The organism is Microbacterium sp. BLY (genome assembly GCF_017939615.1).
In the GTDB taxonomy this organism is placed as follows: domain Bacteria; phylum Actinomycetota; class Actinomycetes; order Actinomycetales; family Microbacteriaceae; genus Microbacterium.
Window position 1 is genome coordinate 111389 of record NZ_JAGKSR010000001.1, and the last position, 56567, is coordinate 167955.

Below are 56567 nucleotides of genomic sequence, written 5' to 3' on the forward strand. Positions count from 1 at the left end.
TCGAGCGAGATGGGCTCGTCATCGACGTACAGGCGCATCACCTTGGCGTCCGGCGCGTTGACGATGGTCTGCCCGACCTCGGCGAAGCCGTAGGCCTGCTCAGCATGCCGGATGGGCCACGTCTCGTGCAGCCCGTTGATGAACGTGCCGTGCTCCTGCGCGCCGCGTCCCTCGATGTGGTTGCCCCGGAGCCCGAGATAGCCGTTGCCGACCGAGAACAGCGTCTCGCCGACGCCCTCCTCCGAATAGCGCGTCTCGATCAGACGCCACGGGTCGACGGGGAAGCGGTCGCGGTCGATCATGCGGTCTCCGGGATGTCGGTGCGGGTGGCGGGAAGCAGGACGCCGAGGTCGTCGACGACGTGGGTGGCGCCGGCGGCGCGCAGCGCATCGGCACCGGCACCGCGGTCGACGCCGATGACGACGGCGTAGCCCGCCGCGGCGGCCGAGGCGGCGCCGGACGTGGCGTCCTCGACGGCGATGCTGCGGGCCGGGTCGACCCCGAGGGCCGTGGCGCCCGCGGCGAACATGTCGGCGGCGGGCTTGGAGGCGAGGTGCTCGCGCTCCGCGACCACCCCGTCGATCACGACGCGGAAGAAGGACCGGATGCCGGCGGCCGCCAGCACCTCCTCGGCATTCTTCGAGCTGGAGACGACCCCGAGCGGGACGCCCGCGGCGTGCAGCGCCTCGACCACGGCGAGGGAGCCGGGGAACGGGGCGATGCCCTGGCTGCGGAGGGACGTGGCGAACGCGGCGTTCTTGCGGTTGCCGATCCCGCAGACGGTCTCGGCCGACGGGTCGTCGTCCACGGACCCCCAGGGCACCTCGACGTTGCGGCTGCGGAGCAGGCTCGCGACGCCGTCGTAGCGCTTCTTGCCATCGACGTAGGCGAAGTAGTCCTCGTCGGTGTACGGCGGGGTGATGTCCCAGCGCGCGAAGACGTCGTCGAAGACCGCCTTCCAGGCGCGCATGTGGACCTCGGCGGTCGGGGTGAGGACGCCGTCGAGGTCGAACAGCACGCCCTCAGCGTGGAACAGGTCGGGCAGCGCGTCTGGCACAGAGCCTCCAGGAGAAGGACGAGGGTCGGGAAAGGCACCTCTCCGTGCCACTGTGACAGCGTAATGCGGGCGGAGCGCACGGAGTAACCCCGGAACGGGATCAGAGCAGTTCGGCGGTCTGCCGGGCGATCTGCAGCTCCTCGTCCGTGGGCACGACGAGCACGGTCACGGGCGAGGCATCGGTCGAGATGACGCGGATCCCGCGTTCCCTCGCCTCGTTGCGGGCGGGGTCGATCTCGATGCCCGCGAAGCCGAGCGTCGCCATCGCCGCCGCGCGCACCGGCGCGGCGTTCTCGCCGACACCGGCGGTGAACGACACCACGTCGACCCCGCCCAGCTGCGCGATGTAGGCGCCCGCGTAGGCCCGCAGCCGATGGACGTAGACGTCGAAGGCGAGCGTGGCCGCCTCGTCTCCGGCCGCCACCCCCGCGAGGATGTCGCGCATGTCGCTGCGGCCGGCCAGACCCGCGAGCCCGCTGCGGGTGTTCAGCAGCGCATCGAGGTCGTCGATCGTGTAGCCCGCCCGCCGGGACAGGTGCACCAGGGCGGCGGGGTCGATGTCGCCGGAGCGCGTGCCCATGACGAGGCCCTCCAGCGGCGTGAGGCCCATCGAGGTCTCCACCGAGCGTCCGCCGTCGATCGCGGTGACCGAGGCCCCGTTGCCGAGGTGGAAGACGAGCTGCCGGAGCGCGCCGATGTCGCGACCGAGGAACCGTGCGGCGGCCGCGCTCACGAACTGATGACTCGTGCCGTGGAAACCGTAGCGGCGGACGCGATGCTCGGCGGCGAGCGCGGCATCGATCGCATACGTGTACGCGGCCGGCGGCAGGGTCTGATGGAACGCGGTGTCGAACACCGCGACGTGCGGGACCGCGTCGAACACGGCGCGCGCGGCCCGGATGCCGGCGAGGTTCGCCGGGTTGTGCAGCGGGGCGAGCACCGCCAGCTCGTCGATCTGCCGCTCGACGTCGGCGTCGATCAGGGTCGGCGCATAGAACCGCGCACCGCCGTGCACGACCCGATGCCCGACGGCGACCGGCGGATGCGCGTCGAGGGACGGGCCGTGCGCCGCGAACTGCGCGCGCATGACCTCGAAGGCCGCGGCGTGGTCGGGGATCGTCTGCTCGTCGCGGTACGTGGCATCCAGCATCGTCGCGGACGCCCCCTCACCCCGCTCCCCGTGCACCGTGTGGGCGACGGGGCTGGACTCCTGTCCGATGCGCTCGATGAGCCCGGTCGCGAGCTCGTCCTCGCGCGCCACGTCGATGAGGCTGTACTTCAGCGAGGACGACCCGCTGTTGATGACGAGGATCGCGCTCACGCCTCCTCCCCCGCTCGCTCGGCGCCCTGGGCCTGGATCGCCGTGATGGCCACGGTGTTGACGATGTCGTCGACGAGCGCACCGCGGGACAGGTCGTTGATCGGCTTGTTGAGGCCCTGCAGCACCGGTCCGATCGCGACGGCGCCCGCGGAGCGCTGCACCGCCTTGTAGGTGTTGTTGCCGGTGTTGAGATCGGGGAAGACGAACACCGTCGCCCGCCCGGCGACCGCCGAGTCCGGCAGCTTGGCCCTGGCGACCGCGGCATCCGCGGCGGCGTCGTACTGGATGGGCCCCTCGACGAGCAGCTCGGGCGCGCGTTCGCGGACGAGCGCCGTCGCCGCCCTCACCTTGTCGACGTCGGCCCCGGAGCCGGATTCGCCGGTGGAGTACGACAGCATCGCCACGCGCGGGTCGATGCCGAACTGCCGGGCCGTCGTGGCGGACGAGATCGCGATGTCGGCGAGCTGCTCCGCCGTCGGATCGGGGATGACGGCGCAGTCGCCGTACACGAGCACGCGGTCGGCGAGCGCCATGAGGAACACGCTGGAGACGACGTTCACGCCCGGCTTGGTCTTGATGATCTCGAACGACGGCCGGATCGTGTGCGCGGTCGTGTGCGCCGCCCCCGAGACCATTCCGTCGGCGAGACCGAGGTGCACCATCATCGTGCCGAAGTACGAGACGTCCGTGACGGTGTCGGCGGCCTGCGCGAGCGTGATCCCCTTGTGGGCCCGCAGCGTCGCGTACTCCGCGGCGAACCGCTCGACGAGGGCGGGATCGGTCGGGCTCACCACGTGCGCGTCCGCGATGTCGAGGCCGAGTTCCGCCGCCCTGGCGCGGACGACCGACTCGTCGCCGAGGATCGTCAGCTCCGCGACCTCGCGGGACAGCAGGGCGGCCGCGGCGCGGAGGATGCGGTCGTCGTCGCCCTCGGGGAGGACGATGTGGCGGCGGTCGGCCCGCGCGCGTTCCATCAGGCCGTACTGGAACATGAGCGGCGTGACGACGTGCGACTCCGCGAGACCCAGCTGCTCCGTGAGCTCGGCGACGTCGACGTGGGTCTGGAACAGGCCGAGCGCCCGGTCGTAGCGGCCGCGGGAGTCAGCGGAGATGCGGCCGCGGGTGCCCATCACGCGCACCGCCGTGTCGTAGGTGCCGAGGTCGGTTGTGATGATCGGCACCGAGGAGGAGAAGCCGTCGAGCAGCTGCAGGATCGGCTCCGGGAGCGGGAACGGGCCGTTGAGGATGATCCCGGCGATCCGCGGGAACGTGCCGGACGAGTCGGCGAGGAGCGCCGCCAGCAGCACCTCGGTGCGGTCGGCGGGGATCACGACGACGGCCTCGTCGGTGAGGCGCGGCAGGACGTTGACCATCGACATGCCGGCGACGACGATCGAGAGCGCGACGGCGGTCAGCCGGTCCTCGTCGCCCTTCAGCAGCGTGCCGTCCACGGCCGACACGATGCCGCGGATGGAGGGCGCGACGAGGGCGCGGTCCTCGGGGAGCGCCCACACCGGCGTGCCGGCGGGGAGGACGGCGCGCACCGCGTCGACGATGGGCTCCAGCCCGTCGGGATCGGCCCTGTTCACCGCCACCGCGAACAGCTCCGCCCGCTCCTCGGCGAGCTCGGGCAGCGCCAGCGCCGCGATCTGGCCGACCGCCGCCGGCATCCGGGCGGTGGTCGTGCCGAGCTGCTCCGCCTGGCGCTGCTGGTCCCGTCCGCTCAGCACGAGCAGCACGGGGGCGCCGAGGTTCGCCGCGATACGGGCGTTGAAGCCGAGCTCGGCGGGGCTCGCGACGTCGGTGTAGTCACTGCCGACGATGACGACGGCGTCGCACTGCGCCTCGACGGCCTTGAAACGGGCGACGATGGTCGACAGCGCGCCGTCCGGGTCGGCCCGCACATCGTCGTAGGTCACGCCGATGCAATCCTCGTAGTCGAGCTGCACGCCGTCATGCGCGAGGAGCAGCTCGAGGATCTCGTCGCGTTCGGCGACCGCGCGGGCGATCGGGCGGAACACGCCCACCCGCGGCGACACCCGCATCAGCGCATCGAGCACCCCGAGGGCGATCGTCGACTTCCCGGTGTGGCCTTCGGCCGAGGTGATGTAGATGCTCCGCGACACGGCTCCAGCTTAGGCGGGCGTCTCGGTGCCGTGCCCCGCCGACACCGTGACAAACGGCGGCGTCACTCGCACGGGCCGGAGAGCACGTCGACGACCGCCGCCGCATCGTCCTGGAAGCGCGCGTAGTAGTCCCGATCCGTGTTCACCTGCACCCGATGGATGGCGTGCGACGGCGCCATCGACCGCCAGTCGGGGACGCGCCCGAGGCGGTCGAAGAACAGGCGGGCCGCCGTCGCCGGATCCATCCGCTGCTCCGCGCTCCCCCACCAGTCCTGCTGCTGGAACAGCCCGATGCTCGTGGTGCGCGAGCCGTCCGGGTTGGTCCAGCCGCGCGTCTCCCAGTCCCCGTAGTCGATGTTGCGCAGACTGCTCTCGCCCATCGCCGTCATCACCCCGAGGATCTGCCCGTCCCGCGCGAAGCCGAGCTCGTCGGCGGTGCGGATGATGGTCGCGGCGTTCTCGAGCTGCTCGCCGCTCCAGCCCGCCACCCCGGCCTGCGGGAAGGTCGCCGGGCGGTCGAGGCAGACCGGCGCGGGATCCCGTGCCAGGCCCAGCGGGATGAGCACGAGCAGACCGGCGCCCACGGCCACCACGACGGCCGACACCGCGAGCCGCCGCAGGATGCGCGTGCGTCGCGCGCGCCGGGCGGCGCGACGCCGGGCCTCCCGGCGTCGCCGAGCGGCCGCCTCCCTGGTCGCCGCCGAGCGCCGAGCCGACGCGGTCCTCGGCGCCGCCGTCCCCCTCGTGCGCGGCGCCGTCATCGCCGGACGGCTCCGCGGCGGTCCGGTCGACGGCCGGCGAGGGCGGCGACCCCGCCCCCGATCGCTCCGAAGAGGTGTCCCTGCCAGGACACGCCGTCCGCGACGCCGAACACCCCGGCGAGCATCGTGCCGCCGTAGACGCCGATCACGATGACCGCGATCACCGCGTAGAGGATGCGGTGCGACACACGGCCCGGCGCGAACACCCGCATCACCACATAGCCGAAGTAGCCGAACACGAGCCCGGAAGCCCCGACCGTGAGCGTGCCGGGGGCGTTCACGAGCCAGGTCCCGAGCCCGCCGACGACCGCGACGATCCCGGTGACCGCCCAGAACCGGCGCGTGCCCTCGACCGCGACCAGACAGCCCAGCACGAGGAACGGGATCGAGTTCGCGAGCAGATGCGCCCAGCTGGCGTGCAGCAGCGGGGCGAAGACGATCCCCAGCAGCCCGGCGGGGTCCCACGAGCGGATGCCGAGGCCGCTGAACGAGCCCGGCAGCACGGCGTCCGCGAACTGCACCGCCCACATCGCGGCGAGCAGGAGCACGGGCGAGGCGAATCGCCGCAGCGGATGCTCGGGCCTGGCCGGCGGAGGAACGGTCACCGTCCGATTCTCGCAGGCGCACCTGGCGCGGGGCTGGGCGCGGGCAAAAGAAAAGACCCTCCGCGCACCCAGCAGAGCCCGGTTACCCTTGCTGCGTTTCCGCCCTGGGGGAATTGGCCTGGATGCCGCCACGCGGAGAGCCGTCGTCCACTCTACCCGACGTCGACGGGACCCGACGACCGCAGCCCGACATGGTCCCGCAGGGGCCGCGGAGCGTACGATCGATGCACGCGCATCGTTGCGCCGGACGAGAGGGAACGCATGCCAGAGAACGCCCCCCTGAGCCCGGTCGCGATCGACGCCGACGGGTTCGCCGCGCAGACCGCGGCCATCCTCGGCTCGATCAGCCAGGTGATCGACGGGAAGCCGGAGGCCGTGCGCAGCGCCCTCGTCTGCCTCCTCGCCGAGGGCCATCTGCTCATCGAAGACGTCCCGGGCGTCGGGAAGACCATGCTGGCGCGGGCGCTGGCCGCGACCGTCGACGCCACCGTCCGACGCATCCAGTTCACGCCGGACCTGCTCCCCGGCGACGTCACGGGTGTGTCCGTGTACAACCCGGTCGACCGCGAGTTCGAGTTCAAGCGCGGCGCCGTGTTCGCCCACATCGTCATCGCCGACGAGATCAACCGCTCCTCCCCCAAGACGCAGTCCGCCCTGCTGGAGGCCATGGAGGAGGGCCAGGTCACGGTCGACGGCTCCACCCACCGGCTCCCCGACCCCTTCCTCGTCGTCGCCACCCAGAATCCGCTGGAGATGGAGGGCACGTACGCGCTCCCGGAGGCGCAGCGGGACCGGTTCATGATGCGCATCTCGATGGGCTACCCCGACCCGGCCGCGGAAGCCCTCATGCTCCGGCAGCGCGACGTCGTGAACCCGCTGGCGACCGTGACGCCCGTCGCGGACGCCGCCGCGATCTCCCAGCTCATCGCGTGGGCGCGGGCCGTGCACGTGGCCCCCGCGCTGGAGGAGTACGCCGTCGCGCTCGCGCAGGCGACGCGGACCGACCCCAATCTGCACCTCGGCGCAAGCCCCCGTGCCACGCTGCAGCTCGTCCGGGCGGCGAAGGTCTGGGCGGCGCTGGACGGGCGCGACTTCGTCATCCCCGACGACATCACCGATCTCCTCATCCCCGTGCTCGCCCACCGGCTGCTCCCAGCCCGCGGCGCGCACCGCGCCGGCGCGCAGCCGGTCGAGGCCGCGCTCACCCAGATCGCCGAGCGCGTGCGCGTGCCCGTCGCGACCCGCTCCTGAGGCCGCCATGCGCCGACGTCGACTGCTCACCCCGCGCGGCACCGGGACGCTGCTCGCCGCGCTCGGGTGCGTGATCGCGGCGAACATCCTCGGCGCGCGGATCCTCCTCTTCCTCGGGGTCCTGCTGGCGGCGCTCACCTTGTTCTCCGCCCTCGCCGTCCGCCTCCCCCGGCGGTCCGGAACCGTGAGCCGGCAGATCTCCACCGACCTGCTCACGGTTGCGGAGACCTCGCGGGTCACGGTGCGCTTCACCCTCCGCGCGCTCCGGGTGCCGCACGGGCTGTGGCACGACGTCCTGCCGCCGGCGGTCACGGGCGACTCGGGCGGCGAGTACCCGGCGGACACCGCGCAGCTGCACTACCAAGTCACCGGCGTCCGCCGCGGCGTCTGGCCGCTGGGCCCGCTCCTGCTGCGGACGGTCGACCCGTTCGGCCTCGCGCAGCGCGAGCAGGCGTTCGGCGACACGCGCACCATTACGGTGGTGCCGGAGGTGTTCGCCCTGACACCGCTCGCGGTGCGCATCGGCGCGGCGGGTGGCACGGCGCACACCTCGTCCACCCGGCTGGGCCAGGGCAGCGACAACCTCTCCCCGCGGGGCTACGCACCCGGCGACTCCATGCGACGCATCCACTGGCGGGCCACGGCCCACCGCGGAGAGCTCATGGTCCGGCAGGAAGAGGAGGAGTCGAGCCCCGACGCCGTGGTCGTGCTGGATCGCACCGGTTCCCGGTGGGCCGCGGGGACGGACGACGTCGACCCGGCGTTCGAGGCGGCCGTCTCGCTCTGCGCCTCCGCCGCCGTCCATCTCGCAACCGAGGGATACAGCGTCGACGTGCTGGACAGCGCCGGCACGCTCCTCGGCGCGCTCCGCGGACACGAGGACGACAGGGACGGACTGCTCGTGGCCCTGGCGATGGTGACGCCACGGGGCGAGAGCCGCAACCTGGCCGCGCTCCTGGGCGGCACCCCGCCCGGTCCCCTCGTGTACGTGACCGGCCGCCTGGACGAGGAGGACGCCGCGCTGCTGCGCCCGTCCGGGGCCGCGGCGCCGCTGCTGTTCGCCACGGAGCCCCTCCCGGGCGCGGAGGACGCCGCACGCCGGCACGGGTGGACCGTCGCCCGCCTGGGCGGGGACGTCGCCGACGCCTGGGACGACGCGCTGGCGGCGCGGGCGGGAGCCGCCGATGTTCCGCGCTGAACGACCGCGGCCCGCCACGATCCCCGCCGACGTCCGCCTCCGCTGGCACCGCGACCGCGACGAGCCCGTCGGGGTGGTCGTCCCGGGGGCGCTCGCCGGGCTGGCCGCCCTCACCGCCCTGTGGCCGTTCACGTCCGTGATCTCCCCCGGCACGTGGTCCTTCGTCGTGGTGACCGTCATCGTCGCGGTCGTCGGCGTCGGGATGCTCGTGCGGCACCTGCTGCGCCGGCACTCGGAGGGCATCGCGGGCGCCGTCGCGCTGCCGGCCCAGGCCCTCGTGGCGATCGGCGTGCTCACCCTGCTCGTGGCCGGCGACACCGCCGTCCTGGGGGTCGTCCCCACCGCGGCGACCCTCACCCTGGTCCAGGCGCTCGGGGCGGCGGCCGCGGAGCAGATCGTCTTCGGCTCGGCGCCGCTCGACGCCTCGCCCGGTCTGGCGGCGGCGCTGGGAGCCGGTTTCGCGGTCGTCACGATCCTCCTCGACCAGCTCGTCGCCGCACGCGTCGCCGTGCTCGCGACGGTGCTGTTCGCGACGGTCGGCGCCCTCCCCATGATCATCACCCTCGGCCCGCCGAACCTCGCCTGGTTCGTGGCCGCCGCGATCGTCGCCCTGCTCCTGTTCCGCCACACCGCCCGACGCCACCCGGAGTCCCCGCGGCGCGCCTCCGCCGCCGTCGCCGTCTCGGTCGGCGCGGCGGCGATCGTCACGACCCTCGTCGTGGCGCCCCTGCTCCCGCTCGGTTCGAGCATCGCCGGGACCGGGGTGGGGGTCACCGTCGACGCGTCATTGCGGCTCGGCGACGATCTGCGGCAGCCGAGCCCGGTCGAGGTCCTGACCGTGGCGACCAAGGCCGACGCGGCCCCCTACCTCCGGCTGACCACGCTCTCCCGGTTCGACGGCCGCGTGTGGCAGCCCGACCGCGGCGACCTCCAGTCCCAGATCGACGGCTTCGGCGAACCGGAATGGGGAGAGGACATTCCGACCGCGGAATACACCACCTCGATCCGCGTGCTGCGGATGTCCAGCTCGTGGCTGCCCCTGCCGTACCCCGCGACCGAGGTGCAGGGTCTCAGCGCGGCCTGGCGGGTGTCCCCCGAGAACCGCACACTGTTCTCGCGGCGCGGGGACGCGGTCGGCAACGACTACACCGTGACCTCGCTGCGGGTGACGCCGACGCTGGAGCAGATCCGCGCGACGGAGGCCGCCCCGCCCCGCCCCCGCGAGGAGGACGTGGAGCTGCCCGCCATCATCGGGCAGCAGGCGGCCGAGGTCACGGCCGACGAGCAGACCGACTACGACCGCCTCGTCGCCCTGCAGGACTGGTTCCGCTCACAGTTCGAGTACTCCCTGGAGACGCCCGTCGAGGAGGGGTTCGACGGCACCGGAGCGGACGCCGTGGCCCGCTTCCTCGAGGAGCGCTCCGGGTACTGCGTGCACTTCGCGGGCGCTTTCGCCCTGATGGCCGAGAGCCTGGGCATGCAGGTGCGCGTCGTCGTCGGCTACCTTCCCGGGACGCTGACGAACGAGAAGCGCGGCGACGAATCGATCTTCTCCGTGTCGAGCGATCAGCTGCACTCCTGGCCCGAGGTGCTGTTCCCCGGGATCGGCTGGGTGCCGTTCGAGCCGACCGCCTCCCTCGGGGTGCCGACCGCCTTCCGCGCCGGCACCACGCAGGGCGGGACGACCGGGGGGCCGGCCGACCCGGCGCCGACCACCGCACCGCAGACCGAGGAGACGACCGCACCGGAGGTCGACCGCGGAGACGCCGACCCCGGCTCGTCCGAGGCGGGAGAGCTGCGCCGTCTCGACCCGACCCCGGTCATCCTCCTCACCCTGGGCATCGTCGTCCTCCTCCTCGTGCCCGCGGCGATCCGTCTCCTGGAGCGGCGGGTGCGGATGCGGCGCGCCGCGCAGGGGGACGCGGCGGCGGCCTGGGCGGAACTGCGCGACACCCTCCTCGACCTCCAGGTGCCGGTGTCGGATGCGGAGAGTCCGCGGATCCGGGCCGCGAGCCTGGTCAGGGACGCGGGTGCCGATGAGGCCGCGCTGCGGGTGCTGACGGCCGCCGTGGAACGCGCCAACTACGCCCGCACCGCCGAGCGCGGTGACGACCTCGCCGCACCGCTGGAGGTCGTGCTCGACAGCCTCCGCCGCCACGTCGACCGGCGGGTCAGAGTCCGGGCGCTGCTGCTGCCGCGGTCGCTCTACGCCCCGCGCGGAGCGGACGCGCGGCTGCTGATCTGACGATCGCGCCGCTCAGGCGCGCGGGGCAGGAGCGGCGGCGTGCGCCGGGCAGGCGACGGCCTCGCACTCCGCGCACACGACGAACTGCGCGCGGCACGAGGGGTCGGGGCAGTTCGCGGTGCGCTTCGTGGCGGCGCCGCACCCGGCGCACGTGCCGATCACCCGGGCATGGTCGGAGAAGTCGACGGAGCCGCGGCCGTCGAACACGTACAGCGAACCGTCCCAGAGCCCGTCGTCGCCGTAGGTCTCGCCGTACCGGACGATGCCGCCGTCCAGCTGGTAGACCTCCCCGAAACCGCGGGCGACCATGAGGCTGGAGAGCACCTCGCAACGGATCCCGCCCGTGCAGTAGGTGACGACAGGCTTGCCCTTCAGGTCGTCATAGGCGCCGGAGTCGAGCAGCCGGACGAAGTCCCTGGTGGTCTCGGTGTCGGGCACGACGGCCCCGCGGAAGCGTCCGATCTCGGCCTCCAGCGCGTTCCGGCCGTCGAAGAACACGACCTCGTCGCCGCGCTCGGCGACCAGCTGATGCAGCTGCTCCGGCGTGAGGCGGGCCCCGCCCCCGACGACGCCGTCCGCATCGACCCGCAGTTCGTCCGGGGCGCCGAACGACACGATCTCGTCCCGGACCTTGACGCTCAGCTTCGGGAAGTCGAGGCTGCGCCCGGTCGCATCGAGTCCGGTGCCATCGCTCCACTTGATGTCGGCGTCGCGGAACGGCGCGTACGACCGGAACGATCGCACCCACTTCTTCACCGCCGGGAGGTCGCCACCGAGCGTGCCGTTGATGCCGTGCGTCGACAGGAGCACCCGTCCCCGCAGGCCCAGCGCTTCGCCGAGGTCGCGCTGCCAGACCCGGATGGCCTCCGGATCGGCGAGCGGCGTGAACGCGTAGAAGAGGACGATCTTGGGGGTGGCCACCCAGGAATCCTACGTCGCCGCCCTCACCCCGAGGTCACATCGCGACGGAGGAAGAGCGCACCCCCGGCGCCGAGGGCGAGGAGGAGCCAGCCGCCGGCGATCATTCCCGCGACACCCTGCGCGAGCCCGGCACCGGGCGCGACCCCGACGGCGGTCACGTCGAACCCGAACGCCTGCAGCCCGGCGAGCAACGGGAGGAACACGGCGACCGGGCTCGCGATCGCCGCCAGCACCACCGCCACCCCCATCGACAGGGCCACGAGGAAGAGCGCCGCGAGGTGCGCCCGGATGATGATCCCGAGCCCCAGCCCCCAGAGGGCGGCCGCGGCGCCGAGCGCGAGGGTCGCGACCACGGCGGAGGGGACCACCGGGATGCCGCCCATCGCGAGGGCCAGCGCCGACCGTCCCCCGCCGACGGCGGCGAGCGCGACCACCGCTCCCCCGACGGCCGACGCAGGCACCCGCACGGCGAGCGTCGCCCACCGGGACTGCAGCATCAGACGCTGGGCGATGATGCCGTCCCGCTGGTCGATCGTGTAGCGGAAGGAGCCGTAGACGGCCGCGAGCATGCCCGCATAGGTCGCGAGCACCGCGTCGAAGGGGGCGGCGAGCTCCCGGCGCACATCCGGCGGTGCCGCGGCGAGTTCCGCCGGGACGCTCGTGGCGAGCGTCGCGGACAGCGCGACCGCCGCCACGGCCAGGCCCAGCAGCACCACGTCGCCCCTGGCGACGCGGGCCTGCGCGCGCAGGGCCCTGCCGATCACGCCCCGCTCCGGCGGCCTCGGACGGCGGCCACCGCGACGAGCGTGATCGTCCACACCAACGCGATGGCGAGAGCGGGGACGAACGCGAGCAGTCGATCCTGATAGCCGGGCACCCCCAGGGCCGCGAGCACCAGGCCGGGCGAGAACTTCGCGATCTCGGGGGCCGTGCGCAAGAGCGCGAACTCCAACGCCATCGGGATGACGAGCACGATGATCGCCGTGGCGTAGTAGTTGCGGGTGATCCAGCCGATCGCCCCGCCGATGAGGGCCCCGAGGACGACGCCGACCAGCGTCCCGGTGTACAGCCGCCAGGCCTCCGGGGCGAGCACGAGCGCGAGGCCGTTGCCGGACAGGAAGACGGCGACCCCGATGGTCCAGAGCACGAAGATCGCCAGCACGAGCCCGACGGCGACCACGACCCCGGCGAGCAGCTTGCCGCCGAACGCTCTGCGGAACCCGACCGTCGTCAGCGTCCGATCCAGCGAGCCGTAGTAGTACTCGCGGGTCACCGGATAGGCGCCGACGAAGGCCGCCGAGATGACCGTCCAGGCGAGGGGCTCCAGCAGCCGCGTCGTCGCCACTTCGGAGTCGAGACCGTCGAGGGCGAAGCGCGACCCGTCGGAGAAGAGCACGAAGGCGGGCATGAGCACCGCCACGAGATACACGGCGAAGACGGAGAGGCCGCTGACCGCGCGCAGCAGCTCGCTGCGGATCGCACCGCTCACGCCGACGCTCCCGCGACGAGGTCGAAGTACCGGCTCTCGAGCGAGTCGCCCCCTCCGGTGACGAGGTCCGCCAACCGGCCGGCGAAGAGGGCCCGCCGCTTGATGACCACGACCTCGTCGACGACCTGCTCCAGCTCGGGCAGCTGGTGGCTGGAGACCAGCACCGTCCCGCCGCGCTCGGCGAAGCCTCGGAGGAAGCGGCGGAGCCAGCGGATGCCGTCGGGGTCCAGCCCGTTCGCCGGCTCGTCGAGGATGAGCGTCCGCGGCGAGCCGATCAGCGCGGCCGCGAGCCCGAGGCGCTGCGCCATGCCGGTCGAGAACGTCTTGACGCGACGCCCCGTATCGGCGGAGAGCCCGACCTCGTCGAGCACCGCGTCGACCCGGGCGCGCGGCGCCCCGACCGCGAGCCGGCAGATCTCCAGGTGCCGTCGCGCCGTGATGCCCGCCTCGAACCCGAACCCGTCCATGTGCACGCCGACGTGGGCCGCCGGGTCGGCGAGCGCCGCGAACGGCGCCCCGTCGATGACGGCGTGCCCGCTCGTCGGTCGGACCAGGCCGACGATCGCCCGCAGCGTCGTCGACTTCCCCGCGCCGTTCGGACCGAGCAGCCCGACGATGGCTCCGCGCGGGACCGCGAACGAGAGATCCTCGACGGCCGTCCGGTCGCCGAACCTCTTGGTCAGACCCCGCACCTCGATGGCGTGGTGGTTCATGGTCATCCTCTCTCCTCCTCGTTCCCGAACCCCGACAGCGGCGACACGATCGCCATCCGCCAGAGCGCCGCCCACAGGGGGCTCTCCCCGAGCGCGACGCGCGCCTGACCGGCCGGCGGCAGAGCGCCCGCACCCCCCGTCACCTCCACGTCCGCGACGATCTCCGCGGGAACCATGGCTCCGGTGACCCGCACCGGGAAGAGCGCCTCCACCGGCACCGCGGCCCCGGCGACCGGGCGCGCGCGCACGGTCCCCTCGCCGCGCTGCTCCGTTCCGAGCAGTCCCCGCGTCTGCAGGATGACGGGGGCGCCGTCCGGGATCGCCGCGCCGCCGTCGCCCTCCGCCCGCACGAGGACCACGCGCCCGCCCTCGACGGAGAAGCCGAGCGTCGCGGTCAGCGGCACGGGGATCAGACTCCCCGCGACCGCGAGTGACGTGGCGAGGACGACCGTCACGGTGAGGACGCGGATCCGGGAGGCACCGGCGCGGACCACGCGGACCAGCGCGCGCCCCAACAGCACGACCCCGACAGCCGCGACCGTGGCCTCCATCGCGACGACGAACAGCCCGGCCCCCGGTCCGCCGGCGGACAGCGCCTGTGCGGCGCGGGTCACGGCCAGCAGGACGAGCACCACGGGGGTGACCAGGCTGGCGAGCCCGAAGGGGGCACTCCACCACCGGTTCAGGCTGCGCGGTGTCCGCGCCCCGCCGAACAGCACGCGACTGAGGGCGTTCGCCCCGTCGCGGATCGCCCTCCCCCGCAGATTCGGCTCGTCGAGAGCGCTCATCAGCGCGAGGTACCCGTCGAAGCGCACGAACGGGATCAGGTTGACGAGGACGACGACCAGGCAGGCGAGGGCGAGGATCTGCAGTGTCTCCCTCGTCGGCGAGCGCGGCACGGCGAGCGCGGCCAGCAGCGCGAGCGCGGCGACGACGCCGTGCACGGCGGGTCCGGCGAGGGCGACCGCCACACGGTGCCGGCGGTCGGCGAGCCGCCAGCCGTCCGTGACGTCGACGAAGAAGGCGGGCGTGAGGTAGAAGAGCATGACGCCGGCGCGGCGCGGTCGCCCTCCGAGGCGCGTGAGTGTCAGACCGTGCGCGGCCTCGTGCAGCAAGGTCGTGAGCGCCAGGGCGACCAGGACGACCAGCAGGCCGAGGAGGGGCACGGGACGGCTGAGCGCGCTGCGCAGCTCGTCCGCCTGGACGGCCGCGGCGAGCATTCCGGCGCCGAGCACCGCCCCGACGCCCACTCGCAGCACGCGGCGCGGGACGGGGATGATCGCGCGATCGAGTCGCGCGAAGAGCGCGGCGGCGCGCAGGGTCGCGACCTGGACCGTGAACGGCGGCCGGTAGGTCAGCCGCCCGGGCTGTCGCCGGGCGTCCCCCGCGAGGAGACCGTTGTCGCGGAACCGCTCGATCAGCCGCAGGAAGCCCTCGGCGGGTTCGGCCGGGGCGAAGCGCCCGTGCAGCGCCTGCAGCGGGGTGCGGCCGTCCATTGCGGTCAGCAGGTCGACGACCGTCCGCGACAGCCGGGACGAGGGGACGCCGTGGATCGTCGCGAGCCACGCGCCGCCGGCCTCCTCGAACGCGACCCCGGGTGCGAGGGTGGGGCACGAGTCCGCGGTGAGCGCGGGCCGTGAGCGGAGGGACGGACGCCGCGCGGCGCGAGGACGCGCGGTCGTCATCGCCTCTCTCCCTCGTGGCGGGAGAGCGAGGTCGTGAGGAGGAGGATGTCCACGCCGGGAGGGGTCCGCACGGGCGCGACGTGCGGCACCGCGAACCCGGCCGCGACGAGCTCCTCGGCGAGGAGCTCGGGGCTCAGCACGTGGAGACGGCTCGTCAGCACCGGCACCTCCGCCCCGGGGGTGATGTCCGCGAGGCGCACCCAGTTGACGACGCGCACGGTACCGGCCTCCTCGATCTGCTGGGAGAAGAGGTACGGCTCGTCACCCGCGGCACCGGGGACCGCGATCGTCCGGTCCGTCGCGACCGCGAGGCTGTCGGCCGATGCGCCGCCCGCGACGGTGAGGGCGAAGAGGCCGTCCGCCGCGAGGTGCCGTCGCACGCTGGCGTAGAGCCGGGCGCGTCCCGCGTCGTCGAGCAGCGTGATGGACGTGGCGCCGAGGATCACGAGGCCGAAGCGCCGGGTCAGCGTGAAGTCGCGCATGTCGGTCACGACGGTCTCGACCGCCGCCTCGTCCGGGAGCCCGCGACGGAGATGCGCGAGCATGTCCGTCGAGAGGTCGATCGCCGTCACGGGATGACCGGAGCGCACCAGAGGGATCGTCAGGCGCCCGCTCCCGGCGGCGACGTCGAGGACGGCACCGGGGGTGTCCCTCGCGAGTGCGAGGATCTCGCGGACCTCCGCCCGATCAGGGCCGACGAGCCGCTCGTAGAAGTCGACACCCGCAGCGGAGTACAGGTCGTGCGCACGCGCGGTGGCGCCCACGAGGGCGAGCCGTGCCGCCACGGTCGTGGTGATCAGGGTGGTCATCCGTGCCTTGCCTCTCCTCGGGTGGCTGGTGGGGGGAGGTGGGTGCGGGCGGGTTGCTCCGCCCGCACCCTCGGTCAGGTCGCGATGGCGGCGGCTCCGCCGATGATCGCGATGATGTAGCTCGCGTGCTCCCACCACTCGAGCGGGGTGTCGATCTGTTCGAGTTCGATGAACTCCAGCGCCGTGGTCGGCATGGTGCACCTCCTAGGTCAGGGCGAGAATTCCGATGATCACGCCCACGGCGAATCCGCGAATGTAGTCATCGGTGTCGGTCAGCGCGTCCATGGCGTCGAGCTCGGTGAACTCGAGTGTCGGCGTTGCGGCTGTCATGCGTCCCTCCTTCCTGCGGTCGATCGGTCCGGTCAACGCGGGTCACGTGGCAGCGGCGGCGCCGATGCCGATCAGCACCAGCGCACCGATCACGCCCTGGTAGAAGCTGTCCCAGCTGGGGGCCTCCATCGCGTCCAGCTCCTGGAACCGGATGGTCATCTCCGTGCTCTCGTTCATTCACATCACCTCCTTCGCGTCGCTCGTCGCGGGGGCGCTCCAGCGGGAGTCGCGGAGCACCGCGCGGATGTCCTCCTCGCCGAGGCCGTGCAGCATCGGGCGGTGCCCTCCCCAGGACGCCACGGCCGCGGCCGCGATCCCGGCGATCTGCGCGGCGCTCGGGCGCGGCGGTGTGGGGATCCCCCAGCGGTCGACGAGCGCCGTGATGCCGAGGGCAGGGTCACGGGGCAGGGTGGTCGGTTCGACGACGCTCGTCCAGAAATGCTGGAGCCTCTCCCGGTCGCCCAACCGGGCGTCACCGCCGCCGATCCGTCGCCACACGGCGGCGATGACCGCCGCGGTCGCCGCCATCTTTCGCACGCTGAGGTGGAAGGCGACCTCGTTCGCGAGGTACCAGTGCCGGGCGCTGTAGGGGTCGGGTCCGCGGAGTGCGGCGGTGCGCTGCGTGGCGGCACCGAGACGGGCGAGCCGGAGGCGTTGCGCCGGAGAGGGCGCCCCGCGATCTACTGTTTCGAGGAGAGCCCGGCCGAGGGCGCGGGCGTCATGATCCGCTCGCGCACTGCGCCGCAGCCCCGTCGACGCGCCGGCCAGCCGGAGGAGCGCCTCCAGGGCCCCTTCTCGCACGGCCGCCGGACGGAGGGTGGCGAACTGCGCGGGATCGAGGACGGCGTGGCGCGGGCGCAGGGCACGGCCCAGGAGGAGACGGTGGCCGCCCTGATGCCGGAGGATGGCGACGCTGTTGGTCTCGGACGAGGTGCCGAGCGTCGTCGGCACGGCGACGATGTCGACGGGCGGAGGCGTGTCGGGGAGGACGGTGAGGCCGGACGTCGCCGCGTTGCCGAGCGCGTACTCGAAGAGCCGTCCCGGCCCGAGCGCGAGGGCCGCGATCTTGCTCGCATCGATGATGCTGCCTCCGCCGACGGCCACGATGACGTCGGGCCGTCGACGGACGAGCTGTTCGGCGATGAGCATGACCCCGATCTCGTTCACCGCGGGCGCGGCCAGCCTCATCGTCCGCGACGAGGGCCCGTCCGCGAGGGGGGACGCGACAGCCGCATCCGCGACCACGAGAGCGTCGCGCCCCGCGACCAGTCCCCGCGTCGTCGCCGTCGCGTCCGCGCCATGCCACAGCGTCGGCACCCGGGCCGTGAACCGCGCGGTCATGCGCTCGCCTCCCGCACCTGGGCCAGCCCGGCCCGGACCGCCCGGTCCGTCTCCGCCAGCTCGCCGGCGGTGAAGCCGTACGCGGGGATCAGTTCGAAGGCGCTGGGGCCGGGATGGACGATGACGCCGTGGTCGGCGACGGCGGACACGACGTCCTGGACGTCGGGGCCGGAGAGCGCACGACCGTCCGGGTGCCGGAGGCCGAGGCCGAGGAAGCACCCGCGGCCCGTGATCCCGGAGACGATCCCGTCGTCCTTCCAGGCGGTCGCGAGGCGGTGCAGCTCGAGTCCGAGCGCCTGCGTGGTGGCCTCGACGTCCATGCGGCGGAGCTCGTCGATGACGGCGAGGACGGCGGCCGCGCATGCGGGCGTGCCCGCCTGCGTCTCGCCGTGCACGAAGGTCCAGCCGCCCTCCACGAACGCCGACGCGACGCGCGCGCCGACGAGCAGGACCGCCGCCCCCATCGCCCCGTTCGTCAGGGCTTTGGAGAGGAGGAGGACGTCGGGCGCCGCCGCCCAGCGGTCGGTGGCGAACATCGTGCCGGTCCGTCCGAAGCCGGTCGCGACCTCGTCGGCCACGATCAGGAAGCCGTGCTGCTCGCGCAACTCGAGGAGGCGTCGGACGAACTCGTCCGACAGGGCGTGGGCGCCGCTTCCCCGCACCGGCTCCACGACGACGGCCGCGACGCGCGCGCCCTCGCGCTCCAGCAGCAGCGCCAGGTCGTCGCCGTCGTCGTCGGGAGCCACGTGGCGCACGGCTCTCCGGTCGACCCCGTAGACGGATTGCGCCAGGTCGTCGCCGCTGAGCACGTGGCTGCCGTACATCGTGCCGTGATAGCTGCCCCGCAGCCCGACGATGAGGGACCGCGGGGCAGACCCTCCCTGCGCCCAGTACTGCCGCGCGAGCTTCATCGCGGCGTCGTTGGCCGCGCCGCCCGAGGTCGAGAAGAGGACCCGGCGGTACCGGTCCGGGCCGGCGAGCGCGATGAGGGCATCGGCCGCCTCCTCGGCGTACCGGTGGGGAGCGCGGAAAAGCGACAGGTAGGACGCGTCGCGGGTGGCTCCGGCCACCGCTTCGGTGATCGCGGGGTGGCCGAACCCCAGCGGGACGTTCCACAGCCCGCTCGTCGCGCAGAGACGGGTGCGGCCGTCGGCGTAGGTGATGCGGTGTCCGCGGGCCGCCACCGCGACGCGCGAGGGCGGGAACACGGTGTCCGCGGGCAGCAGCGAGGTCCAGAGGGCGTGCGGCGCGCTCACCGGCCCGCCGCCGCTCCGTCTGCCGCCCGCGCGGGACGCCCGAGGTGCACGCCGAGCGCGCCGAGCGCGTCATGGCAGAGACGACGCGCGTGGGAGTCGGGCACGCCGCAGGCCCGCGTCACCCGTGCGGCCGCGAGGTCGAGGGTGCTCGAGGTCTGCATCGCCGCCACCACGGCGGCGGTCGGCGGCGTCAGCAACTGCCGTCGGAGCGTCCCGACGTCGGCGAGCAGGAGCCCCTCCGCCGTGTCGAGCAGGAACGGGTCGGTGACCACCGGCTCCGCGTCCGCGAGACCGTCCTCGAGGAACGACCATCCGAAGCCCGCGATCCGGGCGGCGCCGTTCGAGAGGCGGAGCATCTTGCAGAGATCGGCGGCGTCGAGGTAGCGCGCCATCCAGTCGCGGCGTGCGAGGCCGGCCACGAGGTCGCCCGCCGCCGCGATGCCGCCCAGCGTCGCCGTCCGGGGGTGCTCCTGTGCGAGGAGGGCGGGGAGATCGTCCACATCGCCGATGACCCCGCCCTGCAGACCGAGGTGCACGCGGCCGTCCCCGTCGATGCGGAGGGCGCTCGGCGCGGCGGTCTCTCCGGGCGACGCGAGCGCCCGCCGGTCGGCGAGCAACACTCTCGGGTCGATCATGGCGGCGGCGAAGACCCCGGTGCGCCGGGCGAGGTCCGCATCGTCGAGGAAGGCGCGCCAGCTGGACGCGTCGAAGAACCGCATGGCGGTCGGCCCGACGATCTGGACGAACGAGGCGGCGATGTAGTCCTGGAGTTCGACGCCCCGCTCGCCGAAGAACAGCTCGTCGCCGAGCGCCGCCAGGTCGCCGGCGTAGCGGGCGATCCGGGCGGGGCCGGCGACGGACGCGCTCCCCTCGGGCAGGAGGAGCACGTCCTCGGCGTCCGCCACCGCCGCGACGGCGCCGGCACCGGCCGCGCTCTCGAGGAGGAAGACCCGGGCATGCGCGTCGCGCTCCCCGGTGATCCAGGCGCGCAGCGCGCGCGGACCGAGGAGTTCTCGGTCGTCCGTCGGCTCCTCGCCGTGTCGGACGGTCGTCGCGCGTGCCCCCATGATCCCCCCAGAGAATCCGATCCATCTGACGCCTCTGCGTCTTCGTATGAAGATACATACGCCTCAAGCGAGCCGCAATATAACAGATCTGAGGGCGACCGGGGCCGAGTCCGGGCCCTGTCACGCGGCCGTCGGCACATCGGATAGGATGGACAGGTTGTTCCCTGGTGACGTGTCCGAGCGGCCGAAGGAGCACGCTTGGAAAGCGTGTGTTGTGCAAGCAACCGCGGGTTCGAATCCCGCCGTCACCGCCACAGACGACGAAGACCTCCGCGATGCGGAGGTCTTCGTCGTTTCCGGGACGGATCAGTCGTCGAGGCGCACCCCGTAGGTCAGACCGCCGGGCGCGGAGGGCAGCCGCGTCATCCCGAGACGCTCGTAGAAGGCGGCCGCGCCGTGGTTCGCGGGGTCCATGCCGAGGTGCAGCGCCGGGACGCCGCGTCGACGCAGCTCGGCGAACAGCGTCTCGATGAGGCCGCGCCCGAGGCCCTGCCCCTGGGTCTCCGGCAGCAGATCGATGTGCAGGTGCGCCGGGTACTCCCCCGCGTTCGGCTCGATCCCGGGGGCCCGGGTGTAGCCGTACTCGATCAGCTTCTCCTCCCGGGTCTGCGCGTCCGCCGGCCGCGGGTAGCGCTCCTGCAGGGTCGGCCACCACTCGTCGCGGAACCAGGCGAGGAAGGCGTCGGTGTCGTCGGTCGCGACGAGGTAGCCGATGGCGCGCCCGTCATCGGCTTCCACCACCCATGCGAGGTCGGGGTGCCGCTCGACGTAGGGCACCGCGAAGAGGTGACCCCAGAGTTCGTCGTCCGACAGCATCCCGGTGGCGTCTCCCCCGGCGTCAGCGGTCCTGCGGCAGATCTCGAACATCGCCGCGCGATCGGTCGGACGGTAGGGACGGATACGCGACACGGATGCTCCTCGACGGGTCAGGGTGCGCTCAGCCTATCGGCGCGCGCGGGCGCGTCGAGGTCGCGCTGCACCCACGGGACGAGCACCGCGCCGAGCACGAGCACGACGCCCGCGCCGACCAGCGCACCACCGAGCGTGTCCGTCGCCCAGTGCACCGACAGGAACGTGCGCGACAGCGCCATGAGGACCACCCACGCGGCCCCGATGATCGCCACCCACACCCGGGGGAACAGCACCCACAGCACGAGGGCGATCGTCGCCGCGTTGGCCGTGTGGCCGGAGGGGAACGAGCCGTAGTCGCTCACCACGAGCATGTCGTCGGGTCGGGCCCGCCCGAAGAGGTTCTTGAGGAGCTGGACGGCGCCCGCGCTGACGAGGAAGCAGAGCGCCGCGAAGAGCGCGCCGCGCCATCGCCGCATCAGCAGCAGGATCACGATGGTCAGCACGGGGACGCCGAAGATGGCGACCCAGCCGCCGCCGACCCAGTTCAGCGCGAGCGCGAAGCTCAGCATCCAGTCCGCGCGGATGCCGGTGATGGTGTCGTTCCACCACTGGTCGAGCCCGGGCGTCTGCGGATGGACGATGACGACGAGAGCGCCGAGGGCGGTGGCGAGGACGAGGCAGGCGACGCCCGACCACAGCAGCATCCGTCGGTTCATCGTCCCATTGTGACGGATGCCCCGACGATCATCGGTCGCCGTGCCGGTCAGCGCGCGATGCGGGCGAGCCCCTGCTCCAGATCGGCGATGAGGTCGGCCACGTCCTCGATGCCGACGGACAGCCGGACGATGTTCTCCGGCACCGCGAGCTCGGTCCCGCGGACCGACGCGTGGGTCATCTCCGGCGGGTAGCCGATCAGCGACTCCACCCCGCCGAGCGACTCCGCCAGCTGGAACAGGCTCGTGCTCTCGGCGAAGGCGCGGGCGGCGTCGCCGCCCGCGGCGAGGCCGAGGGACAGCATCCCGCCGAATCCGCTCATCTGCCGGGCCGCGACATCGTGGCCGGGGTGCGTGGCCAGGCCGGGATAGAACACCTGGGCGAACTCCGGGCGGGTCTGCGCCCACTCGGCGATCGTCTGCGCGTTCTCGGAGTGCTGGCGCATCCGGACGGCGAGCGTCTTGATGCCGCGGGTCGTCAGCCACGCGTCCAGCGGGGCGGACACGGCGCCGACGGCGAACTGCTGGAACTTCACGGCCTCGACGAAACGGTCGTCGCGGAAGACGACGGCGCCGCCGAGCACGTCGGAGTGGCCGCCGAGGTACTTCGTCGTGGAGTGCACGACGAAGTCGGCGCCGAGCGCGAGCGGCTGCTGCAGGGCGGGCGATGCGAACGTGTTGTCCACGACGACGAGGGCGCCGGCCGCGTGCGCGACCTCGGCGATCAGAGCGATGTCGACGATCTTGAGCAGCGGGTTGCTCGGCGTCTCCAGCCACACGATGCGGGTCTCCGGGCGGATGGCCGCCCGGATCACGTCGACGTCGGACAGCTCGACGGTGGTGGTGTCGATGCCCCACGGCGCGAGCACCTTGGTGAAGAGGCGGTAGGTGCCCCCGTACACGTCGTTGCCGAGCAGCACGTGGTCGCCGGGGCGGAGGATCCCCCGCAGGAGCCCGTCCTCCGCGGCGAGTCCGGACGCGAACGACAGCGCCGCGACGCCGCCCTCGAGAGCGGCGAGCTGCGTCTCCAGCGAGGAGCGCGTCGGGTTGCCGGCCCGGTTGTACTCGTAGCCGTCGCGGAACCCGCCGATGCCGTCCTGCACATGCGTCGAGGACTGGTAGATCGGGGGGATGATCGCCCCGGTGGTCGGGTCGGGCGCCTGTCCGGCGTGGATGGCGCGAGTGGCGAAGGCGTGGTCGTGGTCGGACATGCCCTCAGCCTACGACCGGCGCCTCCGACCGGTGCCGGCCTGTTACGTCCCGCGTCACCGCGAGAGGTACGCGAGGAGGTCCTGCCGGGTGAGCACCGTGTGGGGCTTGCCGTCCTCGGTCACCAGCAGCGCGTCCGCCGCGGCGAGCGCGGCCCGCGCCTGCGCCACCGGCGCATGGATGCCGATGAGGGGAAGGCGCTCCCCCACGTGCGCACCGACGGCATCGCTCGGTTCCGCCTCACCGCGGAACAGCAGGTCGAGCAGCCCCTTCTCGTCGACCGTGCCGACGACCTCGCCCATCATGACCGGAGGCTCGGCGCTGAGGACGACGAGCTGCGACACCTCGTACTCGGTCATCATGCCGATCGCCTCGAGCACGGTGTCGGTGGGGTGCGCGTGCACGAGGTCCGGGAGGCCGTGGCGGGAGGAGCGGGCCGCGAGCACGTCGGCGACGGTCTCCCCCTCCTCCACCTCGCTGAAGCCGTAGGAGCGCATCCATCCGTCGTTGAAGATCTTGCCCAGGTAGCCGCGCCCGCCGTCCGGGAGGAGGACGACCATGACGGCGTCGGCCGGGAGGTCGCGGGCCACGCGCAGGGCCCCGACGACCGCCATGCCGCTGGATCCGCCGACGAGGATGCCCTCTTCGCGGGCGAGCCGCCGGGTCATGGCGAAGGACTCCGCGTCGCCGACCGCGACGATCTCATGCGGGACCGCGGGGTCGTAGGCGCCCGGCCAGATGTCCTCGCCGACGCCCTCGACGAGGTACGGACGGCCGGTGCCGCCGCTGTAGACGCTGCCCTCGGGGTCGACCCCGATGATGCGCACCGCGTCATCGGACACTTCGCGCAGGTAGCGGCCGGTGCCGGTGATCGTGCCGCCCGTCCCCACGCCGGCGACGAAGTGCGTGAGGCGGCCGTCGGTGTCGCGCCAGATCTCGGGGCCCGTGGTCTCGTAGTGGCTGCGCGGCCCGTTCGGGTTCTCGTACTGGTTCGGCTTGAAAGCCCCCGGGATCTCGCGGGCCAGCCGGTCGCTCACGCTGTAGTAGGACTCCGGGCTGTCGGCCGGCACGGACGTCGGGGTCACGACGACCTCGGCGCCGTACGCGCGGAGCACGTCGATCTTGTCCTCCCCGACCTTGTCCGGGAGCACGAAGACGCAGCGGTAGCCCCGCTGCTGGGCGACGAGCGCCAGCCCCACCCCGGTGTTGCCGCTGGTCGGCTCGACGATCGTCCCGCCCGGCGCGAGGTCGCCCGCGGCCTCGGCGGCATCGATGATGCGGGTCGCGATGCGGTCCTTCGCGGAGCCGCCGGGGTTCAGGTACTCGAGCTTCACGAGCACCGTGCACGCGACGCCCTCGGTGACGTGCTGGAGCTTCACCAGGGGCGTGTCGCCGACGAGGTCGACGATGGAGTCTGCGTACTTCATCTGTTCAGGGTACGGCGCGGGGTCCCGCCTCCGGGGCCGTGTTTCACCGCCGCTTCGACAGGCTCAGCGACCCACCGGTCCCTGAGCCCGTCGAAGGGTCAGCCCTTGGTCGCGCCGGCCAGCAGGCCGCGCACGAAGAAGCGCTGCAGGGCGAAGAACACGATCAACGGGACGATGATCGAGATGAACGTTCCCGCCGACTGCAGGAACCACTTGTTGCCCCAGGTCCCGGACAGGGAGTTCAGCGCCTGGGTGATCGGCAGGGCGCCGGGCGAGGCGAAGATCGTCGCGACCAGCAGGTCGTTCCACACCCAGAGGAACTGGAAGATCGCGAACGAGGCGATCGCGGGAGCGGCCAGCGGCAGGATGATCCGGAAGAACACCTGACCGTGTCCGGCACCGTCCACACGGGCCGCCTCGATGATCTCGCCGGGGATCTCGGAGATGAAGTTGTGGAGCATGAACGTCGCGAGCGGCAGGGCGAAGATCGCGTGCGCGATCCAGACGCGGGCGAAGCTGTACTGCACCTCGTTCAGTCCGAACCCGGGGAAGACGGGCACGTCGTTGATCGTCAGGCCGTCCGAGAACAGGCTCAGCAGCGGCACGAGCGCCATCTGCAGCGGCACGATCTGCAGGGCGAACACGAAGATGAACAGCATGTTCCGACCCTTGAAGTCGATCCAGGCGAAGGCGTACGCGGCGAGCGAGGCCATGACGATCGGGAAGACCGTCGCGGGGATCGTGATCGCCAGCGAGTTCACGAAGGCGGTCGCGAGGGTGGTCGACGTGCCGCCCGAGTTCCACGCCTGCACGTAGTTGTCGAACGTGAACTCGGGGTTGGCGAAGACCGTCCACCATCCGCTGTTCTGCGTGTCCGCTCCCGGGCGGAACGAGGTGACGAACAGCCCGAAGGTCGGGATGGTCCAGAAGAGGGCGATGACCGCGGCCGCGATCGTCGCACCCTTCGAGGTCAGCTTCTTGTGGGCGATCGCCTCGTTACGGCGTGTGTCCCGCGCCACCTGGCGCTTGGTGCGGTTGTCCACGACGGTGGCCTGCGTTGCACTCATCAGCGGATCTCCCTCTGCTTGGCCATCGATCGGGCGTTGTAGACGATGAGCGGCAACACGAACAGGAACAGCACGACGGCGAGCGCCGACGAGTGCCCGTAACTCTGGAACCGCTGCTGCTGGTTGACCATCTCGAAGCCGAGGACGCTGGTCTCATCCCGGCCACCGGTCATCACGGCGACGATGTCGTACACCTTGAGCGACGCGATCGTGATGGTCGTGAGCACCACGATCAGCGACGACCGGATGCCGGGCACGGTCACGTTGCGGAAGCGCTGCCAGGCGTTCGTGCCGTCGAGCTCGGCCGCCTCCATCTGCTCCACCGGGACCGCCTTGATGGCCGCCGAGAGGATGACCATCGCGAATCCCGTCTGGGTCCAGATGAAGACGATGAGCAGCATGAGCGTGTTGAGGATCGGCTTGATCGCCAGCCACTGCACCGGATCGCCGCCGAACGCGGTGACGATGGCGTTGAGGAGGCCGATCTGGTCGCCCTGGCGGGCGTCGTACATGAACTTCCAGATGATGCCGGCGCCGACGAACGAGATCGCCACCGGCATGAACACGAGCACCTTGAGGAACTTCTCGCCGCGCGCCCGGTCGATGAAGACGGCGTAGGCGAGGCCGATGACCACCGAGATCACCGGAGCGAGCAGCGCCCAGATGATCGTGTTGATCACCGACGAGGTGCCGACCGGGTTGGTGAAGACCCAGATGTAGTTCTCGAGTCCGACGAACTCGTCGCCGGTCTTGTCGAAGAAGGACTTGAAGATCGTCGAGATCGCCGGGTAGATCAGGCCCAGCAGCAGCATGATCGAGGCCGGAGCCATGAACAGCACGAGCTGGAACAGGTAGCCGGCTCCCTGCCGGGCGCGGAAGTCGGCGAAGAAGAGGAGTCCGCCGACGAGCAGCGCGATGGCGACCACGTAGACGACGGCGTTCGCATAGGGGCGCAGCAGCAGGAGCGCCACCACCGGGATCACCAGGCAGGCCACCAACCGCATGATGAAGTAGCCGCGACCGGCCCGCGGGGCGAACTCGATGAGGACGAGGATCAGGGCGACCACCACGCCGAACACCAGCAGCACGGCCGGGATCTGCACGAGGGGGTTCAAGCCGCCGAGCCACAGGAAGAAGCTGTTGAGCGAGAACCCGATGGTGATCCGCGAGGACTCCTCGGTCGGCGCGGTGAACGCGAGGAGCAGCGCGAGAGCGACGACGACCACGAAGCCGATCGCGAGGACCGTGCGCGTGACGTTCCTCCCCTTGGCGTCGGTGCCGTGCGTCGTCGGCGGAGCATCAGCCTCGACGGGTTTCTCGATGGTCGCGTGCGACATGGACGTCCCCTTCTGGGTAGAGCTGGGTTCCCGGGCGGTACGGATCGGTGGAGCGGGGCCGGGCTGTGCAGCCCGGCCCCGCTCGGCCTACGACGATCGCGTGGAGGCGATCAGTTCTCGTAGCCGGCCTGGATGTCGGAGAGCACCGTCTCGGTGTCCTTGCCGTCGATCCAGTCGACCATGCCCTTCCAGAACGACCCGGAGCCGACCGTCGACGGCATCAGGTCGGACGCGTCGAATCGGAAGGTGGTCGCGTCGTCCTGCATGATGGTCATCGCCTCCTGGAGGAACTCGCTCGAGGCGAGGCTCGGGTCGGCGTTCTTGTTGGCGGAGATCACACCACCGAGCTCGACGCGTGCGTCGGCGAACTCCGGCGATGCCATGAACTCGAGCACCTTCTGGGTGGCCTCGTCGTCGGAGAACGCGGCGACGAACTCGCCACCACCCTCGACCTGGAGCTCACCGGCGGTCTCGCCCGGCATGATGAACGCGTAGACGTCGCCGTCCGGCGCGACCTCGGGGACGTTGCCGTCCGCGGTCTCCGTGTCGAGGAAGTTCGCCGACAGGAACGACGCCTGGTGGGTCAGCGCGCAGTCACCCTTCGCCACAGCGTTGGCGACGTCGCCGAACGCGGTGGAGTTGATGCTCTTCACGTCGCCGTAGCCCGCATTGACGTACTCCGGGTTGAGGAGGATCTCGCCCACGGCGTCGAAGGCCTGCTTGATCTCCGGGTCGGTGAACTTCACGTCACCCGCGACCCACTGGTCGTAGACCTCGGGGCCCGACTGACGCAGGACGAGGTCCTCGACCCAGTCCGTCCCCGGCCAGCCGGAGGCGGCCTCGGAGGCGAAGCCGGCGCACCACGCGGGGCCGCCGGTCTTCTCGACGATGGTGTCGGTGAGGGCGATCATGTCGTCCCAGGTCTCCGGGACCTCGACGCCCCACTCGGCGAACTGCTTCGGCGAGTACCAGACGTAGCCCTTGAGGTTCGCGAGCATCGGCGCCGCGTAGAAGGTGTCGTCGAACGTGCCGTACTTCTTCCAGTCCTCGGACCAGTTCTCGTCGACCGCGGCCTCGACGGCGTCGGTGGCGGGCTGGACCTTGCCGGTGTCGACGAGGGTCTTGAGCAGGCCGGGCTGCGGGACGATCGCGATGTCCGGGGCGTCGCCGCCGGTCACCTTCGTGACGATGTTGCCCTCGAAGCCCTTGTCGCCGGTGTACTCGACCTTGATGCCGGTGTCCTTCGTGAACTGCTCGAAGGAGGCGTTGAGGTCATCGGCCTCGACGCCCGTGATGCCGCCGGAGATGCGGACGGTGTCCTTGGTCTCCCCGCCCTCGTCGCCTCCACCCTCGGCGCAGCCGGCGAGCGCCAGAGACGCGACGCCGACGAGTGCGATGGGGGCGAGCAGGCGGTATCGCTGTGACAAAGCCATGTACTTCTCCTCTTCGGTGGATCATCCGTCCGCCCAAAGGTGAGAGCAATCGCCGCAACCATTGGGGAACCGATTCCAGGACAACCTACCCGGGTTCCTTCTCGGCGTACAACTGGGGAAGGTTACAAGATCACAACCCTTTGACCCCGGCGCCCACACGAACGTGAGAGCGCTCCCACATCGGCGCGTCTGGAACCGGTTCCTCCCCCGGCGCGAACCGGCTACGATGGCTCCCGGCGAGCCTCCGTCCTCGCCGTCGTGGAACCGGGTCGAGGAGGACACGATGAGCACGATCGCCGACGTCGCGACGCGCGCCGGTGTGTCCAAGGCGACCGCGAGCCGCGCCCTCAGCGGACGCGGGTACGTCTCGGAGGAAACCCGGCTGCGGGTGGAAGACGCCGCCCAGGCCCTCGCCTATGTCGCCCACTCCTCCGCCACGAGCCTGGCCACGGGGCGTACCGGAACGGTGGGCCTGGTGATGCCGCCGGTCGATCGCTGGTTCTTCTCCGAACTGCTGGCCGGCGTGCAGGAGTCGCTCCTCGCCCTCGACTACGACCTCTCGCTGTACGGCGTCCCCGAGCGCTCGGAGACCCGGGAGCGCCTGTTCGAGAGCGTGCTCCCCGGGCGCCGCTTCGACGGCATCATCGCCGTCGGCATCCAGCCCAGCGCCCGCGAGCTGGAGCGCCTGCACCGCACGGGGCGGCCACTCGTGAGCGTGGGGCCGTACAGCGGGGGCTCCAGCGCGGTGTCCATCGACGATGCCGCCGCCGCGCGGATCGCGACCGAGCACCTGATCGAGCTCGGGCACACCGACATCGCCTTCGTCGGCGGGTCCGCCGACGACGCCGATCTGAGCTACGGCGACACCCGCCGCCTGGCCGGCTATCGGGAGGCCCTGCACGCGGCCGGCCTGGCACCCCGGGCGCGCATCGCCGGCGCCCCACCCACGATGCCCGGCGGATACACCGCCGCGGCCGGGCTCCTCGGAGACCGGCGTCACCGCCCGACGGCGATCGTCGGCGTCTGCGACGAGGCGGCGATCGGAGCGGTGATCGCGGCCCGCCGCCTGGGCATCGCCGTCCCGACCGAGCTCAGCGTCGTCGGTATCGACGACCACGAGCATGCCGAGATGTTCTCCCTCACCACCATCGGACAGGCGCCGCGGGAGCAGGGGCGGGAGGCGGTGCGTCTGCTGACCCGGCGCATGACCGCCCCGGACGCCCCGCTGGAGCGGATCGATGCCGCGTCGGCGCTCGTCGTGCGCAGCTCGACCGCCCCGCCGCGCTGATCCCGGACGCACGAAGGCCCCGGGCGGAACCCGGGGCCTTCGCAGAAGCGCTGGTGCGCTGGAATTACTTGAGGGTGACGGTCGCGCCGGCCTCTTCCAGAGCAGCCTTGGCCTTCTCGGCCGTCTCCTTGTTGGCGCCCTCGAGGACGGCCTTCGGAGCACCGTCGACGACGGCCTTGGCCTCGCCGAGGCCGAGCGAGGTGAGCTCGCGGACAGCCTTGATGACCTGGATCTTCTTGTCGCCGGCAGCCTCAAGGATGACGTCGAAGGAGTCCTTCTCCTCCTCGGCCGCGGCCTCGCCTGCGCCGCCAGCGGCACCGGCGACGGCGACGGGGGCAGCAGCGGTGACCTCGAACTTCTCCTCGAACGCCTTCACGAACTCGTTGAGCTCGATGAGGGTCAGGCCGGCGAACTGCTCGAGCAGCTCCTCGGTGGAAAGCTTCGCCATGATGTATCTCCTAGATAGATGGGGTTTGTAGACGAGATCGCCGGACGCTTACGCGGCCTCGGCGGTCTCCAGCTTTTCGCGAAGCGCGTCGATGGTGGCGGCAGCCTTGCCCATCGTCGCCTTCATCATTCCCGCGGCCTTCGCCAGCAGAACCTCACGGCTCTCGAGCGAGGCGTACGTGTTGACCTCGTCGGCGGTGAGGGCCTTGCCCTCGAAGATGCCCGACTTGATCACGAGAAGCGGGTTGGCCTTGGCGAAGTCACGCAGAGCCTTGGCGGTGGCGACGAAGTCACCGTGCACGAACGCGACAGCCGACGGCCCCTTGAGGTCATCGTCCAGCGCGGAGATGCCGGCCTTGTTGGCGGCGATCTTGGTCAGCGTGTTCTTCACCACGGCGTACTCAGCGTCCTGACGGATGCTGTTGCGCAGCTGCTTGAGCTGGGCAACCGTCAGACCGCGGTACTCGGTCAGCAGGACGGCGTTCGAGTTCTCGAATGACTTCGTGAGCTCGTTGACCGATGCATCCTTCTGCGCCATGGTCACTCCTTGGTGTGTACGAGGCGCCGCACGGTGGTGGGGCGCCGGCCTCCGACCCCCTGCAAAAGAGAAGAGCTCCGGCGCAAGCGCACGGAGCTCGGAAGTTCGTGACACCTGCGCGGGCCCCTGCGATGCAGAGCTTCGATCCTGCGTGCTTGCGCACACACGATGACCAGCGGTCTTCGGTTGCCCCCACTCTACCCCACCCCCACCTCTCCCCCAAATCCCCCGCTCTCCCCCAAATCCCCCGCCCTCTCCCCCAAATCCCCCGCCCTCTCCGTCGACCCACCCCTTTCGGTGCGCCCCGGCCCCTTTCGGTCGCACGCAAGGGGCCGGGGCACACAAAAGGGGGTGGGTCGACGACTCAGCGGGCGAAGAGGCCGAGGGCCCGGAAGTGCGCGTCTGCCGCGGCGAGTGAGGCGACGTGCTCGCTCGACACACGGATCACCCGCCAGCCGGTGGTTCCGCGCACCCAGTCCTCGCGGCTCTTCTCGTCGAGGACGACCTGCGCCGCCGTCCGGCCGCCACGGAGGTCCTCATCCAGATACTTGTCCCGACCGTCGCACTCCACGAAGGTGCGGGACTGGTCGACGGCGATGTCCATCCAGAATCGGCCGCCGCGCGTTCCGTCCACCGGCACTTGCAGGCGCGGCCTCCCGAAGCCGAGTTGATGCAGCCGGTACCGCGTCACGCTCTCCAGAGGCAGCTGTGCGCGACCGTCGGCGAGGCTCACGATCCGACGCGCCTGCACGATGCCGCGGAGCCGGGGACGGCGGACCCGGTCCGCGAGGTCCGCCAGGAGAGCCTGCTCCGCGGTGTCGTCGAACTCCCACGGGTCACCGCCGACGAGGGCGAGCGCGGCATCGGCGGCCGCGAGGGCCGCCTCCGGAGCGACGGTCCGCGCGAGGTCCGCCACGGTCCGGCCGAGAGAGGTGCAGCGGATGCCGTCGCGCTCCACGATGTCACCGGCGGGAACCGCGCCTTCGTGCCGGAGGATGCCCGGCGTGCTGTGCCGCTGGTCCGGCGGGGCCGTCACGTGGACCCTCGTCGGCCGCAGCCGATACAGCGGCAGTCCCCACAGCACCGCAGCCGAGGCGTGCGAGAACACGGGCCCTGGCCCCGAGGCCGCGAGGTCGGCGGCCACCACCTCCGCCCGGTGCCGCGACTCCGGGGCGAGCTCGCTCCACGTCCGCACCCCGAGGTACCACCCGCGTCGCACGTGATGCAGCTGCCGTCCCTCCACCGCGGCGCGGAGCGTCCGAGACGCCCAGCCCTCCTCCTCCAGCCGTTGACGGCCGAGGAGCATGGCCCTGATCTCGTCCACGCTCACCTGTCTCATCCCCCGACTCTCACCCCACTTCCGGCCGATCCCCCGCCTCCCTTCCGTTCCCCACACCCCTTCCGTCCCTCGCGGCACTTGTGCAGGAATCACCCCTCGTTCCTGACCCGCCCCCTTGCGTGCGTCCCACCCCCTTTCGGTCGTCCGGAAGGGGGTGGGACGCACGAAAGGGGGTGGGTCGAGGGGGCGGGGCGGCGTGTACGGCCAGGCGAGGATGCGGGGAGAGTTAGAGTCGAGAGGTGACCCCGGAACTCCTCGAACGCATCGTCGCGGACTCGCGCGACCGCGTGGCATGGATGAGGGCGCGGTCTCGCGGCATCACGGCCACCGACGTCGCCGGACTCACCAGCGAACGCTCGATCGCACGGGCCGCCGACGCCAAACTCGGCGGAGGGCCCCGGTTCGGCGGCAACGCCTACACCGACCACGGCCGACGCCGGGAGCCGGAGATCGCGGCCTGGGTCGCCGCCACGCACGGGATCATGCCGTCCTCGGCCCTGTTCCGCGCCGAGGTCGAGCACCGCCACCTGGCCACCCCGGACGGGATCGCCGTCGACGCCGACGGACGGGTCAGCCTCGCCGAGATCAAGACGACCAACAAGGCCTTCCGCGGCATCCCGCGCACCTATCTCCGTCAGGTGTGGTGGCAGCAGCACGTGCTGGGGGCCGAGCGCACGCTGTTCGTCTGGGAGGAGCACGTCGACTTCTCCCCCGTGCACGACGAGCCGCGGTGCGTCTGGATCGACCGCGACGACCGGGAGATCGCGAAGCTCGTCGGCCTCGCGACCGACCTCATCGACGAGCTGTATCGGCGCACCACCGGCCGGAGCATCCCGACGCGCACCGCCTCCCCGGCGGACAGCCGTCGCGAGCAGCTCCGCGAGCGCGACGCCTTCCGCGCCCTCGCCCTCGCCGACTGACACGCACGCGGAGGGCGCCGACGTCGGCCGCGCCGGGATCCCGACCGGTCAGCGGACCGGGGCGAGCACGAGCCGCGCCTCGGCGGCCACCTCGGCCGCGATCGTGTCGAGGAGCTCCGAACGCAGGTTCCACTGCTGCCAGTACAGCGTGACGCGGACCACGGGGCCACCGAGCGGGACGAGGTCGGGTGACTCCTGCAACCGGGGAACCATGCCCCATCCGAGCCCGAGTCCCACGGCGAGCGCATAGTCGTGCGAGGCCGGCACGTAGTGGCGCGGCACTCCCTGCGGAGACACCCCCTTCGCGGTGAGCCACTCATGCTGCAGGGTGTCCCTGCGGTCGAAGTCGACGAAGGGCGCCTCCCTCAGCGCGGCGGCGGTCACCCCCTCCGGGAACCAGCGACGCACGTAGTCCGGCGCGGCCAGGGCACGGTACTCGAGCACGCCGAGCGGCGAGACGGTACACCCCGCGACGGCGGTGTCCTCACTCGTGACCGCCGCCATGACCGTGCCGGACTCGAGCAGCCGTGCCGTGAAGTTCTGGTCGTCGCGGTGGAGGTCCATATCGATGTCATGCGTGCGTGACAACCGGGCCAGCGGCGCGAGGAACCAGGTCGCCAGGGAGTCGGCGTTGACCGCGAGGGGCACGGTGATCCGGCGCCCGCCGCGGCCCTCGTCGATGCCCACGCCCGCGAGCGCGTCGTGCTCCAGGAGGGCGATCTGGCGGGCGAGACGCACGACCGCCTCCCCCGCCTCCGTGAGGCGCACCGGTTTGCTGCGCACCAGGAGGATCCGCCCGAGCTGCTCCTCGAGCGCCTTGAGCCGCTGACTGACCGCCGACGGGGTGAGGCGCAGCCGACGCGAAGCCGCATCGAGCGTGCCCTCGTCGGCCACCGCGGCCAGGGTCGCCGCACCTTCCGGATCGATCTTCACATCAGCGATGCTAATGGTGCGGAAAGAATCTTCGCTTCCACTCATGTCCGCGCCTTCCTAGGCTCGACTCATGCTCACCCTCCTCGCGGGCCTCGGTCTCGGCCTGTCGCTCATCGTCGCGATCGGCGCCCAGAACGTCTTCGTGTTGCGGCAGGGCATCCGGCGGGAACACGTCCTCGCGGTCGTCATCGTCTGCGCCGTGTCCGACGCAGTGCTGATCGTCGCCGGTGTCGCGGGGCTCGGGTTCGTGCTGTCGGCGGCGCCGTGGCTCGTGGTCGTCGCCCGCGTGGCGGGAGCGCTCTTCCTCTTCGGCTACGGACTGCTCGCGGCACGGCGGGCGTGGCGCGGCGGCGAGGAGCTGGTCATCGACGGCGGCGACGCGCCGGCACTGCCGCCCCAGGGCGGCACCGCGACGATGACCCGCACGCGCCTCGCCCCGGTGATCCTCACGACCCTCGCGCTGACCTGGCTCAACCCGCACGTTTACCTCGACACCGTCCTCATGCTGGGCTCGATCGCAGCCACGCACGGGGAGGAGCGGTGGCTCTTCGCGGCCGGAGCGGTGGCGGCGAGCCTCGTCTGGTTCACCGCCCTCGGCTTCGGCGCGCGCTACCTCGGCCGGTGGCTGCGCACGCCGCGCTCCTGGCGCATCCTCGACGCCGTGATCGCGGTGGTGATGATCACGCTCGCGGTCAGCCTCGTCCTGCCCGTCGTCGGCGGCTGAGCGTTCACGCCTCGATCTGCGACACCCGCGCCCGCACGAGGGCGCGGACGGCCTCCTCGGGCAGAGGCTGCTCGGGCTGGAACCGGATCGTGCCCTTGTCGAGGCTGACGTCCGGATGCCCCTCGAGGAGTCCGGCGACGGCGGCGACCGCCTCGGGGCTGAACGGGTAGACGCCGATGTGCTTCCTCGCGCGCATCACCGACAGCAGGGGCTTGCCGGCGTAGACGAGCGCCGGCATGCCGTAGCCCTTGCCCTGCTCCGCCTCCGGCACCTCCTCACGAGCGATCGCATACAGGCGATCGACCGCCGCGCGGTCGGAGGAGTCGAGATCGGCCAGGTAGTCGTCGATGGTGCCCACGAACGGCATCCTGCCATCGATCGGCTCGCGGGTCGAGGGGCGGAGTCAGACGCCGTCGAGCGGGCGCAGGATGCGGGTGAGGAACCGCTGCGTGCGCTCGTGCTGCGGGGCGCTGAACAGCTGCGCGGGCGGCCCCTGCTCCACCACGACCCCGCCGTCCAGGAAGAGCACGTGATCGGCCGCCTCCCGCGCGAAGCTCAACTCGTGCGTCACCACGGCCATCGTCCATCCCTCGTCGGCGAGCTCCTTGATGACGAGGAGCACCTCCCCCACGAGTTCTGGATCGAGCGCGCTCGTCGGCTCGTCGAACAGCAGCAGGTCTGGTTGCAAGGCCAGCGCCCGCACGATGCCCACCCGCTGCTGCTGCCCGCCGGAGAGCTGATGCGGCCGCGCATCCGCCTTGTCCGCCAGGCCCACGCGGGCGAGCAGCGCCCGCGCCTCGGCGACGACCTCGGCCTTGGGGCGCCCCTGCACCCGCCAGGGACCCTCGATCACGTTCTCCAGCACCGTGAGGTGCGGGAAGAGGTTGTGATGCTGGAAGACCATCGCCGACCGGTCACGCAGCGCGAGCCGCTGCTGCTTCGCGACACGGGGCTTCGGACGGACCTCCGGTGCGAAGTCGATCTCCGGGCCCCCGGCCATCGCGATGGTGCCGGCGTCCGGCGTCTCCAGGCCGTTCAGGGCCCGCAGGACGGTCGTCTTCCCCGAGCCGCTGGGACCGATGAGCACGACGACCTCGCCACGGTGCAGGGTGAGGTCGAAACCGCGCAGCACCTCGGTGGCGCCGAAGCTCTTGTGCAGGCCCCGTGCGGTGAGCAGCGGTTCGGCCATGGGGTCAGTGCGCGACACGACTGTCGAGCCTCCTCTCCAGGGCGCTCTGCCCGAAGGAGAGCACCAGGCAGATCACCCAATAGACCAGCGCCGCCGCCAGATACAGCACCATGAACTCGAGCGTCGTCGAGGCGATCTGCTGCGCCACCTTGAACAACTCCGTCACGAGGATCAGCGAGGTGAGGGAGGTGTCCTTCACGAGCGAGATGAACGTGTTGGACAGCGGGGGCACCGACACCCGAGCGGCCTGGGGCAGGATGATACGGGTCAGCGTCCGCGTGCGGTTCATGCCGACCGTGTACGCGGCCTCCCACTGCCCCTTCGGCACCGAGAGGATCGCCGCCCGCACGACTTCGGCGCCGTAGCCGCCGACGTTGAGCGAGAGGGCGATGATCGCACTCGGCCAGGGATCGAGGGTCACCCCGACGGACGGCAGACCGTAGAAGATCACGAAGAGCTGCACGAGCATCGGGGTGCCGCGGATCACCGAGATGTAGAACCGCGCGATGCCGGAAACGACCGGGTGCACGGAGATCCGCATCAGCGCCATGCCGATCGCGATCACGAGCCCCAGGACGAACGACACGAGGGCGAGCGGGATCGTCGCCGTCAGCCCCGCCCAGGCGATCGGCCCGAGCGAGGAGAAGAAGAGCTCCCAGGGGTTCTGCATCGCCTACTGCGAGACGTCTTCGCCGAAGTACTTCTCGCTGATCTCGGCCAGGGTGCCGTCGGCGCGGAGCTTGGCGAGCGCCTCGTCGACCGCGTCGACGAGCGCCTCCTTGTCCTTCGTGAAGACGAACGCCTGCTCCCCGGCGTCCTCGGTCTCCGCGGCGATCTTGAGGCCCGTCGGGCTGTTGGTCGTCTCGTAGTCGAGGAACGTCAGCTTGTCGTTGATGGTCGCGTCCACGCGCCCCTGGCGGAGGAGCTCCACCGCCTGGGCCCAGCCCTCGACGCCCTCGACCTTGGCGCCGGACTCGGTGGCCAGCTCGTACCAGTTGCTCGTGAGGGACTGCGCCGTCGTCTTGCCCTCGAGGTCGTCGAAGGACGAGATGGAGTCGTCGTCCTCCTTGACCACGATGACGCCGGGCGACACCGTGTAGGGGCTGCTGAAGAGGTACTTGGCCTCACGCTCGTCATTGATGGACACCTGGTTCGCGATCACGTCGAACCGGCCCGCGTCGAGGCCCGCGAAGATCGCGTCCCACTGCGTCTCCTGGAACTCGACCTCCAGGCCGAGCTCGTCCGCGACCGCCTGGATGATCTCGACGTCGTAGCCGGTGAGGTCACCGGAGCCGCCGTCACCGTGGAAGCTGAACGGGCGGTAGGTGCCCTCGGTCGCGACCGTCAGCGTGCCGTCCTTCACCAGGCCGAAGTCGGAGCCGGCGGCGCTCTCACCGTCGGTGCTCGTGGGCGTGGACGAGCCGCTGCAGGCGGTCAGTGCGGCAGCAGCGACGACGAGTGCGGTGACGGCGATGAGACGACGGGACATGGACCCTCCTGGGGCGAGAAAGCGCGGATGCGAGTTTACGCGACGACCGCGGGAACTCCCCCACAGTACGCGGCGGCACCGACCTTCCCCGCATCGGATGACGCCCCGTGTCGGGGCACCGAACGCAGAACGCCCCCGGGCGGACCCGGGGGCGTTCGGTGCGACAGGTGCGAGACCCGTCGACGCGTCAGATGGCGTTGACGTCCAGCGGGATGCCGGGGCCGAACGTGGTCGACACCGCACCCTTCTGGATGTAACGGCCCTTGGCGCTGGACGGCTTGAGGCGGACGATCTCCTCGAGAGCGGCGTCGATGTTCTCGTTCAGCTGCTCGGCCGAGAACGAGGCCTTGCCGATGACGAAGTGCACGTTGGCGTGCTTGTCGACGCGGAACTCGATCTTTCCGCCCTTGATCTCCTCGACGGCCTTGGCCGGGTTCGGAGTCACGGTGCCGGTCTTCGGGTTCGGCATCAGGCCACGCGGACCGAGCACCTTGCCGAGACGGCCGACCTGGCCCATGAGCTCCGGGGTCGAGACCGCGGAGTCGAAGTTGGTCCAGCCGTCGGCGACCTTCTGGATGAGCTCGGCGCCGCCGACCTCATCGGCGCCGGCAGCGATCGCCGCCTCGGCCGCGGGGCCGGTGGCGAACACGATGACGCGGGCGGTCTTACCGGTGCCGTGGGGCAGGATGACGGTGCCGCGCACCATCTGGTCCGCCTTGCGGGGGTCGACGGCGAGCTTCAGCGCGACCTCGACGGTCGAGTCGAACTTCGCCGAACCGGTCTCCTTCGCGAGCGCGACGGCCTCGGACGGCGTGTAGAAGCGGTCTGCCTCGATCTTCTCGGCGGCAGCCTTGTAAGCCTTGGACTTGGTAGCCATGATTATTCTCCTCAGCCCTCGACCGTGATGCCCATGGAACGAGCGGTGCCGGCGATGATCTTCGAGGCGGCCTCGATGTCGTTCGCGTTCAGGTCGGCCTGCTTCTGCTCGGCGATCTGACGGACCTGGTCCTTGGTGATCTTGCCGACCTTGACGGTGTGCGGGGTGGCCGAGGCCTTCTGCACGCCGGCAGCCTTCTTGATGAGTTCCGCCGCGGGCGGGGTCTTCAGGACGAAGGTGAAGCTGCGGTCCTCGTAGACGGTGATCTCGACGGGGATGACGTTGCCGCGCTGCGACTCGGTCGCGGCGTTGTACGCCTTGCAGAACTCCATGATGTTGACGCCATGCTGACCGAGCGCGGGGCCGATCGGCGGCGCCGGGTTGGCGGCACCGGCGTTGATCTGAAGCTTGATCAGGCCGGTCACCTTCTTCTTCGGTGCCATTCTCTTTCCTTTCCTCGAGGCGGATGCGAGCACCCGCTTCTCCCACGGCTCCGGCCTCTCCGGCCCGTGGTCGTCCGTGCGCCCTTCGACAATCTCAGCGGCACACAAACCACGTAAGTCTACCTGATCGCTCCCCCGGTCGCGAGCCGGCCCTTTCCGTGCGAGCCGGCCCTGTGCGTGCGTCCGCAATGGGCCGGGAGGCACGAAAGGGGGTGGGTCGAGGGAAAAGAAAACGGCCGCCCGGGAGGGCGGCCGTTCTCGTGCACTTCGGCAGGCTCAGTGACCCCCGGTCAGATCATCTTGGTGACCTGGTCGAACGACAGCTCGACCGGGGTCTCACGCTCGAAGAGCGAGACGAGGACCGTGAGCTTGCCGCTCTCCGGCTTGATCTCGCTGATCGAACCGGGAAGACCCGCGAACGAGCCCTCCTTGATCGTGATGGTCTCGCCGACCTCGAAGTCGACCTCGGCGGGAAGCGGACGAGCGACGGCGACGCCGCCCTTGGCCGCGATGTTCTTGGCGGTCGGGACGTCCTTGACCTCGACGAGCGACTTCAGCATGTTGAAGGCCTCTTCGAAGCGCAGCGGCGTCGGATTGTGGGCGTTGCCCACGAAGCCGGTCACACCGGGGGTGTGGCGGACGACCGACCACGTGTCTTCCGTGAGCTCCATGCGCACCAGCACGTAGCCGGGGATGCGCACACGGGTGACCATCTTGCGCTGGCCGTTCTTGATCTCGACGACGTCCTCCATCGGGACCTCGACCTGGTAGATCTCGTCCTCGACCTCGAGCGTCGACTTGCGCTGCTCGATGTTCGCCTTGACCTTGCGCTCGAAGCCGGCATAGGAGTGGATGACGTACCACTTGCCGGGAAGCATGCGCAGATCCATGCGGAAGGCCTCGTACGGGTCCTCCTCGGCGGCATCCTCGTCCTCGTCGGCGTCGGCCGCGGGACGGTCGTCCTCGCCGTTCACGTCGGGACCGTCGTACGGGGTGACCTCGTCGGCGGCCTCGGCCTCCTGCTCCGCGACGTCTTCCGCCACGGAGTCGTTGAGGACCTCGGCGGCGGCCTCGGACTCCGCTGCCTCGTCCAGGTTCAGAGCGTCGTTCACGATGGCGTCCGCCTCCGGGTCGTCGATGTCGATGTCGATGTCTTCCGTCTCCTGCTCGCCGTCCTCGTCCTCGACGTGGACCGCGACATGCTCGGCAGGGGTCACCGAGAACTCCTCGGCGGCGAGCACGTTGCCCTCCTGGGCCTCGTCCTCCTCGCTGGACTGCTCTGCGGCGGTCGCCCAGTCGGCGTCGTCGGAATATCGTTCAGACACGTTGCTTCTTCTCCATAGCTGCGGCGGTCGCCGCGGGGGTCATCAGCCAGGGATTCCGAACACGTAGTGCGTCAGGAGCCCGAAGACGTAGTCGAGACCGTAGACGATGCCCATGACGATCAGGACGAAGACGAGCACCACACCCGTGAACTTGAAAAGCTCCTTGCGGGTCGGGGTGACGACCTTGCGCAGTTCGGCGATGACCTGGCGGATGAACAGGGCGATGCCCCCGAAGAACCGGGAGAAGGGGTTGCCCTTCTTCTGGCGCGTGGCGCCGGCCGCGACGACTTCGCCGCGCGGTTCGTCCTGATCCATCCTGAATGTACCTTTCGTGTGTCAGCGTGCGCTGACGCGCAGGGCGGACAGGAATCGAACCTGCAACCTGCGGTTTTGGAGACCGCTGCTCTGCCAATTGAGCTACCGCCCTAGAGACCCGGAGGTCTCGGGGATGCCCTCCCATCCTGCCTCCGGCCGATGTCGTAGACGCCAGGCACGGCGAAAGAATGCAGAGAACAACTGCTCCACAAGCATACGGCATCGATCCGGTGGTGCCGAACAGGAAGGGGAACCCGCGTTGTTGCTAGGCTCGGCGGGCGGACGAAGCAGGAAGGGACGCATGTGAGCGGGGATGTGCAGCAGTTCCAGGTGGATCTGCGGGGGGTCGTCGATCTGCTCAGCCGGCACATCTACTCCAGTCCCCGCGTGTATATGCGCGAGCTGCTGCAGAACGCCAGGGACGCGATCGCGGCGCGGCGCGAGGTCGACGGGGGCGGCAGCCGCATCCGGATCACGCCGCTCACCGCGCAGTCGGGCGAGTTCGTCCTCCGCGACGACGGCGTGGGGCTGACCTCGACGGAGGTCGCCGATCTCCTCGCGACGGTCGGGCGCAGCTCGAAGCGCGACATCTTCGATCTCCCCCGGAGCGACTTCCTCGGCCAGTTCGGCATCGGGCTGCTCAGCTGCTTCATGGTCGCCGACACCATCGTCATCCGCTCGCGCAGCGCCAGGGGCGGCGCGGCGGTCGAATGGACGGGCAGCGCCGACGGCACCTTCCGCGTGACCGAGATCGACGACGACCTCCCGATCGGGACCAGCGTGCACCTCGTGCCGCGCTTCGACGCCGACGAACTGCTGCGACCGGCTGCCGTGCACGAGCTCGCGACCACGTTCGGGGAGTTCCTGCCCGTGCGCGTGACGATCGACGCCCCCGGAGGAGACGTCGACGTCACCCGCGAGGCCCCCTTCCTCGACCCCGCCGCCGACATCGACGCGGCCGTGCAGTACGGTCGCGACCTGCTCGGCGCCGCCCCGCTGGACGTGATCCCGCTGAGCGAGCCCGCGACGGGGACCCAGGGGCTGGCCTACGTGCTGCCCTTCGCCCCGCCGCCCGGTGCCCGACAGGCCACACGCATGTACCTGGGACGCATGCTGCTCTCCGAACGGGTCGACGACGTCCTCCCCGACTGGGCGTTCTTCGTCCGCGCCGTGATCGACTCCACCGGCCTCGCGCCGACCGCGAGCAGGGAATCCCTCGTCGAGGACACGGCGCTGGAGCACGTGCGCGAACAGCTCGGCGCGGGCATCCGCCGCTGGATCCTCGAGCTCGGCCTGCGCGAACCGCACCGCCTCGCGCAGTTCGTGGCCGTCCACGAGGTCGGCCTGAAGTCGCTCGTGCGCCACGACGAGGAACTCGCGCGGTTCATCACCCGCTGGCTCACCGTCGAGACCACCCACGGCACCCTCCGCATCGGCGACCTCGTGGAGCGCTACCCGCACGTGCGCTACGCCCCGACCGTCGACGAGTTCCGTCAGGTGGCAGGGATCTCGCCGGCCGACGAGGTGCTGGTCAACGGCGGCTATCTGTACGACGCGGACGTCGTCCGCCTGCTCCCCGACCTCTACCCCCACGTCACCGTCGAGAAGGTCGACGTCACCGGAGAACTCGACCGCCTCGACCCGCCGCCGCTCGACGACCGCGACGCCGCGATGGCGCTGGAGAGCCGCGCCGGGGCGGTGCTCGCGGCCTCCGACTGCGCCGTGGTCGTGCGGGCCATCGACCGCCCTGCGCTGACCGGCCTGTACGTCGCCGACCCCGAGGTCCTCCGGACGATCGACCGCGGACGCACCAAGGGGATCGCCAACACGCTCTGGGGCGGGGTCCTCGACCGGATCGACCAGACCGTGTCGTCGGCCCGCGACGACGACCTCAGCGCGCGTCTCTGCCTGAACTGGTCGAACCGGGTCGTGCGCGCCCTCGTCCGCGTCGAGGACGACGCGGTGTTCGCGCGCACCGTCCAGCTGCTCTACATCCAGGCGCTCCTGGCAGGACACCACCCGCTCGCGGACGCGGACAGGGCACTGATGACCAGCGCTCTCTCCGACCTCGTCTCCCTCTCCGCCGGCATCGAAGAGGACACGCTTCCCTTCGACGACGCGCGCTGACACCCCACCCGAAGGATCCTTCATGGCACGTCCGAAAAAGCGCTTCCAGCAGCTCATCGAGGAGATCGACCGCACCCCCTGGGGGCCCGCCGAGCAGGCGCTCGTGGCGGAGGCCGTCGCCCTCGCCGTGGAGATCGGCGACGAGCGGCTGGAGTACGAGGCCCGCATGCGCCAGACCGCATCGGCGAACATGACCGGCGCCACGGACGTGATGCTGAACTCCTTCGCCTGGTGCCTCGCCCATCACGACGCCGACCCGCAGCGCTTCCCCGCCGACCTCGACAACGGCGGCGCCGACCTCATGTGGCAGTTCAAGTGGATGGCATCGTCCCTGCGCTCCTCCCCCGCGTTCTCGCAGGAGCAGATCGCCGCCGTTCTCGACGACATGGAGGCGCACTACCGGGCCGCCGGACTCGGACTCAGCGGTGTGCTGACCGCGCGTTTCGAGGACGCCTGGGACGCCGGCCGGTTCGACGCCGCCGAGGCCCTCCGGGTGCAGCTCGAGGCCACGCCGCGCGACGAGCACAGCCACTGCGACGCGTGCAGCCGCAGCCAGTTCGCGGGATTCTTCGCGGAGACCGACCGGGACGCCGACGCGATCCGACTCGTCGAGGAGATGCTCGAAGGCGGGTTCTCCTGCGGGGAGGAGCCCGAGCATGCGCTCTCCCGCGTGCTGCTCCCCTACCTCCGTGCCGGCCGCCCCGAGGATGCGAAGACCGCGCACCTGCGCAGCTACCGTCTCGCGAAGGACAACCCCGACAACCTGCGGATCGTGGCCAACAACATCGTGTTCGCCGCGATCACCGGCAACGAGGCGCGGGCGCTGGCCCTGATCGAGAAGCACATCGCGTGGCTCGCCCACGACGGCCTGAACGTCGATGCGCACTTCGCCGCCCTCACCGCGTTCGCCGTCGCGCTCGACCGGGTGACCGCTGCCGGCCACGGCGACACCCCGGTGCGCGGCGCCGACGCCCCGGCGCTCGTCCCGCTGCTCGGCGCGCACGACGGCCCATGGAGCGCTGCCGACCTCGCCGCGGCCGCCTGGTCGACGGCCGAGCGCATCGCCGCGCAGTTCGACGACCGGGACGGCACCGACGGCCACGCCCGCAGCCTCGCCCGCATGCGCGCTCTCGCGGACGAGAGCTACGACGTCCCGATCCGTTCCGACGCGTTCATCACCCCCGCCGCGGCCACGACCCCGACCGACCCGGACGGGTGGTTCGAGCGGGCGATGCAGCTCGCGCAGTTCGGCGCCGAGCAGGAGACCCTCGCGGCGCTGCCGCACGCGCACGCGGTCGACGACGCCGCCAAGCGTGCCCAGCTGCTGTCGATGAACCTCGGGATCCTCGTCGCACTCGATCGCGTGGACGACGCCGAGCGACTGCTCCCCGAGCGGATCGCCGCCCTGCGCACCGCGGGGAACGACGCCCAGGCCGACCTCGAGGAGCGTCTCGGGCTGGCGACCTTCGGGCTCGCGACCGACGAGACGATGGCGGCTCTCGAGGAGGAGCTCGCGCGCGCCGATGCCCTCCCCGCGTGGTCGCGCGGCGACCTGGCGCTGAGTCGTGCCTCGCTCCACCTGCGCGCCGAGGAGCCGGACGCGGCGCTCGACCTCGCCGAGCTCGCCGCCCGCGCCTTCGCCGAGGCGGAGGACACGCGGCTGTCCAACACGACCACGCTCGTGGCGATCGGCGCGGTCCTCAGCAAGGGCGATCTCGAAGCCGGCCGCACGCTCCTCGACCGCTTCCTCGCCCAGGACGACCTGTCGGCGGGGCACCGCGCCCACGCGCTGCAGACCAGGGCCCGCGTCAACGGCGGCACCGGTGCGTACCTCGAGGGGGCCACGGACGCCGATGAGGTGTGCCGCCTGCTCGCCGAACTCGGCGCCACGCGCGCCCTCGCGGAGGCCCACGTGCTCGCCGGCGCCCTGTGGGAGGACGCCGAGCAGCCCGAGAAGGCCGTCTCCCGCTACCGCCTCGCCGCCCGCCTGAAGGAGGAGGGCGACCGCACGGGTGTCGACTTCCGCCTGGCGCGGGCCATGCTCCGGGCGGGCGACGCCGAGGAGGCCGCCGAGCTGTTCGGCGACGTCCTGCAGCGCGAGGAGGACGCCGAGGTGCCCGCCGGTTCCCGCGCGATGACGGCCTCGCTGCTGGCGCGGTCGCTTGCCGAATCCGGCGAGTTCGGACAGGCGGTCGGCGCGCACGGCTACGCTGCCGAGCTGTTCGGCCAGGCCGAGGCGCACGCCGACCAGGCCATGGCGATGACCGAGCAGGCCAAGATCCTCGCCCGGTTCGACGAGCACGACGACGCGGTGCGGCTGCTGGAAGGCGCCGCGGACATCGCCCGTCGCGCCCCCGAGGCCGTCGGAGCACTGTCGGAGGTGCTGCACAGCCTCGGCCAGGCGTACGGCGGCCGCCGCGACGAGCGCGCGTTCCCGCTGTTCGACGAGGTCGCCGCGCTGGCGCAGGAGCACGAGGCGGCCTGGCTGCTCGCCGACGTCACCGACTCCCGCGGCCGTGCGCTGGCCGAGCTCGGACGCATCGACGAGGCCGTCGCCGCCGCCCTCACCGCGGCGGACGGCTTCGCCGCGCTCGGCGACCAGGGCGCCGCGGGCAGTTCGGAGCTCTTCGCGGGCCGGGTGCTCGCGGGCAACGACCGCTCCGCCGACGCCGTGCCGGTGTACCGCAGCGCCCTGGAGCACGCCGCCGGCTTCCCGCCGCTGCGTCAGGTCGCCGCACTCGAGCTCGGCGACGTGCTCGAAGCGCTCGGCCGGCACGCCGAAGCCGCCGAGGTCAGGGCCTTCGTCGAGAGCTGACACGACACGGGCTCGGGAACCGGAGCGGTTCCCGAGCCCGTGGCGGTCGTGCGACGAGCGCGGTCAGAACAGCTGACGCCAGTTCGCCCTGGCGAGATCGAGCAGCTCGTCGCCGCGTCCCGACATCACCGTCCGGATCGCGTACAGCGCGAAGCCCTTGACCTGCGCGGCCTCGATCGCCGGCGGCATCGACAGCTCCTGCCGCTCGGTCACCACGTCCAGGAGAGCCGGGCCATCGTGCGCGAGGACCTCGCGGACCGCCTCGGGAAGATCCTCGCTGCGCTCCACCCGGCGGGCGAAGATCCCCATGGCCTCCGCGATCGCGGCGAAGCTCGGATTCTCGAGCCCGGTGCCGTAGGTCACGAAACCCGCCGCCTTCATCTCCAGTTCGACGAAGTTCAGCGACGAGTTGTTCACGACGATCGTCTTCACCGGCAGACCGTTCTGCGTTAGGGTGAGCAGCTCCCCCAGCATCATGGCCAGGCCGCCGTCGCCGGCGAGCGCCACGACCTGACGATCCGGATGCGCGACCTGCGCGCCGATCCCGTGCATGAGGGCGTTCGCCATCGAGCCGTGCGTGAACGATCCGATCAGCCGACGACCCTCGGTCATGGACAGGTAACGGGCGGCCCAGACGGTCGGGGAGCCCACGTCGGCGGTGAAGATCGCGTCGTCAGCGGCGTATTCGTCCAGCAGGCGTGCCAGGTACTGCGGGTGGATGGGACGCGCGCCCTTGGCGGGCACCGCGAGCTCGTCGAGCTTCTTCCGCGTCTTCCGGTAGTGGGCCACGGCGTCGTCCAGGTGGCCGCGGTCGTCCTTCCGCGCGAGGCGGGGCAGCAACGCTGCGGCCGTCGCCTTCACGTCGCCCACGAGACCGAGGTCGAGCGGGTGGCGCTTGCCGAGCTGCGAGCCGCGGATGTCGACCTGGATGGTGGTCGCGTGCTCCGGGTAGAACTGCTCGTACGGGAAGTCGCTGCCGAGGACGAGGAGCGTGTCGGCCGCCTCCATCGCCCGGTAGCCGGAGGCGAAGCCCAGGAGCCCGGTCATCCCGACGTCGAACGGATTGTCGTACTCGATGAACTCCTTGCCGCGCAGCGCGTGCACGATGGGCGCCCCGAGAGCATCGGCGAGCGCGATCACCTCGTCATGGGCCCCCTCGACGCCGGCCCCGGCGAGGATCGTGACCTTCGAGGCCGCGTTGAGCATCGTGGCCGCCTTCTCCAGCTCCGGCGGGCTCGGCTGGATCAGCGGGCGGGTGCGCTCGATCACGACCGCGCGGTCGTCCGCGATCTCGGACAGCGCCACGTCACCGGGGATGACGAGGACGGCGACGCCGCGCTGCTCGATGGCCGCGCGCATCGCGATCTCCATCAGCCGCGGCATCTGCGACGGGTCCGCCACGTACTCGACGTACACGCTGCACTCGCGGAACAGCTCCTGCGGGTGCGTCTCCTGGAAGTACCCGGTGCCGATCTCGACGGTCGGGATGTGGGCGGCGATCGCGAGCACCGGCACCCGAGAGCGCTGGGCATCGTACAGGCCGTTGATGAGATGCAGGTTGCCCGGGCCGCATGATCCGGCCACGACGGCGAGGTCTCCGGTGGTGCCGGCGTCGGCCGCGGCGGCGAAGGCCGCGGACTCCTCGTGGCGCACATGCACCCAGCGGATGCGGCCGTCCTTGCGGAGCGCGTCCGTGAGTCCGTTCAGGGAGTCGCCCGGGATGCCGTACACCCGGTCGACCCCGTTCGCGTGCAGAGTCTTGACGATGTTCTCAGCGACGTTGGCCATACCCCGACCCTACGCCCGTGGGGCCCCCGCGGGGCCGGTCTCAGTACTCCTGCGGGCCGTCCCGGTCGGGCTCTGGCTCCCGGCGGAAACCGCGGCCGGACACCGACGTCGGGACGATGCGCACGTACACCCGCTTGTCGGTCGGGATCCACGGGCGCAGGCCCGCTCCCTCCGCGCGCTGGACGTCGGCGTCCGTCTCCAGGGCCTGCGCACGCCCGCGCACGACGACGCTCCAGGCTTCCGTGTCGGTGTGGTCATCCACTTCGAAGAGCACGTCCTCGTTGACCGTCAGCTCGAACAGCTTGTTGCCGGGGGCCGTGCGGAACAGGAGCCCGTCGCCGTCCACCGCGTAGTTGACGGGGAAGATGTCAATCGTCTCGCCGACGCGGGTCACGAGCCGCCCGAGCTCCTGGCTGCGCAGGTGCTCCCAGCTCTGCTCGACGGTGAGGGTCTGGACCGGATCCGTGTACGCGCTCATGCCGCCCATTGTGCCTCGTCCCGTCCGGAGGCGCACCCCACCCTCCGTCGACCCGGCCCTTCTCGCGCGAGCGGCCCCCTTGCGTGCGCACGCAAGGGGGCCGCTCGGCCGCAAGGGGGTGGGTCGACGATCAGCCGATGCGGATCAGCTTCTTGTTGACGAACTCGTCGGCGGCGAGGTGACCGAGCTCGCGGGCCGTGCCGCTGCGCTTGATGCCGCCGAACGGCAGCTCCGGGCTGTCCGCGAGCACGAGGTTCACGTAGACCATGCCGGCCTCGATCCGATCGGCCACCCGCTCCGCCTGCGCCTCGTCCGTCGTGAAGACGTAGGAGCCGAGACCGAACGTGGTGTCGTTGGCGAGCGCCACCGCCGCGTCCTCGTCCGCGACGCGGTACACGACCGCCGCCGGGCCGAACAGCTCCTGGCGGTAGACGTCCATCTCCGGGGTCACGTCGGCGAGCACGGTCGGCGCGAAGAACGCCCCGTCGCGCGTGCCGCCCGTGAGCAGGGTCGCGCCCTGGGCCACGGCCGTGTCGATCTGCTTCTGCAGGTTCTCCGCCGCGGCCTCCGAGGAGACCGGCCCGAGGACCGTGTCGTCGAGCGTGGGATCGGTCGCCTCGACCGCCGCCATCGCCGCCGTGAACTTCTCCACGAAAGCGTCGTAGAGGTCGTCGACGATGATGAAGCGCTTGGCGCCGTTGCAGGCCTGACCGTTGTTGTCCAGGCGCGCGTCCACGCCCGCCTGCACCGTGGCGTCGAGATCGTCGGTGGAGAGCACGATGAACGGGTCGGACCCGCCCAGCTCCAGCGCGACCTTCTTGAGGTTGCGCCCGGCGATCTCGGCGACCGCGGCACCGGCGCGCTCCGAACCGGTCAGCGAGACGCCCTGCACGCGCCAGTCCGCGATCATCGCCGCGATCTGGTCGTTCGTGGCGAGCACGTTCTGGTACGCGCCCTTCGGGAAACCGGCGTCGTGGTAGATCGCCTCGATCGCGGTGGACGACTCCGGGCACTGCGGCGCCGGCTTCAGGAGGATCGTGTTGCCGACGATCAGGTTCGGCGCGGCGAAACGCACGATCTGATACGCCGGGAAGTTCCACGGCATGATGCCCACGAGCGGACCCAGCGACGAGCGGCGGATGATCGCCGACCCCTCCCCGAGGATCTTGATGGGCTGGTCGGCCATGATGTCCTCGGCCTGGTCCGCGTAGTACTCCGCGATGTCGGCGGCGAAATCGACCTCGCCGAGCGCGGCCTCGCGGGGCTTGCCCATCTCGCGCACGAAGATGTCGGCCAGCTCCTCCCGGCGCTCGCGGTGCAGCTCGGCCGCACGACGCAGCAGCGCGGCCCGTTCGGCGACCGTGGTCGACCGCGACCACTCGCGGTGCGCCTCGTCGGCCGCCGCGACGGCCTCCTCGATCTGCGCGTCGGTGAACGTCTCGTACGAAGCCAGGGTCTCGCCGGTGGCGGGATTGACGACGGCGTAGTCGGTCATGGTTGTCCTCTCGTGTGCGGGGCCCTTCGACAAGCTCAGGGACCCAGGCCGTTCGGGTGGGGAGGGGCCCTTCGACAAGCTCGGGGCCCCACCCGGAAGGTCAGGAGACGGGGATCAGCGTGTACTTGGTGGACAGATACTCGTGGATGCCCTCGAAGCCGCCCTCGCGGCCGACGCCCGACTGCTTGACGCCGCCGAAGGGAGCCGCCGCGTTGGAGACGACACCCACGTTCAGACCCATCATGCCCGTCTCGAGCGCGTCGATCATCCGCTGACCGCGCTGCAGGTTCTCGGTGAACACGTAGGAGACGAGGCCGTACTCGGTGTCGTTGGCGAGGCGCACGGCCTCCTCCTCTGTCTCGAACGTCGCGATCGCGAGCACCGGGCCGAAGATCTCCTCGCGGAGGATCGCGGAGCCGGGCACGACATCGGTCAGCACCGTGGGCTCGTAGAACGTGCCGGTGCCCTCGAGCGCCTTGCCGCCCGCGAGCAGGGTCGCGCCGCGCTCGACGGCGTCGTCCACGAGCTCGCCGGCCTTGGCCACGGCGTCCTCGTCGATGAGCGGGCCGATCGCCACGCCCTCCTCCGTGCCCCGGCCGATCTTCATCGCGTTGACACGCTCGGTGACGCGCTTGGCGAACTCGCCCGCCACGTCCTTGTGCACGATGAAGCGGTTGGCGGCGGTGCAGGCCTGACCGATGTTGCGGAACTTCGCGGCCAGCGCGCCGTCCACGGCCTTGTCGAGGTCGGCGTCGTCGAACACGACGAACGGAGCGTTGCCGCCGAGCTCCATCGAGACCCGGAGCACGCCCTCCGCCGCCTGGGCGATGAGCTTGCGGCCCACCTCGGTCGACCCGGTGAAGGACAGCTTGCGCAGCCGCGGGTCGGCGATGATCGGGGCGGACAGGGCGCTCGACTTCGAGGTCTGCACCACGTTGACGACGCCCTTCGGCAGACCGGCCTCCTCGAGCAGCGTCGTGAAGAAGATGGTCGTGAGCGGCGTGAGTGCCGGGGGCTTGATGACCACGGTGCAGCCGGCCGCGAGCGCCGGTGCGATCTTGCGCGTCGCCATCGCGAACGGGAAGTTCCACGGCGTGACGAAGAACGACGGTCCGACAGGTCGCTGCGACACGATCATGTGACCGGTGCCCTCGGGGTTGAGGCCGTAGCGGCCGCTGATGCGCACGGCCTCCTCGCTGAACCAGCGGAGGAACTCGCCGCCGTAGGCCACCTCGCCGCGCGCCTCCGCGAGGGGCTTGCCCATCTCGAGGGTCATCAGCAGCGCGAGGTCCTCCTTGCGCTCCTGCACGAGGTCGAACGCCCGGCGGAGGATCTCGCCGCGCACACGCGGGGCGGTCGCGGCCCATTCATCCTGCGCGGCGACGGCGGCGTCGAGCGCCCGGATGCCGTCCGCGGGGGTGGCGTCGGCGATCGTGCGGATCACCTGGTTGGTCGAGGGGTCCTTGACGTCGAAGGTCGCGCCGGTCTCCCCCTCGATCCACTCCCCGCCGATGAAGAGGCCGGTGGGGATGCTGTCGAGCAGCGCCTGCTCGTTCTGGGTGCTCATGGATTCTCTCTCTTTCAGACGGACGTGGGACGACGACGGCGGCTGGGCGGGGCGTCCATACCCAGGGTCTCACCGCGGAAGAAGGCCGGGCGGCGGACGGCGTTCCAGATCATCACCGCGATGCCGACGACGATGATGAGGATGCCGAGGATGAAGACGATGCCCACACCGCCGATCTCCGACCCGGAGCCGTAGGCCGGGTCCATGGAGTCGATCAGCGTGGTGAAGAACAGGATCGCCAGGATGATGCCGCCCACCAGCGGGAACAGGAAGGTGAAGAAGACGTTGCGCGCCGAGTCGAACCACTGCTTGCGGAAGTACCAGACGCAAGCGAACGCGGTGATCCCGTAGTAGAAGCAGATCATCATGCCGAGCGTGAGGATGGTGTCCCACAGGGTGTCCTCGCTGACCACGCGCATCACGGCGTAGAAGGCGGAGGCCACGATGGCCGACACGATGGTCGCGTAGCCCGGGGTGAAGAACCGGGGGCTCACCTTCGCGAACGACTTCGGGAGCGCCCCGTAGTGGCCCATCGCGAGGAGCGTGCGCGCCGGGCCGACGAACGTCGACTGCAGCGACGACGCCGAGCTCGTGAGCACCGCGAGGGAGACGAGGAACGCGAGCGGCCCGAGGATCGGTCCGGAGAGGTGGAAGAACACGTTCTCCTGGATGTCGCCGTTGCCGAGGCCGAGCTCACCCGTGCCGACGCCCGCGAACATGATCATCGCGACGGCGAGGAGCAGGTACAGCGAGACGATCGTGAGCACCGTGACCGTCGCCGCGCGCCCCGGGGTCTTCTCCGGGTCCTTCGTCTCCTCGTTCATGGTGAGGGTGACGTCCCAGCCCCAGAAGATGAAGATCGACAGCGACAGACCGGCGGCGACGGCGCTGAACGACGAGATCGCGAACGGGTTGAACCAGTTGAGGTCGAACGGCTGGTAGTCGAAGCCGTTGCCGCCCACGGCCTGCACGATCGCGGCGACCGCGAAGAACACGAGCACGAGGATCTGGAATCCGACCAGCCAGTACTGCAGCTTCTGCGTGGTCTGCATGTCGCGGTACGACACCCACGTCGCGCCGAGCATGAACAGGAGGCAGACGCCGATGTTGATCCAGGTCACGCCGGCGAGGGACGCGATGTCCGGGTTGCCCGTGATCTGCGACAGCAGCAGGAACAGGAAGTCGACCGCGACGCCCGCGAGGTTGGACAGCACGAGGATCGTCGCGACCACGAGCCCCCAGCCGGCCATCCAGCCCACCCACGGCCCGAACGCCCGCGCGGCCCACGTGAAGGACGTCCCGGAGTCGGGCATGCGGTTGTTGAGCTCGCGGTAGCCGAAGGCCACGAGGAGCATCGGGATGAAGCCGACGAGGATGATCGCCGGGATCTGCGCGCCGACCTCGGATGCGGTGGGGCCGACGGCGGCCGTGAACGTATAGGCGGGGGCGATGCACGAGATGCCGATCACGACGGCGCCGATCAGGCCGACGGTGCCGGCGCTCAGGCCCTTCGTCGAGATGCCGGTCGTGACGCCGGATGCGGGCTCCGTCGCCCGGTTGGTGCTGCTCATCAGCGGTCTCCTGCTTCATCGCGGGTACGCGGGACGACGATCATGGGGACGGGCAGCTCGTGCAGCATCTTCGCCGCCGTGGAGCCCAGGAACAGGCGACGCGGCTGCGCCAGCCTGCTGGAGCCGACGAGGACGACCTCGCCGGGGAGCCAGGAAAGTCCGGCCACGGCGTCCTCCACCGTCTCACCGGGCGCCTCCTCGACGACGGCGCCGAGGCCGTCCGGCAGGCGCTCCGCCGCGACGGCGAGCACCTGATGCGCGTGCTCGCTGCCGGCGAGGCGGATCGCCCCGGTGTCCAGGCCCGGCGGCACGTCGAACGGCACGAGCGACACGAGCCGGAGGCTGACCTCGGCGGCCCCGGCGAGGGCGACCGCCTGGTCGAGCACGCCCTCGGCGCCGGGCCGGGTGCCCACGGCGACGGTGACGCGCGGGAGCACGTGGTCGTCCTGCTCCGCGAGGCCGGCCGGTGCGAGGGCGACCGGGATCGGCGAGGAGTGCAGCAGCTCGGAGGCGACGCTGCCCAGCCGGTGACGGCCGAAGATGCCGCCGCCCGCCGTGCCGATCACGATGACGCCGGCATCGAACTCCTCGCCCGCGGCGATCAGCCCCTCCGCGAACGACTCGGAGAAGCGCACGTGTCCGCTGCGCACGAGCTCCTGCGGGAGACGCACCACCGCATCCTGCAGCCACTTCCGCGCCTGGGCGCGGATGACGTCCTCATACGCGCGCTCGGGCGGCACGGCGGCGCTGCGGGTGCCTTCGGTCGGCAGGACGATGACGAGGTGCAGGGTCGCGCCGATGCTGCGCGCCAGCCGTGCGCCCAGGGCCGCCGCGTCCGCTCCCGCGTCCGTCGCCGTGTAGCCGACGACGACCGTGCCGGTCATCAGCCGATGCTCTCGGGAGCGCCGGCCTCGCGGCGGGCGTCGACGATGTTCGCCGCGACGAGGTGACCCATGCGGATCGCGCCGTCGACGTGCTGGTAACCCGCTCCGGCCATGTCGCTGCAGGCGAAGTGGATGGGTCCGACCGGCGTGCGGAGGTCTGCGCCGTAGCGGTGCAGTCCGCCGAGGTCGAAGCTCGCGGCGTACGCGCCGCGCGTCCACTCCTCGCTGCCCCAGTCGCTCTCGTAGTAGACGATCGGGTTCTTGGCCTCGGGACCGTAGTAGTGCGACAGCGACTCGAGGATGCGCTCCTTGCGCTCCTCCGCGGACAGCTCGAAGACGCCGTCGGCGTTCGCGTCGGACACGAAGCCGACCAGGGTGCCGCGCTCATCGCCGTGGTTGGTGTTGTCGTACGCCTCGTGCGACAGCTCGTACGGGCTGAAGGCGGTGCCGCTGAGGCCCTGCTCGCGCCAGAACGGACGGTCGTAGACCGCGTGCACCTTGATGACGAAGCCCATCGACAGGTGCTGGTGCAGCTGGTGCTGGCGGCGCGGCAGCGGCGGGACGAAGGAGATGCGGTTGTAGAGGATGGGCGCGTGGGCGAGGATCGCGTATCGCGCCCGCACCGTGAGCTCGTCGGTCGTCGCGACGACCCCGTCATCCGACCACTCCAGGCTGCGGACCGGCTGGTTCAGCAGCACGTCGTCGCCCAGGCGCTCGGCGAGGCGCAGCGGCACCTGCTGCAGACCGCCCACGACGCGCTTGTCGAGGATGAAGTCGGCGTCGACGAGGTTCGAGTACGAGCCGGCGGACGCCGCCATGAGCAGCGACTGCAGCAGCGAGAAAGCGTGGGTCGGCTTGGTCAGCATCGCCGAGCCGGTGGCGAACGCGAGGTTGCGCACGGCCTCGTCGTCGTCGGTCTGCGCGCGCAGCCAGGCGTCCCACGAGATGGAGTCCCACTCCGCGGCGTTCGGATGCTCCCACGGCTTGTCGGGATCGATCTCGGCGACGAGGGCGTCGAGGATGCCGGTGATGCGGGCGATCACGGCCTCGGTCTCCGGCGACACCGGGAACATCTCGCCCGTGAAGCGGTGCGCCTGCCCGTCCGGACCGACGTAGACGCTGTCGCCCTCGCGGTACCGGCTGTAGGTCTCGAGTCCCAGCTCCTCGATCGTGTCCTTGAGGGCATCCTGGTCGGGAGAGACCCACTGGCCGCCGATCTCCAGCATCGCGCCGTCGATCACGTCGGTCCACAGCCGGCCGCCCACGCGGTCGCGGGCCTCCAGGACGGCGACCGACAGGCCGGCCTTCCGCAGGTCGTTGGCCGCCGTGAGCCCTGCGGCTCCGGCACCCACGATCAGCACGTCGCGCGTGATCTCAGCCATCTGCAACTCCTTCGTCGTCGGGGGATGCGGGGGAAGAAGTACCGGTCGCGTCCCGAAATCCCCCGATCCGGGGACGCGACCGGACAGTGTCAGGCGTCGGCGAGCGCCTGGGCCACGACGTCGAGGCCCTCGTTCAGCAGCTCGTCGCCGATGGACAGCGGCGGGAGGAAGCGGATCACGTTGCCGTAGGTGCCGCACGTGAGGACGATGACGCCCTGAGCGATGCACGCCTTGGCGACGGCAGCCGTGAGCGCGGCGTCCGGAGCGTTGGTCTCCGGGTCCACGAACTCCGCGGCGACCATCGCGCCGTGCCCGCGGACGTCGCCGATGCGGGCGTCCTGGGCCTGGAGCGCGGTGAGGCGGCCGAGGAGGATCTCGCCGATCTCCCTGGCGCGCTCGATGACGCCGTCGTTCTCGAAGACGTCGATCGAGGCGAGCGCCGCCGCACACGCGATCGGGTTGCCGCCGTAGGTGCCGCCGAGGCCCCCGGAGTGCGAGGCGTCCATGATCTCGGCGCGACCGGTGACGGCCGCGAGCGGCAGACCGCCCGCGATGCCCTTGGCGGTGGTGATGAGGTCGGGCTCGATGCCGAAGATCTCGCTGGCGAACATGTGTCCGGTGCGAGCGAAGCCGGTCTGCACCTCGTCGGCGATGAAGACGACGCCGTTCGCGCGGCACCAGTCGACGATCGCGGGGAGGAAGCCGTCGGCGGGGACGATGAAGCCGCCCTCGCCCTGGATGGGCTCGATGATGACGGCCGCGAGGTTGTCGGCGCCGATCTGCTTCTCGAGCTGCAGGATCACGCGGGCCGCGGCCTCACCGCCCTCCAGTCCGTCCCGGAACGGGTACGACATGGGGGCGCGGTACACCTCGGGGGCGAACGGACCGAAGCCGCTCTTGTACGGCATCGACTTCGCGGTCAGCGCCATCGTGAGGTTCGTGCGGCCGTGGTAGCCGTGGTCGAACGCGACGACCGCCTGACGGCCGGTGTGCTTGCGGGCGATCTTGATCGCGTTCTCGACGGCCTCGGCGCCGGAGTTGAACAGCGCGCTCTTCTTGGCGAAGTCGCCGGGGGTGACGCGGTTGAGCGCCTCGGCGACGGCGACGTACGACTCGTACGGCGAGATCATGAAGCAGGTGTGGGTGAACTGCGCGGCCTGCGCGGCGACGGCGGCGGCGACCTTCGGGTGCGCGTTGCCGACCGTCGTGACGGCGATGCCGGAACCGAGGTCGATGAGCGAGTTGCCGTCGGCGTCGACGACGACCCCTCCTCCGGCCGCGACGGCGGCGACGGGCACGGTGTGGCCGACGCCCGCGGCGACGGCGTCCGCCTTGCGAGCCAGGACCTCGGCCGAGCGCGGGCCGGGGAGTTCCGTGACGAGGCGACGCTCCTGCGGGAGGTCGGGGCCGCCGAGGGGGACTGCGGGTGCTGCGGTGTCGAGGAGAGCCATGCCGCGAGCGTACGACCGCGGCGGAGAGCCGCGCATTCGCCCACTTGTACAATCGGAGAATTGATTTCGCCGTCGCGTACAAACGGAGATCGCATGGCCCCGACCGATCCGCCCACCCTGTCCGCGCTGCTGCGGCGCCGCGATCTCGACCTCCGTCTCGTGTCCGCCGCGGCCGACCTCCCCGAGGGCGCGCTGGCGCGGCCCCTCCGCTGGGTGCACAGCTCCGACCTGGCAGACCCGACACCGTTCCTCGCGGAGGACCTCGTCCTTCTCACCACCGGCACCCAGTTCGACGACCCGGAGGACATCGCGCCCTACGTCGTACGCCTCGCCGAGCGCGGCGTGCTGGGCCTCGGATTCGGCACCGACGTGCATCGCTCCGGCACTCCGGACGAGCTCATCGCGGCCTGCGCGGACCAGGGCATCCCCCTGTTCGAGGTGCCATACCGCACGCCGTTCATCGCGGTCGCCCGCGCGCACTCCGAGGCGATCGCGGCGCAGGCCTACGCCCGGCGCACCTGGGCGCTGGACACGCAGCGCGCCCTGGCCCTCGCCGCGCTCCGCCCGCGCGGACTCGAAGCGATCATCACCGAGCTCGGCCGCCGGCTCGGAGCCTGGGCGGGCATGTTCGACGCGGCGGGTGATCTCCTCATCGGGCATCCGAAGGACGCGATCCCCTCCGGCGTCCGCGACGAGCTCGGCGGTCGGGTGCGCGAGATCCTCGACCGCGGGCTCGAAGCGGGCCAATCGCTCACGATCGACGCGCACACCTTCATGCTGTTCACGGTGGGCAGGGGCGGTCACCTCCGGGGCGTGATCGCCGTCGCCGCCGAGGCCCTCGACCAGGAGGCCAGGGCCGTCGTGACGTCGGTGATCGCGATGGCCGGCCTCGCACGCGAGCAGAGCGAGCAGCTCGCGCGCGGTCGTCGGCGGCTGCACACCCAGCTGCTGCGGTCGCTGCTCGGCGAC

Annotated in this window: 54 protein-coding genes, 2 tRNA genes and 1 other RNA gene (2 of these 57 running past the window's edge); 10 read left to right on the plus strand and 47 right to left on the minus strand. The window is 71.3% G+C overall.

The annotated features are described in order from the left end of the window. From KAF39_RS00585 to ffs, 7 genes are all read right to left on the minus strand, one after another. Positions 1 to 302, minus strand: partial view of a glycoside hydrolase family 65 protein gene (locus KAF39_RS00585; RefSeq protein WP_210675501.1) — the start only. 2206 nt of this gene lie to the left of the window's left edge; 302 of the gene's 2508 nt are visible here — the first part of the coding sequence; its start codon is at positions 300 to 302; its stop codon lies beyond the left edge, outside the window. Next, on the minus strand, positions 299 to 1057 hold the full coding sequence (locus tag KAF39_RS00590) for a beta-phosphoglucomutase family hydrolase (RefSeq protein WP_210675502.1): 759 nt from the start codon (positions 1055 to 1057) through the stop codon (positions 299 to 301). Before KAF39_RS00590 ends, KAF39_RS00585 begins: the two co-directional genes overlap by 4 nt. Before the next feature lie 100 nt (positions 1058 to 1157). Next, complete coding sequence (locus tag KAF39_RS00595; protein WP_210675503.1) at positions 1158 to 2378, minus strand: acetate/propionate family kinase; 1221 nt, start codon at positions 2376 to 2378, stop codon at positions 1158 to 1160. After that, on the minus strand, positions 2375 to 4504 hold the full coding sequence (gene pta, locus KAF39_RS00600; RefSeq protein WP_210675504.1) for a phosphate acetyltransferase: 2130 nt from the start codon (positions 4502 to 4504) through the stop codon (positions 2375 to 2377). The genes KAF39_RS00595 and pta overlap by 4 nt, the downstream gene beginning before the upstream one ends. A gap of 62 nt (positions 4505 to 4566) precedes the next feature. Then, positions 4567 to 5265, minus strand: a complete 699-nt coding sequence (locus KAF39_RS00605) for a hypothetical protein (protein ID WP_210675505.1) — start codon at positions 5263 to 5265, stop codon at positions 4567 to 4569. Then, positions 5262 to 5870 carry a rhomboid family intramembrane serine protease gene (locus KAF39_RS00610; RefSeq protein WP_210675506.1) on the minus strand — a complete coding sequence of 203 codons (609 nt, stop codon included), beginning with the start codon at positions 5868 to 5870 and terminating at the stop codon, positions 5262 to 5264. The genes KAF39_RS00605 and KAF39_RS00610 overlap by 4 nt, the downstream gene beginning before the upstream one ends. Positions 5871 to 5918: 48 nt before the next feature. Beyond that, positions 5919 to 6015, minus strand: an RNA gene (gene ffs, locus KAF39_RS00615) — signal recognition particle sRNA small type. 116 nt (positions 6016 to 6131) lie between these two features. Between ffs and KAF39_RS00620 the strand changes: the two genes are divergently transcribed. Genes KAF39_RS00620 through KAF39_RS00630 form a run of 3 tightly spaced genes read left to right on the plus strand, consistent with a single transcriptional unit; the run spans position 6132 to position 10564 of the window. Further along, positions 6132 to 7121 carry a MoxR family ATPase gene (locus KAF39_RS00620; protein ID WP_210675507.1) on the plus strand — a complete coding sequence of 330 codons (990 nt, stop codon included), beginning with the start codon at positions 6132 to 6134 and terminating at the stop codon, positions 7119 to 7121. Positions 7122 to 7128: 7 nt separating this feature from the next. Continuing rightward, positions 7129 to 8319, plus strand: coding sequence for a DUF58 domain-containing protein (locus tag KAF39_RS00625; protein WP_210675508.1), 1191 nt, complete (start codon positions 7129 to 7131; stop codon positions 8317 to 8319). After that, positions 8306 to 10564 carry a DUF3488 and transglutaminase-like domain-containing protein gene (locus KAF39_RS00630; RefSeq protein ID WP_210675509.1) on the plus strand — a complete coding sequence of 753 codons (2259 nt, stop codon included), beginning with the start codon at positions 8306 to 8308 and terminating at the stop codon, positions 10562 to 10564. The genes KAF39_RS00625 and KAF39_RS00630 overlap by 14 nt, the downstream gene beginning before the upstream one ends. Positions 10565 to 10576: 12 nt before the next feature. Here KAF39_RS00630 and KAF39_RS00635 read toward each other — a convergent pair whose 3' ends face one another. The 12 genes from KAF39_RS00635 to mpaB all read right to left on the minus strand — a co-directional run bounded on the left by KAF39_RS00635 (position 10577) and on the right by mpaB (position 20175). After that, positions 10577 to 11485, minus strand: a complete 909-nt coding sequence (locus KAF39_RS00635) for a rhodanese-related sulfurtransferase (protein ID WP_210675510.1) — start codon at positions 11483 to 11485, stop codon at positions 10577 to 10579. Between the two features lie 23 nt (positions 11486 to 11508). Continuing rightward, positions 11509 to 12249: a hypothetical protein gene (locus KAF39_RS00640; protein ID WP_210675511.1), complete on the minus strand. Its 741-nt coding sequence runs from the start codon at positions 12247 to 12249 to the stop codon at positions 11509 to 11511. After that, the gene (locus tag KAF39_RS00645) at positions 12246 to 12974 is read right to left on the minus strand and encodes an ABC transporter permease (protein WP_210675512.1); all 729 of its coding nucleotides are present in this window, start codon (positions 12972 to 12974) and stop codon (positions 12246 to 12248) included. Before KAF39_RS00645 ends, KAF39_RS00640 begins: the two co-directional genes overlap by 4 nt. Next, positions 12971 to 13693: an ATP-binding cassette domain-containing protein gene (locus KAF39_RS00650; RefSeq protein ID WP_210675513.1), complete on the minus strand. Its 723-nt coding sequence runs from the start codon at positions 13691 to 13693 to the stop codon at positions 12971 to 12973. Before KAF39_RS00650 ends, KAF39_RS00645 begins: the two co-directional genes overlap by 4 nt. Continuing rightward, positions 13690 to 15372, minus strand: a complete 1683-nt coding sequence (gene mpaP / locus KAF39_RS00655) for a daptide biosynthesis intramembrane metalloprotease (RefSeq protein WP_210675514.1) — start codon at positions 15370 to 15372, stop codon at positions 13690 to 13692. Before mpaP ends, KAF39_RS00650 begins: the two co-directional genes overlap by 4 nt. After that, positions 15369 to 16181: a daptide-type RiPP biosynthesis methyltransferase gene (gene mpaM / locus KAF39_RS00660; RefSeq protein WP_210675515.1), complete on the minus strand. Its 813-nt coding sequence runs from the start codon at positions 16179 to 16181 to the stop codon at positions 15369 to 15371. The genes mpaP and mpaM overlap by 4 nt, the downstream gene beginning before the upstream one ends. 74 nt (positions 16182 to 16255) lie before the next feature. Continuing rightward, a complete protein-coding gene (mpaA3, locus tag KAF39_RS16200) occupies positions 16256 to 16375 on the minus strand; it encodes an MpaA3 family daptide-type RiPP (protein ID WP_307804993.1) in 120 nt (39 codons plus the stop codon). Positions 16376 to 16385: 10 nt separating this feature from the next. After that, a complete protein-coding gene (mpaA2, locus tag KAF39_RS16075) occupies positions 16386 to 16511 on the minus strand; it encodes an MpaA2 family daptide-type RiPP (RefSeq protein WP_282595480.1) in 126 nt (41 codons plus the stop codon). A gap of 42 nt (positions 16512 to 16553) precedes the next feature. Then, complete coding sequence (gene mpaA1 / locus KAF39_RS16080) at positions 16554 to 16688, minus strand: MpaA1 family daptide-type RiPP (RefSeq protein WP_282595481.1); 135 nt, start codon at positions 16686 to 16688, stop codon at positions 16554 to 16556. After that, complete coding sequence (mpaC, locus tag KAF39_RS00665) at positions 16689 to 17852, minus strand: daptide-type RiPP biosynthesis dehydogenase (RefSeq protein WP_210675516.1); 1164 nt, start codon at positions 17850 to 17852, stop codon at positions 16689 to 16691. Continuing rightward, positions 17849 to 19108, minus strand: coding sequence for a daptide-type RiPP biosynthesis aminotransferase (mpaD, locus tag KAF39_RS00670; RefSeq protein ID WP_210675517.1), 1260 nt, complete (start codon positions 19106 to 19108; stop codon positions 17849 to 17851). Before mpaD ends, mpaC begins: the two co-directional genes overlap by 4 nt. Beyond that, positions 19105 to 20175 carry a daptide biosynthesis RiPP recognition protein gene (gene mpaB / locus KAF39_RS00675; RefSeq protein ID WP_210675518.1) on the minus strand — a complete coding sequence of 357 codons (1071 nt, stop codon included), beginning with the start codon at positions 20173 to 20175 and terminating at the stop codon, positions 19105 to 19107. Before mpaB ends, mpaD begins: the two co-directional genes overlap by 4 nt. A 166-nt stretch (positions 20176 to 20341) precedes the next feature. On the opposite strand from mpaB, the gene KAF39_RS00680 reads away from it, so the two are divergent. Then, positions 20342 to 20429 (plus strand) — tRNA-Ser (locus tag KAF39_RS00680). Positions 20430 to 20481: 52 nt separating this feature from the next. Here the strand turns inward: KAF39_RS00680 and KAF39_RS00685 are convergent. From KAF39_RS00685 to KAF39_RS00715, 7 genes are all read right to left on the minus strand, one after another. After that, a complete protein-coding gene (locus tag KAF39_RS00685; RefSeq protein ID WP_210675519.1) occupies positions 20482 to 21084 on the minus strand; it encodes a GNAT family N-acetyltransferase in 603 nt (200 codons plus the stop codon). Between the two features lie 17 nt (positions 21085 to 21101). Then, positions 21102 to 21743, minus strand: a complete 642-nt coding sequence (locus KAF39_RS00690) for a phosphatase PAP2 family protein (protein ID WP_246878195.1) — start codon at positions 21741 to 21743, stop codon at positions 21102 to 21104. Between the two features lie 47 nt (positions 21744 to 21790). Further along, on the minus strand, positions 21791 to 22951 hold the full coding sequence (locus KAF39_RS00695; RefSeq protein WP_210675520.1) for a cystathionine gamma-synthase: 1161 nt from the start codon (positions 22949 to 22951) through the stop codon (positions 21791 to 21793). Between the two features lie 54 nt (positions 22952 to 23005). Continuing rightward, positions 23006 to 24376: a cystathionine beta-synthase gene (locus tag KAF39_RS00700; protein WP_210675521.1), complete on the minus strand. Its 1371-nt coding sequence runs from the start codon at positions 24374 to 24376 to the stop codon at positions 23006 to 23008. A gap of 98 nt (positions 24377 to 24474) precedes the next feature. Then, complete coding sequence (locus KAF39_RS00705; RefSeq protein WP_210675522.1) at positions 24475 to 25443, minus strand: carbohydrate ABC transporter permease; 969 nt, start codon at positions 25441 to 25443, stop codon at positions 24475 to 24477. Then, complete coding sequence (locus KAF39_RS00710; protein ID WP_210675523.1) at positions 25443 to 26780, minus strand: carbohydrate ABC transporter permease; 1338 nt, start codon at positions 26778 to 26780, stop codon at positions 25443 to 25445. Before KAF39_RS00710 ends, KAF39_RS00705 begins: the two co-directional genes overlap by 1 nt. A 110-nt stretch (positions 26781 to 26890) precedes the next feature. Then, positions 26891 to 28213 (minus strand): ABC transporter substrate-binding protein, encoded by a 1323-nt coding sequence (locus KAF39_RS00715; RefSeq protein ID WP_210675524.1) that lies wholly within the window; start codon positions 28211 to 28213, stop codon positions 26891 to 26893. Positions 28214 to 28496: 283 nt separating this feature from the next. Between KAF39_RS00715 and KAF39_RS00720 the strand changes: the two genes are divergently transcribed. Continuing rightward, positions 28497 to 29501, plus strand: a complete 1005-nt coding sequence (locus tag KAF39_RS00720; RefSeq protein ID WP_210675525.1) for a LacI family DNA-binding transcriptional regulator — start codon at positions 28497 to 28499, stop codon at positions 29499 to 29501. Positions 29502 to 29565: 64 nt separating this feature from the next. Here KAF39_RS00720 and rplL read toward each other — a convergent pair whose 3' ends face one another. From rplL to KAF39_RS00735, 3 genes are all read right to left on the minus strand, one after another. Continuing rightward, a complete protein-coding gene (rplL, locus tag KAF39_RS00725) occupies positions 29566 to 29949 on the minus strand; it encodes a 50S ribosomal protein L7/L12 (RefSeq protein ID WP_025104227.1) in 384 nt (127 codons plus the stop codon). Between the two features lie 48 nt (positions 29950 to 29997). After that, positions 29998 to 30486 carry a 50S ribosomal protein L10 gene (gene rplJ / locus KAF39_RS00730; protein WP_025104226.1) on the minus strand — a complete coding sequence of 163 codons (489 nt, stop codon included), beginning with the start codon at positions 30484 to 30486 and terminating at the stop codon, positions 29998 to 30000. A 364-nt stretch (positions 30487 to 30850) separates the two neighbouring features. Next, positions 30851 to 31825 (minus strand): hypothetical protein, encoded by a 975-nt coding sequence (locus KAF39_RS00735; protein WP_210675526.1) that lies wholly within the window; start codon positions 31823 to 31825, stop codon positions 30851 to 30853. Between the two features lie 239 nt (positions 31826 to 32064). Here KAF39_RS00735 and KAF39_RS00740 point away from each other — a divergent pair, with 239 nt between their 5' ends. Continuing rightward, a complete protein-coding gene (locus tag KAF39_RS00740; RefSeq protein WP_210675527.1) occupies positions 32065 to 32745 on the plus strand; it encodes a YqaJ viral recombinase family protein in 681 nt (226 codons plus the stop codon). A 48-nt stretch (positions 32746 to 32793) separates the two neighbouring features. Here KAF39_RS00740 and KAF39_RS00745 read toward each other — a convergent pair whose 3' ends face one another. After that, positions 32794 to 33723, minus strand: a complete 930-nt coding sequence (locus KAF39_RS00745; protein WP_246878196.1) for a LysR family transcriptional regulator ArgP — start codon at positions 33721 to 33723, stop codon at positions 32794 to 32796. Positions 33724 to 33748: 25 nt separating this feature from the next. Here KAF39_RS00745 and lysE point away from each other — a divergent pair, with 25 nt between their 5' ends. Then, entirely contained in the window at positions 33749 to 34402 is a 654-nt protein-coding gene (lysE, locus tag KAF39_RS00750) for an L-lysine exporter (protein ID WP_210675528.1), read from the plus strand. A 4-nt stretch (positions 34403 to 34406) separates the two neighbouring features. On the opposite strand, the gene KAF39_RS00755 is transcribed toward lysE, so the two are convergent. From KAF39_RS00755 to KAF39_RS00795, 9 genes are all read right to left on the minus strand, one after another. After that, the gene (locus tag KAF39_RS00755; RefSeq protein WP_210675529.1) at positions 34407 to 34760 is read right to left on the minus strand and encodes a DUF1801 domain-containing protein; all 354 of its coding nucleotides are present in this window, start codon (positions 34758 to 34760) and stop codon (positions 34407 to 34409) included. A 45-nt stretch (positions 34761 to 34805) separates the two neighbouring features. Next, the gene (locus KAF39_RS00760) at positions 34806 to 35609 is read right to left on the minus strand and encodes an amino acid ABC transporter ATP-binding protein (protein ID WP_374093329.1); all 804 of its coding nucleotides are present in this window, start codon (positions 35607 to 35609) and stop codon (positions 34806 to 34808) included. Next, on the minus strand, positions 35596 to 36261 hold the full coding sequence (locus KAF39_RS00765; protein ID WP_187662191.1) for an amino acid ABC transporter permease: 666 nt from the start codon (positions 36259 to 36261) through the stop codon (positions 35596 to 35598). The genes KAF39_RS00760 and KAF39_RS00765 overlap by 14 nt, the downstream gene beginning before the upstream one ends. Before the next feature lie 3 nt (positions 36262 to 36264). Beyond that, a complete protein-coding gene (locus KAF39_RS00770) occupies positions 36265 to 37080 on the minus strand; it encodes an amino acid ABC transporter substrate-binding protein (protein ID WP_210675530.1) in 816 nt (271 codons plus the stop codon). Between the two features lie 187 nt (positions 37081 to 37267). Further along, on the minus strand, positions 37268 to 37957 hold the full coding sequence (gene rplA / locus KAF39_RS00775) for a 50S ribosomal protein L1 (RefSeq protein WP_025102336.1): 690 nt from the start codon (positions 37955 to 37957) through the stop codon (positions 37268 to 37270). 11 nt (positions 37958 to 37968) lie between these two features. Then, positions 37969 to 38400: a 50S ribosomal protein L11 gene (gene rplK, locus KAF39_RS00780; RefSeq protein WP_025102337.1), complete on the minus strand. Its 432-nt coding sequence runs from the start codon at positions 38398 to 38400 to the stop codon at positions 37969 to 37971. Between the two features lie 290 nt (positions 38401 to 38690). Beyond that, the gene (gene nusG / locus KAF39_RS00785; protein ID WP_210675531.1) at positions 38691 to 39725 is read right to left on the minus strand and encodes a transcription termination/antitermination protein NusG; all 1035 of its coding nucleotides are present in this window, start codon (positions 39723 to 39725) and stop codon (positions 38691 to 38693) included. 42 nt (positions 39726 to 39767) lie between these two features. Further along, positions 39768 to 40040: a preprotein translocase subunit SecE gene (gene secE / locus KAF39_RS00790; RefSeq protein ID WP_101848474.1), complete on the minus strand. Its 273-nt coding sequence runs from the start codon at positions 40038 to 40040 to the stop codon at positions 39768 to 39770. Between the two features lie 39 nt (positions 40041 to 40079). Further along, a tRNA-Trp gene (locus KAF39_RS00795) sits at positions 40080 to 40152 on the minus strand. Between the two features lie 191 nt (positions 40153 to 40343). Between KAF39_RS00795 and KAF39_RS00800 the strand changes: the two genes are divergently transcribed. Together KAF39_RS00800 and KAF39_RS00805 are read left to right on the plus strand one after the other, a co-directional pair. Next, positions 40344 to 42167 carry an HSP90 family protein gene (locus tag KAF39_RS00800; protein ID WP_210675532.1) on the plus strand — a complete coding sequence of 608 codons (1824 nt, stop codon included), beginning with the start codon at positions 40344 to 40346 and terminating at the stop codon, positions 42165 to 42167. 22 nt (positions 42168 to 42189) lie between these two features. Continuing rightward, positions 42190 to 44982 carry a hypothetical protein gene (locus tag KAF39_RS00805; RefSeq protein ID WP_210675533.1) on the plus strand — a complete coding sequence of 931 codons (2793 nt, stop codon included), beginning with the start codon at positions 42190 to 42192 and terminating at the stop codon, positions 44980 to 44982. Between the two features lie 63 nt (positions 44983 to 45045). Here the strand turns inward: KAF39_RS00805 and poxB are convergent, their stop codons facing one another. The 8 genes from poxB to gabT form a co-directional block, all read right to left on the minus strand. Beyond that, entirely contained in the window at positions 45046 to 46770 is a 1725-nt protein-coding gene (gene poxB / locus KAF39_RS00810) for a ubiquinone-dependent pyruvate dehydrogenase (protein WP_210675534.1), read from the minus strand. Positions 46771 to 46810: 40 nt separating this feature from the next. Next, complete coding sequence (locus KAF39_RS00815) at positions 46811 to 47248, minus strand: pyridoxamine 5'-phosphate oxidase family protein (protein ID WP_210675535.1); 438 nt, start codon at positions 47246 to 47248, stop codon at positions 46811 to 46813. A 130-nt stretch (positions 47249 to 47378) separates the two neighbouring features. Further along, positions 47379 to 48743, minus strand: coding sequence for an NAD-dependent succinate-semialdehyde dehydrogenase (locus tag KAF39_RS00820; RefSeq protein ID WP_210675536.1), 1365 nt, complete (start codon positions 48741 to 48743; stop codon positions 47379 to 47381). Between the two features lie 100 nt (positions 48744 to 48843). Next, positions 48844 to 50310 (minus strand): NAD-dependent succinate-semialdehyde dehydrogenase, encoded by a 1467-nt coding sequence (locus KAF39_RS00825; protein WP_210675537.1) that lies wholly within the window; start codon positions 50308 to 50310, stop codon positions 48844 to 48846. 14 nt (positions 50311 to 50324) lie between these two features. Then, entirely contained in the window at positions 50325 to 51881 is a 1557-nt protein-coding gene (locus tag KAF39_RS00830) for an APC family permease (protein ID WP_210675538.1), read from the minus strand. Continuing rightward, on the minus strand, positions 51881 to 52765 hold the full coding sequence (locus KAF39_RS00835; protein WP_210675539.1) for a universal stress protein: 885 nt from the start codon (positions 52763 to 52765) through the stop codon (positions 51881 to 51883). Before KAF39_RS00835 ends, KAF39_RS00830 begins: the two co-directional genes overlap by 1 nt. Next, entirely contained in the window at positions 52765 to 54147 is a 1383-nt protein-coding gene (locus KAF39_RS00840) for an NAD(P)/FAD-dependent oxidoreductase (protein WP_210675540.1), read from the minus strand. The genes KAF39_RS00835 and KAF39_RS00840 overlap by 1 nt, the downstream gene beginning before the upstream one ends. Before the next feature lie 89 nt (positions 54148 to 54236). Then, positions 54237 to 55598, minus strand: coding sequence for a 4-aminobutyrate--2-oxoglutarate transaminase (gene gabT, locus KAF39_RS00845; protein WP_210675541.1), 1362 nt, complete (start codon positions 55596 to 55598; stop codon positions 54237 to 54239). Positions 55599 to 55691: 93 nt separating this feature from the next. Here gabT and KAF39_RS00850 point away from each other — a divergent pair, with 93 nt between their 5' ends. Next, positions 55692 to 56567, plus strand: the 5' portion of a protein-coding gene (locus tag KAF39_RS00850; RefSeq protein WP_210675542.1) for a PucR family transcriptional regulator. Its footprint extends 633 nt past the window's final position; only the first 876 of its 1509 coding nucleotides appear in the window; it begins with the start codon at positions 55692 to 55694; its stop codon lies off the right edge, out of view.

Coding starts and splice junctions, on each gene's coding strand:
- KAF39_RS00715 (WP_210675524.1), bottom strand. CDS start 28,213: ATGGCTTTGTCACAGCGATACCGCCTGCTCGCCCCCATCGCACTCGTC.
- lysE (WP_210675528.1), top strand. CDS start 33,749: ATGCTCACCCTCCTCGCGGGCCTCGGTCTCGGCCTGTCGCTCATCGTC.
- KAF39_RS00620 (WP_210675507.1), top strand. CDS start 6,132: ATGCCAGAGAACGCCCCCCTGAGCCCGGTCGCGATCGACGCCGACGGG.
- poxB (WP_210675534.1), bottom strand. CDS start 46,770: ATGGCCAACGTCGCTGAGAACATCGTCAAGACTCTGCACGCGAACGGG.
- rplJ (WP_025104226.1), bottom strand. CDS start 30,486: ATGGCGCAGAAGGATGCATCGGTCAACGAGCTCACGAAGTCATTCGAG.
- KAF39_RS00605 (WP_210675505.1), bottom strand. CDS start 5,265: ATGACGGCGCCGCGCACGAGGGGGACGGCGGCGCCGAGGACCGCGTCG.
- KAF39_RS00770 (WP_210675530.1), bottom strand. CDS start 37,080: ATGTCCCGTCGTCTCATCGCCGTCACCGCACTCGTCGTCGCTGCTGCC.
- KAF39_RS00650 (WP_210675513.1), bottom strand. CDS start 13,693: ATGACCATGAACCACCACGCCATCGAGGTGCGGGGTCTGACCAAGAGG.
- KAF39_RS00735 (WP_210675526.1), bottom strand. CDS start 31,825: ATGAGACAGGTGAGCGTGGACGAGATCAGGGCCATGCTCCTCGGCCGT.
- rplA (WP_025102336.1), bottom strand. CDS start 37,957: ATGGCTACCAAGTCCAAGGCTTACAAGGCTGCCGCCGAGAAGATCGAG.
- rplK (WP_025102337.1), bottom strand. CDS start 38,400: ATGGCACCGAAGAAGAAGGTGACCGGCCTGATCAAGCTTCAGATCAAC.
- rplL (WP_025104227.1), bottom strand. CDS start 29,949: ATGGCGAAGCTTTCCACCGAGGAGCTGCTCGAGCAGTTCGCCGGCCTG.
- mpaA3 (WP_307804993.1), bottom strand. CDS start 16,375: ATGCCGACCACGGCGCTGGAGTTCATCGAACTCGAACAGATCGACACC.
- mpaB (WP_210675518.1), bottom strand. CDS start 20,175: ATGGGGGCACGCGCGACGACCGTCCGACACGGCGAGGAGCCGACGGAC.
- mpaC (WP_210675516.1), bottom strand. CDS start 17,852: ATGACCGCGCGGTTCACGGCCCGGGTGCCGACGCTGTGGCATGGCGCG.
- KAF39_RS00815 (WP_210675535.1), bottom strand. CDS start 47,248: ATGAGCGCGTACACGGATCCGGTCCAGACCCTCACCGTCGAGCAGAGC.
- mpaA1 (WP_282595481.1), bottom strand. CDS start 16,688: ATGAACGAGAGCACGGAGATGACCATCCGGTTCCAGGAGCTGGACGCG.
- secE (WP_101848474.1), bottom strand. CDS start 40,040: ATGGATCAGGACGAACCGCGCGGCGAAGTCGTCGCGGCCGGCGCCACG.
- KAF39_RS00840 (WP_210675540.1), bottom strand. CDS start 54,147: ATGGCTGAGATCACGCGCGACGTGCTGATCGTGGGTGCCGGAGCCGCA.
- KAF39_RS00830 (WP_210675538.1), bottom strand. CDS start 51,881: ATGAGCAGCACCAACCGGGCGACGGAGCCCGCATCCGGCGTCACGACC.
- mpaA2 (WP_282595480.1), bottom strand. CDS start 16,511: ATGACAGCCGCAACGCCGACACTCGAGTTCACCGAGCTCGACGCCATG.
- KAF39_RS00625 (WP_210675508.1), top strand. CDS start 7,129: ATGCGCCGACGTCGACTGCTCACCCCGCGCGGCACCGGGACGCTGCTC.
- KAF39_RS00700 (WP_210675521.1), bottom strand. CDS start 24,376: ATGAAGTACGCAGACTCCATCGTCGACCTCGTCGGCGACACGCCCCTG.
- KAF39_RS00705 (WP_210675522.1), bottom strand. CDS start 25,443: ATGAGTGCAACGCAGGCCACCGTCGTGGACAACCGCACCAAGCGCCAG.
- mpaM (WP_210675515.1), bottom strand. CDS start 16,181: ATGACCACCCTGATCACCACGACCGTGGCGGCACGGCTCGCCCTCGTG.
- KAF39_RS00710 (WP_210675523.1), bottom strand. CDS start 26,780: ATGTCGCACGCGACCATCGAGAAACCCGTCGAGGCTGATGCTCCGCCG.
- KAF39_RS00765 (WP_187662191.1), bottom strand. CDS start 36,261: ATGCAGAACCCCTGGGAGCTCTTCTTCTCCTCGCTCGGGCCGATCGCC.
- KAF39_RS00825 (WP_210675537.1), bottom strand. CDS start 50,310: ATGAGCACCCAGAACGAGCAGGCGCTGCTCGACAGCATCCCCACCGGC.
- KAF39_RS00835 (WP_210675539.1), bottom strand. CDS start 52,765: ATGACCGGCACGGTCGTCGTCGGCTACACGGCGACGGACGCGGGAGCG.
- gabT (WP_210675541.1), bottom strand. CDS start 55,598: ATGGCTCTCCTCGACACCGCAGCACCCGCAGTCCCCCTCGGCGGCCCC.
- KAF39_RS00745 (WP_246878196.1), bottom strand. CDS start 33,723: ATGAGTGGAAGCGAAGATTCTTTCCGCACCATTAGCATCGCTGATGTG.
- KAF39_RS00695 (WP_210675520.1), bottom strand. CDS start 22,951: ATGTCCGACCACGACCACGCCTTCGCCACTCGCGCCATCCACGCCGGA.
- KAF39_RS00630 (WP_210675509.1), top strand. CDS start 8,306: ATGTTCCGCGCTGAACGACCGCGGCCCGCCACGATCCCCGCCGACGTC.
- KAF39_RS00805 (WP_210675533.1), top strand. CDS start 42,190: ATGGCACGTCCGAAAAAGCGCTTCCAGCAGCTCATCGAGGAGATCGAC.
- KAF39_RS00820 (WP_210675536.1), bottom strand. CDS start 48,743: ATGACCGACTACGCCGTCGTCAATCCCGCCACCGGCGAGACCCTGGCT.
- KAF39_RS00720 (WP_210675525.1), top strand. CDS start 28,497: ATGAGCACGATCGCCGACGTCGCGACGCGCGCCGGTGTGTCCAAGGCG.
- KAF39_RS00690 (WP_246878195.1), bottom strand. CDS start 21,743: ATGAACCGACGGATGCTGCTGTGGTCGGGCGTCGCCTGCCTCGTCCTC.
- mpaP (WP_210675514.1), bottom strand. CDS start 15,372: ATGACGACCGCGCGTCCTCGCGCCGCGCGGCGTCCGTCCCTCCGCTCA.